Source organism: Shewanella waksmanii ATCC BAA-643, from assembly GCF_000518805.1.
In the GTDB taxonomy this organism is placed as follows: Bacteria; Pseudomonadota; Gammaproteobacteria; order Enterobacterales; family Shewanellaceae; genus Shewanella; species Shewanella waksmanii.
Genome location: NZ_JAEH01000015.1, coordinates 1 through 57,671, shown reverse-complemented (window position 1 = coordinate 57,671; position 57,671 = coordinate 1). Strand labels below are relative to the sequence as shown.

The following is a 57,671-nucleotide window of genomic DNA, read 5'->3' as shown; positions in this document are numbered from 1 at the left end:
TGTTCACAATCCCAGAAAAAAGTCTACTGAAACATAATAAACGAGGTTTTTAATGGAAGCTCAGGTATCTCAACCTGGTTCTACGGCAACAAACCTATTAATGGGTAAGGGCTCGAGTAGAAGGGCGATAAAAGATAGATTAACACAGGCAGGTGTAACCTTAGGTGGCACAATGGTTTTTGTGGCACTACTGCTGATTTTTTTCTATTTGCTTTATGTAGTAAAGCCAATATTTGACGGTGCAGAAATCGCGCCCGTAAGCCAAATTAGCCTCGATGAAACTAGTGCTCCGGCATTAATGGTCGGCGCAGATGAACAAAATGAAGTACTTTACCGTGTTGGCGAAGATGCCACGGTGAGCTTTTATCGCGCATCTAGCGGTAGCGAAATTGAAACCAATAAGCTTACCATCCCTGCCGATGCGAGCATTGTGAGTAGTGCGGTTTCTGTCCCAAGTGAGCAACGTTTTGCATTTGGCCTATCTAACGGTCAGCTTATCCTCGCAGGGATTGACTTTGGCGTTACCTATCCAAACAACCAGCGTCTTATCACGCCTAAGCTGCGCTTGCCTTTAGGTGAGCAACCTTTGCAGGTAGCACTTGATGGCGCGCCGCTAAATAACCTCGCGTTTGCCTATGCCAGTGACAAAATGTCATTTGCGTATCAAGGTGATGACCAAACATGGTATCTCACTCGTAAAGAGGGTGAAGAGAACATGATGACCGAAGAGGTCGAGTGGTACAGCTATCGCGGCATTATTGCCGATGCACCACAACGTGTTGATCAGCAACTGATGACGCCAGATCAGCGTCAACTTATGTTAAGAGCGAACAACAAGCTATTTGTTTATGACATTCGCGATGTAGAAGCCGTGCGCTTACTACAAGTAGTTGAACTTGAACGCAGCAAGGCCAAAGTGACTGATGTTACGCTACTCGCTGGCGCGAGTTCAGTGTTGGTGTCTTACGACAATGGTTTGGTGTTGCAGTATTTCCAAGTTAACGGTGATAAAGGTCGTCAGTACCAACAAATCCGTGAATTCAAAAACAAAACCGCTATCGCAGCTATGGCGAGTGAGTTTTATCGTAAAAGCTTCATCACTGTCAGTGAGCAAGGCGAACTGAACCTGCTATACACCACTAGCCAACGTAAGCTGCTCACTGAAACTTTTGATATCCAAAACCCAACAGCGCTCGGATTTACCCCACGTTCGAATGCGTTGGTGGTCGAAGCTAACAATAAGTTAAACCTATTTAGCGTTGATAACACTCACCCAGAAGTTTCTTGGAGTGCGATGTGGAGCAAAGTCTGGTACGAAGGTTACCCAGAGCCACAGTTTGTATGGCAGTCAACCTCAGGCTCAGATGATTTTGAAGCTAAGTTAAGTTTGACGCCTTTAGCGTTCGGTACCATGAAAGCGGCACTGTATGCGATGTTATTTGCAACGCCATTGGCGATTGCTGGTGCTATCTATACGGCTTACTTCATGTCACCAAAAGTGCGCGCCGTTGTTAAACCGACCATTGAAATCATGGAAGCCTTACCGACGGTTATTTTGGGTTTCTTAGCGGGTCTGTGGTTAGCGCCGCTGATTGAAGACAACTTGCCGGGCATACTGGTGCTATTACTGCTGTTGCCACTGTCGATACTGACTACCGCATTTGCGTGGCATAACTTGCCAGGTAAATGGAAACAGCGTTTACCTGAAGTCTATCAAGAACTGATGTTACTGCCGGTGATTATCTTTGTAGGCTGGTTCTCATTCTACATTAGCCCAACCATCGAATTAGCCTTCTTTGGTGGCGACTCGCGTATGTTCATCACTAACGAGCTAGGAATTACATTCGATCAGCGTAATGCACTAGTGGTGGGTATTGCTATGGGCTTCGCGGTTATTCCTACCATATTCTCTATTGCTGAAGATGCGGTGTTCTCAGTACCCCGTCACCTATCAAACGGTAGTTTGGCTTTAGGTGCGACCAACTGGCAGACATTGACACGCGTTGTGCTACTTACCGCAAGTCCGGGTATTTTCTCAGCCGTAATGATGGGATTAGGCCGTGCTGTGGGTGAAACCATGATTGTACTAATGGCAACGGGTAACACCGCGATTATGGAGTGGAGCGTGTTTGAAGGTATGCGTACCTTAGCGGCAAACATTGCCGTAGAGATGCCAGAGTCTGCTATTGGCAGCTCACACTATCGTGTGTTGTTCTTGGCCGCATTCGTGTTGTTTATCTTCACCTTCTTCTTTAACACCATTGCAGAAGTGGTCCGTCAGCGTCTTCGTGAACGCTACAGCTCACTGTAAGGGGAAATGGATGTTTAACGTAATTGTATTGTCGCCTGAATCCGTAAGAGGTTGTTGCAATGGGTAAGTGGTTTAAATCAGGGGCTCCATGGATATGGATGACAGGTGGTGCTGTTAGCATCAGCTTGATCGCAGTATTAGGGCTATTGTTGCTTATTGCCTGGCGCGGCCTAAGTTACTTTTGGCCTGCAGAGATTTATCAATGGGAGCTAGTTGATCAGCAGGGACAAAAATCCACCATTATTGGTGAGATTTATGACCGTGAAGAAGTGCCTACTGAACGTTTAATCTCAGCGGGTCACAAGTTTAACGACCACCCGGGTGAGACCGTCACGCGTTATTTGATTAAAACCGGTAACCGTGAATTTGTTGGCCTAGATTTTCGTTGGGTGATGGAAACCGACATCGTGTCGCGTTCAACACCTGAAGGGATTGCCAAAATGGAGCGCACCAAGAATGGTGACTTCTATGGCTACCCGGTAGCGATTATCGAAAATGGTAAGCGTCTTAACCCAGAAGATGTTGAAAGTGAGTTTGAAGCGCAAATCGAGCGAGCGGTAGAGCTCAGCGAAAAAGCGGTAGGACTACAAAAGCGTGAAATTGGCGCCATTAATCATAAGCTTGAACAACTTCGTTTAAAAGAACGTCGTTATGAGTTAGATAATGCCCTGACCGATAGCCGTAAGCTTGAGTTACAAACGCAGCGCGATACCTTACAAGCTGACTATCTGGTATTGGAAAAGCAGTTCTTTGACCTGCGTGCAGAAGCTGGCCGTGATGCGGTGATCATTAAAGATATGCGTGGCCAAGAGGTCACATTAAAACTTGATAGCATTTTAGGGGTGACTTACTCAAACCGTCTTAACGTGTTTGGTAAGGCAGCCCATTGGGTGAAAGGGGTAATCAACTTTGTCACCCATGATCCACGTGAAGCCAATACCGAGGGCGGGGTGTTCCCAGCTATCTTTGGTACGGTCTTCATGGTGATGCTGATGGCTGTCATCGTGACACCTTTTGGGGTTGTTGCCGCAATTTATCTACACGAATATGCCAAGAAAGGGCCGATAACTAAGATGATCCGTATCGCGGTGATTAACTTAGCCGGTGTACCGTCGATTGTTTACGGCGTATTTGGTCTGGGCTTCTTTGTGTATATGTTAGGTGGCTCAATTGACCAACTGTTTTACCCTGAAGCACTGCCTACGCCGACATTCGGCTCGCCAGGTGTTATTTGGTCGGCGCTAACCCTAGCCATTTTGACTTTGCCAGTGGTGATTGTATCGACCGAGGAAGGCTTAAGCCGCATTCCAAGCTCTGTGCGCCAAGGTAGTTTAGCCCTGGGCGCAACGAAAGCGGAAACCCTATGGCGTATTATTATCCCAATGGCAAGTCCAGCGATTATGACCGGTTTGATTCTGGCGGTTGCCCGTGCAGCAGGTGAAGTTGCACCGCTTATGTTAGTGGGTGTGGTTAAGCTGGCACCAACGTTACCTATTGATATGAACTTCCCATTTGTGCATTTAGAAAGAAAATTCATGCACTTAGGTTTCCATATTTATGATGTTGGTTTCCAAAGCCCTAACGTTGAAGCAGCGCGTCCTTTGGTTTATGCCACATCGTTCTTACTGGTTTCTGTGATTGTGAGTTTGAATTTAACCGCAATTGCCGTACGTAACCATTTACGCGAAAAATACCGTTCGCTAGAACATTAATTTACAAGCAGATTTGAAAGCGTCCGCAAAGTGGTCGGGCGCTTTAAAAACAGTTATCCTGAAGTGATTAGGAATAGATATGATTTCGATAGATAAGTCGGTAATGAAAACAGACACTTTAGATTTGGACAACTTAAGTCCTGAGCAAACAGCCCTAGAGATCCGTAATTTAGATCTTAAGTATGGCGATAAGCAGGCATTGTTTGATGTCTCAATGAAAATACCAAAGAAGAAAGTTACCGCATTTATTGGTCCAAGTGGTTGTGGTAAATCTACACTACTGCGCTGCATCAACCGCATGAATGATTTAGTCGATAACTGCCATATTGGTGGTGAGATCATGCTGCATGGACAAAATATTTACGACAAGAAAGTTGATGTAGCGTCACTACGTCGTAACGTAGGTATGGTATTCCAGCGTCCAAACCCGTTTCCTAAGTCTATTTATGAAAACGTGGTTTATGGCTTACGCTTACAAGGCATCAATAACCGCCGTGAATTGGATGAAGCTGCCGAGCGTTCACTGCGTGGCGCTGCCATTTGGGACGAAGTAAAAGATCGTCTACACGACAACGCATTTGGTTTATCTGGTGGTCAGCAGCAGCGTCTAGTGATTGCCCGTGCCATCGCCATTGAGCCAGAAGTATTACTGCTCGATGAACCAACATCAGCGCTGGATCCAATCTCTACTTTAACCATTGAAGAGTTGATCACCGAACTTAAATCTAAGTACACCGTGGTGATTGTGACACACAACATGCAACAAGCAGCACGTGTATCGGATCAAACTGCCTTTATGTATATGGGTGAGTTGATTGAATATGCCGATACCAACACCATCTTCACAACGCCAAAACAGCGTAAGACAGAAGATTACATTACCGGACGATATGGCTAATAGCTTTAGGTTAATAGTGCCAGTTTAAATTAGATACTTAAGGTTAAAACATAATGGAAAACATGAATTTAAATCGCCATATCTCAGGCCAATTTAATGCCGAGCTTGATGATATCCGTAATCGCGTATTAGCCATGGGCGGCCTAGTTGAAAACCAGTTGCAAGAAGCACTTAACGCACTGGTCTCTTTGGATGCTGAGTTAGCGCAGCGTGTGATAGAAGGCGATCACCGCGTCAACGGCATGGAAGTGTCGATTGATGAAGAATGCACCCGTATTATTGCTAAGCGCCAGCCGGCAGCCAGTGATTTACGAATGATTATTGCTATTTCAAAAACGATTGCTGACCTTGAGCGTATTGGTGATGCTTGCGTAAAAATTGCTAAAGCGGCACTCGATAAGCGCTTAAAGAACCAACAACCTTTGTTGGTTAGCATTGAAAACATGGGACGCCATGCAACCCGCACATTGCACGATACCTTGGATGCGCTAGCGCGTATGGATGCCGAAGTGGCGATTGAACTGCACCGTGAAGACAAAAAGCTTGATAGTGAATATGAAGGGATTATTCGTCAGTTAATGACTTATATGATGGAAGATCCACGTTCAATCCCTGAAGTACTTGACGTATTGTGGGCTGCTCGGGCGGTAGAGCGTGTAGGCGACCGTTGCCAAAACATTTGTGAGTACATTATTTACTACGTAAAAGGTAAAGATGTGCGTCATACCTCTTATGAAGAGATGAAAAACATCTAATCAGACTCATTACGGTCACTTATCTAATTAAAAAAGCAGCGTTCACGCTGCTTTTTTATGTAGTAACACCCCCGCTAGGGTTTTTAAGTAATGTGGCCTAGCGCGCTTGAATCTATTGATAGCGGCGATTATTCTAATGGCATAATTACAGACCGAGTGTGCATCATGTCGAGCCAACCACAAAGCAAATTAGATCGTGTTTTAGCCCAAGCAAGAGAGTATAAAGCCAAACGTGAAACGGGTTACCGCGAGCAAGCGTTAAAACTCTACCCATGGATCTGCGGCCGCTGCACCCGCGAGTTCACCCATGCCAACCTAAGAGAACTCACCGTGCATCATGTGGACCATAACCACGACAATAACCCCTCTGACGGCTCCAATTGGGAACTATTGTGTTTATATTGCCACGACAACGAACACGCTAAATATGAAGAGTTGATTCAGTACGGTGACACCACTGAAACCAAAGTAGAAGCCGCTACATATAATCCATTTGCGGATTTGAAAGGCATGATGAATAAGAAGTGATGGTCTAGGTTAAGCTAAACCCAAGCGAGAATGTAATTTTAGCTGACACGCCTTGTCTATGCTAGCTTGAAGTCACATGCCGAGGCTTATTAAGCAATGCGTGTAAAGCCAGAGCATGTAAAGCATTAGGACGATGCTAATCAACAGGGCGATCGGCGATACGCGCTTCTGCTGCTAACCATTTCGCTCGGCTGATGATCTGCTTGTTATCAGTGCCTTTAACATCTTGCTTGCGTGCGGCCGCTTGCTGGCAAATATGTTGTTTCCGTTCATCGCTTGCCGCAGACCAGCCGACAATTTCGTCAATATGTCGAAAGCAACCGACACAGAAATCATCATCGTTAAGGCCACATTTTGCTACGCAGGGTGATTGCATTTAACTATCTCAACATAAAAACAGGCCGCTATTTTATGTGAGCTGGTTCACATCTTCAATCTTGTCAGGCGCAATCTTTAATAAATGCTCACTTTAGCAGCAACAGAATAGGCTAAAAGCGATTTGTCGATATTGGTTGACTCACCGTTGCGGTGATAAACTTAAACGATTCAATTGCTATTAAGCTCGCCTGTTGGTGAGGATGGCGTCACGAGGAATTTATGAAGTCAAATTGGCCCAGTCACATTAGGCCTGCAAGCCGTTGGCCCCGCAGTTTATGGCGTAGCGCATTAGCGTTTACGTTTGGGGCGATGTTATCAGCGTGCTCTTTGTTAGAAGTCAAACTTGAAAGTGGTATTGAACCTTTACCTCAAGAGCAACTTAATATGCGGCTATTTAGTCGCGATTTTAGTCAGACGTTTTTTATCGGCGTCGAACATGCTGCTGATGACATTGCGCGACTGGCTAAAAATGATGAAGCAGCAAGCGGTGATATTAGTATCCGCTCTAATACCTTAATGTGGAAAATTAACGCTGAAGAGGCGCTCAGCCGCAGTATCTATCAAAGCTCGCCTGTGGCCGCCATGGTGGATACCTGGGCATTAACGGCGCAAATGAATGCGTTTTTTTGTGACGGATCCGGTCAGCAATTATTTGGCGAACACCAAGGGATTGCCATTAAAGCGAGTGAGCAATTACAGCGTGATTTTGAAACCACGGTGCAAGGGTTTGTTTCCAAATCAGATTTTAACAAGCACCGTAAATTCATTAACCAGTATATAGCGAGTCAGCCGCTACCTGATATCAGTTTTGCGCGGCAAACGGCGTTTCAATCTTGGTTAAAGTACAACGAGATTAGCGAGTTTGAAGCGGTCACCACCTTTGGGACTCTACCTGAGGTGATGAGTGATATTTCAGATCGCATGGCAATGATATCTGAACAGATGCCGAAAATATTAGGCTGGAAAGCAGAGCTATATGCGCTGCATTCAAACATCAACTCTGAAGAAGTGCAGCGCACGCTAGCTAGCATTGCTGATACCTCAGCTAAATTTCAAGTGCTAATGGCGCAAAGCCCAGAGATGATGCAATCTTTAGCCGTTGATTTACGCCGTGAATTAACCCCTTTGCTCAATCAATTGAGCAGTGTGACCGATGATAAAATGGCGCAGCTGTCGAGCGAGCGTGAAGCGCTAACTATCATGGTTAAAAATGAGCGCTTAGCGATAGAAGAGATGATTGCTCGCGAGCGTATCGCCGCGGCCGCGGATTTAGAGCATATCTCACAAATGACCGTCGCCAAAGTGTTTGATGAGCTCGGCAAATTGCTACAAGATCTCATCCTTTATATCATTCTATTTATTATGGTGGTGGTGTTTGTGCCGCTATTTTTAGGCATTTGGCTTGGTAAGCGTATGCAGCAACGCAGTGATAGTGCAGCGCCACAATGACAGAATTAGCAGGTTCAAAACCAGTCGTGGATAGCGGAGTAGGCGCAAGTCATGACGCGGTATATATGGGGTTTGCTGAACAATTTGCGGCAATCGACAGCTTGCTAGTGCAAACCAAAGCACTATGGCAGGTACAGGCGTTTAACTGCCAGCAACTGCCTTGGCGACAGCAATATCCGCAATTGGCACAGGCAGTATGGCAACTGCAAGATAGCGAGCTTGAAGCGCTAGACAGTTGCCCTGAAACCTTATTTGCCCGCTTACGTCCTGCACTGCAACAAGATTTGAAATCTGAGGCTGACAAGCTGTTATCGCTACTTGACCCCAAAACTTTGGGCCTACAACTGCACAATCAAGTCGCTAATCATCAGAGCAGCACAACCTCAGCACTTTCGGTCGATGAGCTGCCTCATTTTAGCGCCCATATTAAGGGGCGTAAGTGGCAACAAATTCAAGCTTTTGCTGCGGTGGTACCGCGCACCGAGTTGCCAATACTTGAGTGGTGTGCCGGTAAAGGGCATTTAGGCCGGTTACTAGCAAAGCAACATGATTGCCAAGTGACGAGCCTTGAATGGCAGGCATCGCTGTGCCAAGCGGGACAAGTGTTTGCTGACAAATGGCATTTACCACAACATTTTGTTTGCCAAGATGCCTTTGATGAGAGTGCTGCAAAACACGTTCAGGCTAAGCAAACCGCAGTTGCCTTGCATGCTTGTGGCGATCTGCATGTGCAGTTGCTTAAACAGGCTAGCCAGTCGGCGACGGAGCAAATCGCTATTTCGCCGTGTTGTTATCACTTAATCCGCGATAAACACTATCAACCTCTCAGTCAGTTAGGCCAGCAAAGCACACTGACGCTATCGCGCCACGATTTGCAGTTGCCACTGCAACAGAGTGTGATTGCCAGCGACAGTCAGCGGCAATTGCGGTTACAACAGGTCGCATGGCGTTTAGGTTTTGATAGTTTGCAGCGCTATCAACGTGATGTAGATGAGTATTTACCAGTACCCACCATGAAACAAAGCCAGCATAAAATGGGTTTTGAGCATTTTTGTCATTGGGCAGCGCAGCAAAAACAGCTCAAATTGACTAAGCCATGGTGTGCTGACTCGTTTTTGGCACAGGGTATACAACGGCAAAGATTAACGCGCCGAATTGATTTGGTGGCGCACCTGTTTCGTCATGTATTAGAGCGCTGGTTATTACTTGACCGGGTATGTTATCTGCAGGCACATGGTTACCGTGTCGAATTGTTTAATTTTTGTGATTTTACTGTCACCCCAAGAAATGCGCTTATTTTGGCCAAAAAACGTTGAAAAAAGCAGCTTGCGACTGAAATGCTCTCTAAGGTTATGTTTATTAATAGTTAAAATTAGCTATGATATTTGAATAACATTCGAAGTGTTGCAAAAACAGCGCCATACAATGTGCTCTATAAGTGAAAAATAGCCATTGATAGTGGTTTTTTATTGAATGATGCGTGTTTTCTTGTTCAAATGACGGGTTAACATTGAATAATAATATTTGTCGACGCTTAAACTGTCGATAAAGTGAGCGAAATATACTGTTTCATGAAATATTCCCGCGTTTATATAAATAGCCTAGCCTATGAGTTGGCGCCGGAAGTGGTCTCAACGTCAGAGTTAGAGTCTAGACTTGCCCCTTTGTATCAGAAGTTTCGTATCCCAATGGGGCAGTTAGCTGCACTGACGGGTATTGACGAGCGTCGTTGGTGGCCAAAAGGGCATCGTTTGTCAGACGGTGCGCTTGTTGCTGCTAACAAAGCCATTGACGAAACCGGTATTCAAGTGAGTGATTTAGGTGCGGTGGTTTATACCGGCGTATGTCGCGATCAACACGAACCAGCTACCGCTTGCAGAATTGCAGCAGAACTCGGTGTTTCAAAAGACACGGCAATTTATGATATCAGTAATGCGTGCTTAGGCGTGCTTAGCGGTATTTTAGACATTGCCAACCGTATTGAGTTAGGGCAAATCAAAGCTGGGCTTGTGGTGTCGTGTGAATCAGCCAGACACATTGTTGATATCACCATCGACAACATGCTTGCTGAGCCTACGATGAAAAACTACGCACAGTCATTAGCGACCTTAACCGGCGGCTCCGGAGCTGTTGCGGTACTACTTACCGATGGCAGTGTTGATCTTAAGTCTGACAGACAGCACCAATTGTTAGGCGCCAGTCATTTATCGGCACCAGAGCATCACAACCTTTGTCAATGGGGGTTACAGGAAGCGGGCTTGCAGCTTTATCGCGAGTTTATGCGTACTGATGGCGTAGCGCTACTTAAAGAAGGGGTTGAGCTTGCCAGACACACCTGGACCCACTTCTTAGACCAACGTGATTGGTTGGTAGAGCAGGTCGATAAAGTCATTTGTCATCAAGTGGGTGCATCTAATCGCAGACAAGTGCTTAATGCGCTTAATATTCCGCAAGAAAAAGAGTTCCCTACATACCAGCTGCTGGGCAATATGGGTACAGTGTCGTTACCCGTCACTGCAGCTATCGCTCATGATCAGGGCTTCTTGCAAAAGGGCGATCAAGTCAGCTTTCTTGGCATCGGCAGTGGATTGAACTGCATGATGTTAGGCATCAAGTGGTAGATTACGCCACGTACTAGCTGTATCGTCCCCAACAAAAATACCTGTGGCAGCCAAGTGTGCTGACCACAGGGCAGAGCAAATTTAGGACAAGTCATGTTAGACACGCTTTTTCCTTACCAGCGTCACTATTTAGATCTTAACGGCAATAAACAGCATTATGTCAACGAAGGCCAAGGCGAGCCGGTTGTCATGGTACACGGTAATCCTAGCTGGTCGTTTTACTACCGTAATGTCATTGAAACGCTTAAATCGACGCACCAATGCATAGTGCCTGATCATATTGGTTGTGGCTTGTCAGATAAACCCGGTGACGAAAGTTACGACTATACCTTGCCACAGCGTATTGACGACTTAGAAGCCTTACTTGATCAGCTCAACATTAAGCAAAACATTACCTTAGTGGTCCATGATTGGGGCGGCATGATTGGTATGGGTTATGCGGCACGTTACCCTGATCGGATTAAAAAACTGGTTATTCTTAATACCGGTGCCTTTCATCTTCCTAAATCTAAACCATTCCCGTGGCCTTTGTGGATCTGCCGCAATACCTTTATTGGTACCGGATTAGTGCGCGGCTTTAATGCCTTTTCATCGATTGCGAGTTACGTTGGCGTAAAACGCAAACCTATGCCTAAAGATATTCGCCAAGCCTATGTCGCACCATTTAATTCATGGGAAAACCGCATCTCGACCCTGCGTTTTGTACAAGATATTCCGCTTAAACCAGGTGATAGAAACTACGACTTAGTGACCGAAATTAGCCAGTCATTGCCTAAATTTAGTCAGGTGCCAACATTAATTTGTTGGGGCCTACAGGATTTTGTATTCGATAAACACTTTCTTGCACAGTGGAAACAAGAAATGCCTCACGCGCAAGTTCATGAGTTTGCTGACTGTGGTCACTACATTCTTGAAGATGCCAGCGAAGAAGTGGTGGGTCATATTAAGCAGTTTATGGCAACAAGCTAAACTGTCACCGTGGCAGTATAACTAAACGCTAACCTAACCATAAAGGCCGATGGCGATGACTCAATCAAGTAAGCACACGGCGAACTTATGTCGCCACTTGGTCGATGCGGCCAATCATTCCGCAGACAAACTGGCTGTGGCAGTGCAGCAAGCAAATGGCCTGCCTTGGCAGGCTAAAACCCTAAGCTATCAAGAAATAAACTTTGCCGAACTTAATCGTTTAAGCGACCGTATGGCCCATGCATTGTGCCAGCAGGGTATAAAGCTGGGTATGAAAGCGGTGCTTATGGTAACCCCTAGTGTCGACTTTTTTGCATTGACTTTTGCCCTGTTTAAAGCCGGCATCATTCCGATATTTGTTGACCCAGGTATGGGGATCCATAACCTCAAACAATGCTTTGAAGAAGCCAAGCCCGATGCGTTTATTGGCATACCTAAAGCGCACATTGCGCGTAAATTATTTGGTTGGGGTAAAACTAGCGTTAAGCACATTATTGGAGTGGGTGGCCCAAGTTGGCTTTGCGGTGGCCCTTCACTTGCTAGCTTGGTTGCTAAGGTTGACGCCGAGCAACCGTTTGCTATGCAGTGGTTAGCCGATGATGACATGTGTGCCATTTTGTTCACCAGTGGTAGCACAGGCACTCCAAAAGGGGTGGTGTATTCTCACAAAATGTTTGAGGCGCAAATCAGCGCACTTAGGGACGATTATCAGATCAAAGTGGGCGAGCGAGATCTAGCCACATTTCCGCTGTTCTCGTTATTTGGTCCGGCACTCGGGATGGCATCGATTGTGCCTGATATGGATGCCAGTAAACCCATCACTGCCAACCCCGATTATTTCTTTGCGGCAATTGATAAATATCAATGTAGCAATATGTTTGTTAATCCAGCGCTGATTGAGCGTCTTGGCCTTGCGAGCACAACTGCAGAACCTGTACGTAAATTAAATAGTATTCAGCGTGTTATATCTGCTGGCGCGCCTGCTACTTTGCCTTCTATTGCCCGCTTTACCACTATGCTTAACCCTGGTGTGCAGGTACTTAACTCCTACGGCGCAACCGAATCATTACCCATAAGCATGATGGGTAGCGATGCCTTATTAGATACCACGGCAATTACTGATAATGGTGGCGGAATTTGTGTGGGTCAGGCAATTAAGGGAGTGGATATCGCCATCATTGATATTGATGAACAACCCATTGCCCAGCTCGCCGATGCCAAGTTATTAGACACCCAGCAAGTTGGCGAGATAGTTGTGAGCGGCAATATGGTCAGCCAAAGCTATTATCACCGCGATGCCGCGACCTTACAGGCAAAAATGCGTGATGAAAACGGCAAGGTCTATCATCGCATGGGTGACTTAGGTTACTTAGATGCACAAGGGCAACTGTGGATGTGCGGCCGCAAAGCCCACAGAGTTGATGCCAGTGACGGCAAACGCTATTTTTCTATTCCAGCTGAGCGCATCTTTAATACCCACCCCCAAGTTAAACGCTCTGCGTTGGTGGGGATTGATGTCAACGGTGAACGAGTGCCATTATTGTGTGTCGAGCTAGACAACAGCTTAGCGTGTTCGCAATCATCAGAGCTGTTTCATGCATTAACGCAGCTTGCCGAGGCGCATTCACAAACTCAAGGCATAGCGCGCTTTCTTATCCACCCTGATTTCCCCGTTGATATTCGTCACAATGCCAAGATATTTCGCGAAAAACTGGCAGTTTGGGCGCAAAAGACACACAAGGAATAACCATGACAGCCACTAGCCAATTTGACCCGCAGCAAGTATTTAGCGCTTTACACGGCGCAGAGCAGCAAGCGCTGACGCAGTTGGCGGCAAAGGTCAATCATGCGTTTGTTACCGGAGCGGGTGGGTTTTTAGGAAAAGCGATCTGCACTCGACTGTTAGCTGCGGGTATTAAAGTGACCGGGCTTGCACGCGGTAACTACCCAGAGCTGCAAGCTATGGGTGTCACTATGGTAACGGGTGATATTGCCGACAAAGCAACTGTGACTGATGCAATGCAAGGATGTGATGTGGTATTTCATGTTGCATCTAAGGCTGGTGTATGGGGCAGTAAAGCGAGTTATTATTCCCCTAATGTTGATGGTGCAGCCAACATTATTAGCGCTGTTAAACAGCACAATATTACCAATTTAGTTTATACCAGTACGCCCAGTGTTACCTTTGCTGGCGTAGATGAAGCGGGCATTGACGAGTCTGCGCCCTATGCTAACCAGTATCTCAATTACTATGGTGAGTCTAAAGCCAAAGCAGAGCAGATGGTGCGCCAAGCCAACGGGGTCAGTGTTGCCAACGGCGAACGTTTACAAACGGTATCTATTCGGCCACATCTTATTTGGGGGCCACAAGATCCTCACTTGGTGCCACGTGTTATTGACCGCGCTCGCGCAGGCAAACTCAAGTTAGTGGGTAAACAAGACAAATTAGTTGACACCATTTTTGTTGAAAATGCGGCTTATGCGCATATATTGGCGGCGCTCGCACAAACCCAAGCCAATGCGGTTTGTGCCGGTAAAGCGTATTTTGTCAGTAACGATCAGCCTATTACTATGGCAAGCATGCTCAATAAAATTCTTGCTTGTGTGGATTTACCGCCGGTAACACAGCGGGTACCCGCCAATGTTGCCTATGCAGCCGGTTGTGTTTTAGAAGGTGTTTATTCATTGCTTAGAAAACAAGACGAGCCAATGATGACGCGCTTTGTGGCGCGGCAGTTATCTACCTGTCATTACTTTAATATCGATGCCATTAAGCAAGATTTAGGTTACCAAGCGCTAATTTCTATCGATCAAGGCATGCAAAAGCTTGCAGTGAGTTTGCGCTAAACAGTGGCTAAAGCGTCCCTGCATCTTTAGTAAACGTTCTGTACCGAGAAATATATTTTCGCCTTAAATCAGTTGCTAGAATAACTAAGCGCTGGCAATTTAAGGGTTTTCTCGGTGGCAGGAAGCTCATAATGCAGTCTCAATTAACCCCTAATTTCATCCCAAATAGATTATCTTTAAGTCAATACACGGCTAAACCAGTTCGCTCAACGCGGGCTTTGCTAGCCTCAACAGTTTTGCTAATGGGCGGGTTATTTTCTGCTCCTGCAGTGATGGCCCAAACCGCGCCGCAAATCGCTAAATCTGCGCCCGCTGAAACACTCGTCACGCAAACCTCTGCAACTGATCGACTGCAAGGTGCTTGGCGACTACAACAAGGTAAGTATCTTGACGATAAGGGCGTGTGGCAAGACTACGCCGCACTGCACCTGCAAGCCATCAAGGTGATAGCTGACGGATATTTTAGCTTTACCACGGTTAAGCAACCCCCGAGCAAATCTGGCATTGCTGCTGAGGTTGCCCCCACCGAATTTTGGGCAGCAGGTTCAGGCCAATATAAACTGACTGATACCCAATATACCGAATATCTTTCACTTAACTCTTTTGGCGCAAAGCATGGGCAAGCGTTTTCATTTGAGTACACCTTAGAGCAGCAGGGTGATAAAACCTTAATGCATACTAAACGTATTGAAAAAGGCCAACTTAAAGAAGTTGAGGTATGGCAAAAACTATAAGGCGTCTATAACTGGTTTGCTAAAGCGTTTATGTCAATGCCATAGATAGCATATTATTCAACGCTAAAATCATATAGGTAGTTCTATTACTATACAGTTGTGTAGTTGCTAAAATCTCGATCGCTAAATTAATGCTATCGAGATTTTGTTGCTGCTGTAGAGGAAAATAGATGAAACTGCCTGAAGGTGTGACCCTGATTGATGAAAAGTATCAAGTCACTATCCCTACTGGTGCTGGCACTAAGACCCGCCGCTATAAAAGTGCCATTGAAGCCTTTACCGCTAAACGTTGCGCCGAGGCCAAACTGCAAGCCAAGCTAAGTAAGCGGACTTGCAAAGTCACCGGCCAATTCGCAACTAGCTCATCATAAGAAAGTACGCTTTTTCATTTCAACTTGAGTCAAATTTGACATCGCTGTCTTAAGCCAATTAGAGTAGTTACTTAGCTAAACCAACCGCTAAACGCTCAATGAGCGCGCTGTAAAATAAACTTATAAATATAAATGATACCAATAGCTTGGTAGATTGAGTCGGATACTGCTGTCAGCACAAAAGCTGAGTGAATCGAATAAGGCAAAAGTTTCCATGGATGAGACAACCTTTTACTTCGGTGATTGGCAAGTAGAACCTAAATCAAACCGTCTGCGCGCGGGAGATACCGTTAAGCAACTTGAGCCCAAAGCAATGGATGTGCTTAAGTTGTTGTGTCAACACGACGGTGAAGTGCTCAGCAGTGATGAAATCGTCAGCCATTGTTGGCCAGATTTTGACGTAGGTGATAATCCACTACACAAAATTATTAACCAATTGCGCCGTGCCCTTGGCGACAGTGCTAGCGCTCCTACCTACATTGAAACTATCCGCAAACGTGGTTATCGCACTTTAGCACCAATAAAGTACTTATTGGGTGATCAGCAGGGCGCGGCGACCAATACTTGGCAAGGTGCGTCGCCATTCCCTGGGCTACAGGCCTACACCCCTGAACATGCTACGGTATTTTTTGGTCGTAAAGCCCAAGTTGATACCTTGCTAGACCGAATTGCCAATCAGGTGCATTTTGGCCGCGGTTTTTGCTTAGTGCTGGGGCCCAGTGGTAGTGGTAAATCATCATTAGTACAAGCGGGGGTGTTGCCTAACCTGATGACACCGCAAGGTTACAATGGCATTAAAGTTAATGGCTACACTAGCTTAGATCTGGCTGATGTTGGCCCGAATCAATTAATGTTAGAGCTTGCCAGTGCACTGCTAGACTGGGAGATAAATGATGTACCGGTGTTTTATGGCGAAAGTGCTGAAGACATTGCCAGCAAGCTAGCAGAACAACCTCAATACATTATTAGGCGCTGTAAAACCGTATTGCAAGAACAAGCCGATCATCTGTCGATGTTTGCTTTGTTTATTGACCGTCTCGAAGTCTTATTATCATCGCCCTTATACAGTGACGAGCAACGTAGCCAGTTTGTTGAACTGATAGAACGTTTTGCCACCTCTGGGGTGATTTTAGTGCTAAGCGCTTGTCGTAACGACTTTTATCCGCAGTTGGTGGCCTATCCGCCATTAATGGCTGGCAAGGCTAAAGGCGCGCACTTCGATCTATCGCCTCCTTCTCGCAATGAGCTATTGCAGATGATCCGCTTACCGGCGCAAGCTGCACAGCTCAGCTGGCAAGTTGACCCACAAACTGGTATTTCATTGGATGAGCTGTTATGCGATGAAGCAGCCAGTGGTTTAGATGTATTGCCTATGTTGCAATATACCTTACAGGCGCTATATCTAAACCGAGATGATGACAATCAACTATTAGTGTCGGTTTATCATGAACTCGGCGGTATAGAGGGCGCCATAGGTAAAAACGCCGAGCAAGCCATTGCTTTGTTAAGCCAAGCGCAGCGTGACAGCCTGCCTAAAGTATTATCACAACTTGTCACCCTGCAGCACGACGATGCCAGTATTACCAGTCGCAGTGGCCGCTGGAGTCTGTTAACTAGCGATGCCGAACAAGCATTAGTGCAAGCTATGGTGGACAGTCGCCTATTTGTCTCGCACCTACAAAATGAAGTCGCGTGTTTTAGTATCGCCCACGAAGCCCTGTTACGCCGCTGGCCAAGGGCCACAGAGTGGATTGCTGCCCATAAAGATAGCTTAAGTGTCAAATCACGACTGCAATATCTCGCTAAACGCTGGCAAGAAGAAAACAAAAATAAGGCTTACCTTTTACCTGCTGGTAAGCCGTTACAAGAAGCACAAGCGCTGGCGAGCAGTGAGCTATTCAGTGTCAGTTCCAGCGAAGTTGAGTTTATTCAAGCTTCAAATCAGCGCGCCAATGTGAAAACTTGGACGCTACGGACTACCGTGTTAGTGCTCATTATGTTGACCGTAACTTCAGTGTTGATGACGGTAAAAAGTATAGATGCAGAAAATCGCGCACTTGAAAAACGGCTTGCCGCCGAAAACTTATTGGGATTCATGGTGGGGGATTTTGCTGACAAATTGCGTGGCATTGGCCGTATGGATTTGCTCGATGGCATCAGCAACAAAGCGCTGGAGTATTTCAGTGAGCAGTCTAATACCAGTGACGCCAGTTTTTACAGTTTTGATGCCCGTTTCCAGCATGGCCAAACCCTAGAAGCCATGGGCGAGGTGGCCTATTCACGCGGCAAGATTGATGAAGCCACCGCCGCACTGCTCAGTGCTAAAAGCAAACTCGAAGCCTTATTAATTGAACAGCCGCAAAATCTAGAATTACTCAAAACCTTAGGTGCCAACGCCTTCTGGCTTGGACAAATTGAGTACGATGCCAGTGACTGGCAAGCCACTCAGCCGTATTTAGAGTTGTATTATCAATACAGTCAGCAGATGTACCAAATTGCACCAGATAATGCCGATGCGTTAATGGAACTGTCCTATGCGACTAATTCGCTAGGGTCGTTGTTGATGAAGCGCCAAGAGTTTAAGCAAGCAAAAGGGTATTTTGAGGAGTCTTTAGAGTTGAAGTTGTTGGTATTATCAAAAAGCCCTGACGATCCTATGCTGATTGCTGATGTTGCCGATACACGTTCATGGCTTGCAAGTGTAGCTCGTACAAGAGGTGATATTAATGCTGCTGAAACAATATACTCTCGGCTACATACTGACTACCTGAATTTGAGTGAACAGAACAAAGCTAATGGGTATTTAGTTGATAAATTTATGGTTAGTTTCAAAATGTTGGCAGAGCTACAAATGTTGAAAGGAAAATATAGAACTGCTTCAGATACTATAACTAAGGGGCTTGCAGCTACAAACGAAGCTTTAAAGATCGATGGAAAGAATGAACTCTGGATATACGAAAATCTCTTGTTAGAAATCTTAGCTTTTAAATTATATAGCAGAGAAGCTAGTGGGTTAAACCTGGTTGAGTTTAATGAGCTCGAAGAATTAATAGTGGACGGTAGTAAGTTAATAAAGAGTACGAGACGCCTAAATTCACTATTAGGAGCTTATTATTCGGCTGTAGCAGCGGCCTATCAGACACAAAGAGAGTGGTATCTAGCACAGGGTTTTGTTACCAGAGCTATAGATACGTATAAATCGCTAGTTGAAATGTATTCAAATGATGTTTTTTTTAAAAGTCATTTAGCGAAAAGCACTTTACTTCAAGCTGTTCAATTTCGTTTTCATAACAAGCAGGAGGATATGCTGATTACATGTAATTCTGCAGAAAAAATGATTAGCAGTCTTTATGAAAAAGATAAAGATCCATTGAATGTTGAAATATATGCTTTGGCTTTAATTTGTCAAAATAAACACTACCAAAATTCGGAACTGTCAAATTATCTGAATGAATCAGGAATTGATGCTGAAAGAATTACTTGGTAGGTATTTTAAAACTAAGTAAAATATTAATAACTTAATAAGGAAATTATTATGTCGACAAATACTCTACCTCAAGGCCCAACAATAACTGTTGAGATTAGCTATGATGAAAAAGCTAAGTCACACTCATTTAGTTATTTTGATGAGAATGGAAATCAAACTTGTGGAAATGTAATTGTAAAGAGTGGCGAAACAATTACTTATGTATTGGCTAATAGTGAAGGGTACGAGTTTATCGGCGCTGGCTTTCTGACACCAAGTGATGGCGTTATTGATTCCGCCGCTGTTGTCAACCAGGGTCAATCTCTAGTATTGCAAGATGAAGATAGCGTTGTAGGTGTTACTAAGTTCCAGCTAATTGTCAAATGCCCGAATATTTCTAATTGGTTAATTAGCCCGGATCCTCAGATTGTCAATCGTGGAACCCAATGAGTCAACTTTATTCCAAGTATTTACAGATTTGTTGGTGATTAAACATGTTCATCAATGACTAATTAGAATATGGCCACCCATGATTAATATAAAGCCCCTTATGGGGGCTTTCTCTATTTTTGCTTGGCTACCCATACCAAATAATTTGGCTACTTATGATTGTTTTTGTTTTAATTCGCATAATGCCGAGATAATCCTCTTCTCACTGGTTATCTTTTAGTCGATATCACTGTTCTGGCTTAAAATACTCATTCGTCCTTGATCTCCCTCACATTTATTCAGTAGCTTTGTCGCAAACGGATTTGTACCCATCAACACAAGGAAAGACAGTGAAAACATCATTAAATCATTTATTACCGCTAGCCGGATTCCTCCTCACCGCAGCGCCACTTGGAGCTATCGCCAACCCACTATCTAATGACGTGGCTGAGAGCGTCCATAACGTTACGGCGCCAGCGCAGCAGGCCAAGGTGAATGCCGCTTTTGCTCCGGTAAAATCAACAGCAGATTTACAAGCATTGTTGGCAGCGCCATCAATCTTGGATGCGCTGGGTGACGAGTTGCCAGCATTCATAAACAGTGTTGAGTTTGGTGACGGTAGCGTTCAATTTGATGGCCGCTTGCTTGAGGGCAATTTGAGCTTGTCACAAGTCTATCAGGTGTTGTCTTTGTTTGGCATGCAACACCAATTGGTTGATTATGCTCAGGCGCGCGTAGTGTCAGACAGTGACAAGTTGTTGCAAGCTAGCCTAGCAGCGCAGGCCTCATTGCCTTTATGTCAGGGCGACAAACCGATTAGGTTGATTGTTACCGTGGACCAAGCCAAGCAGGCGCACTTTAAATATAAACAGTCAGGAATCGAGTGCGATGGCAATGTCGAGTTAAATGAAAGTACAACTATTAGCTACCGCTTAGTTCACCGCGCTCGTACACCACTAGGGCTTAAGATTGTTGGCGCGGGCTTTACCAACCCATATGATGCCCATATTGAAGAGGTCACTATCAGCGATGATGGCCAGCAGATATTTTTACGCAACAATATTGAAAATGAAGGGGTAAGTAAATTTCAGTTCATCTTTAGTAGCGATGACAGCAATTTGCTGTTGGTGAGCCCTGATCCGCAAGTGAAAAATGAGCCAACTCTCTAGAGTATAAAGATAGCTGGCTCACACGAATGCTCGTGGTATAGGGCAGTAAAGCGCATTTTTTTGACTATCATGTTGGAGAACACTTTAAAGGTTCTGATTCTTATACACGCCCATGTTTCTAAACTAACGCCTTACCATCACGATTCAAAAATGATGCTAGGGCGTTTTTTTATGGCAGGGGCATTGCCAGCGATAGGCATATGCTTGGGTAATCAATCTGCAAAATAGCTTAGCTTCACGGAAGGTCATTTCCAAAGCTGCTTGTTTATCAAAGCAGCCTATTTTGCAGAGAAGTGCCCGCACTAAAAAGTGACGAATCAAAGGATTATCCTGCTTTTGAGTAGTGAAATCTTTCGGAAGCAACCCAGAAGGTTAGCCGTGATGGCTGTAAAATCATAATAGTAACAATTGGTTAAATCAGAAGGTAACCAGAAGGTAAAAGTTGAGCTTGTGGCGCACAATGAATGTCATCAAATGATTGTTTGAGCAACATTCAGGGTGACAGGGAGCTTTACCATGATAGATACACCTACCAAAAACCAGCGACATAACCTCGATGTAGTCGAGCTGATCCGTAGCTGGTCAAATGCGGTTAACCCGGATTTAAATACCACATTAAGCAGTGGCAGCAAAAAGGCAAACGTAACGCTTTCATCGCAGACCACGGTGAATAATGCAGATGCCGGCACTGGTGCAAATTCAAAAGTTAATATTGAAGCCAGCCAAAGTGCTGGCAATGGGATTAGCAGTCAGTTAGAGACTGAGCGCAGCAATGTGGCGCCACTACATGGCGATAAAAACTTCCGCCAGCAAGCTGACATAGACCCTGATAGCGTAGCAGGTAATAATAGCGGCGCAGATGATAGCGATTTTATGCAGGCGCTAAGTACGGTTATAGCCTATGTCGCCGAAGCCATTTTTGTGGTTAACGATGAAGGCATCATCGAGATGGTGAATCCTTTAGCCGCTAAAATATTTGGTGATGCTCAACAGGCGCTGATTGGACAATCTTGGTGTGCATTTCTCGCAGAGGGTTACAGAGACGATTATTTAGCAAAGTACATAGGTTGGAAAAACAGTCGCGGCAAAACCTTTTACTATGGTCCCCAAGAGGTGGTGATTGATAGTGCTGGCGATCAACAAGTTGATGTAGATTTAACATTATCGTGCATTCCACAGACTCGAACCGGTGCACGACCGCTATTTATTGGGGTGATGCATGACTTATCTCATCATAAATCGGCCTATCAGAAGTTACAGTTACAAGCCTGCACTGACGCCTTAACAGGCTTAGCCAATCGCCATGCTTTTGATGATGTGTTGCAACGCTGCTGGACCCAAACGACCGGTGATTTGCAATCAATGAGCTTAGTAATGATTGATGTGGACTACTTTAAGCTGTTTAACGACCGCTTTGGCCATATAAATGGTGACCGCTGTTTAAAATTAATAGCCGAGCAATTAAAAGCGGTATTGCCTAATGAGCAGTGCATTGCTGCCCGTTATGGTGGTGAAGAGTTCGCGTTGATATTGCCAGGCTGTAACCAGCTTGTGGCGGAGCTAACCGCCAAAAAGGTTCAGCATGCAATTAACAACTTGGCCTTTACTGAACTGGGTTTGCACCCCTCTGTGAGAGTGAGCGTAAGCCAAGGAATCGCCGTTGAAAAAATGGGTGAGTACCCCAGCGCAATCGCGCTGTTATGCGCAGCCGATACCGCCTTGTACCGGGCTAAATCTGACGGGCGCAATCGCATTAATACCAGTGCGTAATCTATCGATTGTTTAAGCGAAGAAAAAATCAGTTAATGGCGCCAAATTATACGCCATACTCCAGCTGTATTTTAGCTGGAGTATGAGCATTAGGCCGCAGCTTTTAACCGTGGCTGATAAACTTTGGCTCTTCGTGGCTTTGCTCTTGGTCTATGCCCGGGCCTGATGTGTCACTAATATGTTTAGCTACTTGTTTCATTGCCTGTGTCAATTGGCTGAGTTGTGATGCACTAACGACATAAGGTGGCATGATATAAATTAATTTACCAAACGGGCGTATCCACACACCTTGCTCAGCAAAAAGCTGTTGAAGCTTTGGTGTGTCAACGGTATGGCGCATTTCAATGACGCCAATTGCGCCGAGTACGCGTACATCGGCCACCTGACTGTAGTCAATTGCGTCTGCTAGCTCTTGCTTTAATTGCGCTTCAATTTGGCTAACTTGTTGTGGCCAGTGGCCTTGTTGCAACAGATCTAAACTGGCACAGGCGGCAGCGCAGGCAAGCGGGTTACCCATAAAAGTTGGCCCATGCATAAATACCCCTGAGGGTGACTGGCTGACGCCAAGGGCAACATCATCACTGCAAAGGGTTGCGGCCAAAGAGATGTAGCCTCCCGTTAGCGCTTTACCTAAACAAAGAATATCCGCCTCTATGCCTGCGTGTTGGTAGGCAAAGAGTTTTCCGGTGCGGCCAAATCCAGTGGCTATTTCATCCAAAATAAGTAACACATTGTACTTGTCGCAGAGTTTGCGCAGGCCGCGTAGGTATTCATGGTGATAAAAACGCATACCCCCGGCACCTTGCAATATCGGCTCAATAATGACGGCGGCAATATGTGTGTGTTGCGCGGCCATCATTTGGCTTATCTCATCGAGATCGCTTGGGTCAAAGTCTTGTCCAAATTGGCTTTGGGGCGCGGGAGCAAATAGCTGCTGTGTCACCGCTTCGCCAAACATGGTGTGCATGCCGCCTTCTGGGTCGCAGACACTCATTGCGGCAAAAGTATCACCGTGATAGCCATTTTTTACGGTCAATACACGCTGTTTTTGCGGTTGTTGTTTTCCTTGCCAGTACTGCAAAGCCATTTTAAGGGCAACTTCAACTGCGATAGAGCCGGAATCGGCCAAGAATACTTTAGTTAATGATTCACTGGTCATTGCGACTAAGCGCTTGGATAACTCTATGGCAGGCGGGTGAGTAATACCGCCAAACATCACATGGCTTAGGGTATGCAATTGGGTTTGCATGGCCGCAACGATGCTTGGATGGTTGTAGCCATGCACACAGGCCCACCAAGAGCTGGTACCGTCCACTAAGCGACGGCCATCATCTAAGATTAATTCACATCCATCTGCGGCTACGACGCCAGTGACAGCTTGGCTTTGTTGCATTGAGCTATAAGGGTGCCAGATATGTTGGCTGTCGAATGCGTAGTCAATTGGGGATGTGTGATAATCAGAGGTTGGCTTGCTTGTCATAGAAAGTCTCACGCTAATTGGTGGTCAATATTTAACCATTGGTAAACTGTTTTTGTGTTATTGCGTTGACAGGTTACGACTTCAAGGTATGCTAAGCAACATAAAGTTAATTAAAATTCGCCTACAAAATTGCTTAGTAAAGGTATTAAAGGGTTGTAAACATGTCGAATATTGCACTACGTCACGATTGGAATCGTGAAGAAATTTTAGCCTTGTTTGCTAAACCGATGAACGATTTATTGTTTGAAGCACATACGATTCATCGCCAAGTATACGATCCTAATGAAGTGCAAATTAGCCGCCTATTGTCGATTAAAACTGGCGCCTGCCCAGAAGATTGCAAATACTGCCCTCAAAGTGCTCGTTATGATACCGGATTAGAAAAAGAGCGTTTGTTAGAGATAGACAAAGTGCTGACCGAAGCGCGTAGCGCAAAAGCAGCGGGTGCATCACGTTTTTGTATGGGTGCGGCATGGCGCAACCCACACGAACGCGACATGCCTTATTTGAAAGATATGGTGAGCGAAGTGAAAGCCATGGGCATGGAAACCTGCATGACCTTAGGTATGCTGTCAGCCCATCAGGCGCAAGAGTTAGCGGATGCGGGCTTAGACTATTACAACCACAACCTCGATACATCACCCGAGTACTACGGCGATATTATTACGACTCGGACTTATCAAGAACGACTAGATACTTTATCGAATGTCCGTGCCTCAGGCATGAAAGTCTGCTCTGGTGGAATTGTGGGTATGGGTGAGCAAGCGACCGATCGCGCCGGCCTAATTCAGCAGCTTGCCAATATGGAAAAGCACCCAGATTCCGTGCCAATTAACATGCTGGTTAAAGTTGCTGGTACGCCATTTGCCGATTTAGATGATTTAGACCCACTAGAGTTTGTGCGCACCATCGCTGTGGCGCGCATTACCATGCCCCATTCGCGAGTGCGCTTATCTGCTGGCCGTGAAAGCATGACAGATGAACTGCAAGCGATGTGCTTTTTTGCCGGTGCTAACTCGATTTTCTATGGCTGTAAACTGTTAACGACAGCCAACCCAGAAGAGAACGAAGACATGACGCTGTTTAAGCGTTTGGGCTTACACCCAGAGCAAGGTCCTGCAGCAAAAATCGAAGAGGAAAAGCAAGTCTTTGCTAAAGCTGAAGCGATTAAAGCTAAAAAGACCAGTCAGTTTTATGATGCGGCTGCGTTGTAACATTGCGCCGTTAGCTTTGGCAATTGATTAGGCTGGCGCGATGGTATCAAAATTAGACACTAAACTGCGCATGCAGCTTGAAGCTGCCAAACAAGCGGGTGTATTGCGTCAACGGCAGCAATTTGATGCAGTAGATGATCCATTATCAAGTGATTTGTATCATTTGGGTAAGCGTTATCATAACTTCAGCGGTAACGATTATCTCGGCTTAGCAAGTAGCGAATGTTTGCAGCAAGCTGCAGTCGAAGGCGTTAAGCAATATGGTGTCGGCAGCGCTGCTTCGCCATTAGTCAGTGGTTACAGTGACGCGCACCAAGCTTTAGAGCGTAGTTTGTGCGATGCAACAGGACATGAAGCGGCGTTACTGTTTTGCTCTGGATTTAGTGCCAATAGCGCGTTAATGCAAACCTTGTTTGACCGTAACGATTACGTGGTGTGCGACCGACTCCTACATGCCTCTCTCATTGACGGCTTATTGCATAGCGGTGCCAAGTTTAATCGCTTTAAACACAATGATATCAACCATGCTCAGCAGTTACTGAGCAAGCAACAACCCAGTGCCATAGTGACTGAATCAGTGTTTAGCATGGATGGCGATGTCGCGCCGATTAACGCGCTTTATCAGTTAGCGCAAGAGGCGCAGTGTTGGTTAATCGTTGATGATGCTCATGGCTTTGGCTTGCAGCCAAGCTACCCTTCGCCGGAGGCGTTAAGCGCCCAAAGTTGCGATATACAGGTGGTGACGTTCGGTAAAGCCCTAGGTTGCCAAGGTGCGGCAATTTTGGCGAGCCAATTGGTGATTGATTATTTGGTGGCTAATGCTCGCCACTATATCTACTCAACGGCATTATCGCCATTAAATGCGCATATCGCTTTCAATGCGGTGCAATCTGTTAGGCAAGGCGATGAGCGGCGCACGCAACTTAAGCGCAATATTGAATTTTTTAAGCAGTGTTGCAGTGACTACCAGGTGGCAACATTAGCGGTAAGTTCGCCCATTCAACCCATAGTGATAGGCGATAACGATAAGGTGCTCACCTTGGCGGCCAATCTTAAACACCAAGGTTTCTTGGTGGGTGCGATAAGACCTCCAACAGTACCAAAGGGGAGCGCGCGCTTGCGGGTCACGTTGTCAGCTTTGCATAGCCAAAGCCAGATTAAAGACCTAGTTATCGCTATCGCCCAAGGGCTGAAAGAATTATCCCCATTACAGCAGCAAGATTAATTATGAGGAACCCCAAGCAGTGACAAGTGGGTTAAACGTGACAAGCACAAATGCTGACCACTCCAGCGCCCAAAAGCCGCAGGGTGAACAGATAGCCAAACATTTCTCAGCGGCCGCCCACCATTATGCCAAACACGATAGTTTGCAGCGTATGAGCCGTGATGTGCTGCTTGCCCATGGGCAGTTTGCCGCATCTGTGGTCGATATTGGCTGTGGTCCGGGGACTGACTTAGCAGCTAAGGGAGTTAAGCATACGGTTGGTGTCGATATTGCGCTAGGCATGTTGCAACAAGCGCGCGATCAATTAGTGGGATTGAGCCCAATTTGTGCCAACGCTGAACAACTGCCATTAGCCGATGACTCGGTTGAATGTATTTATTCAAATCTGGCATTGCAGTGGTGCGACAATTTCCCTAGCGCAGTCAACGAAATGGCTAGAGTGGTGCGCTCTGGTGGTTACGTTAATTTAGCCATTGTCACCGATGGCAGTTTAGCCGAGCTGCAACAGTTGGGTTTGCACGTTAATTCGTTTTTAACTTTTGAGTCAGTGACTGAGGCATTTACGCCCAGTGATTGGCATTTGCAGTGGCATGAGCAACAAACCCTAACGTGTTATTTTGATGATTTAAAGCAGTTGTTGTATTCGATAAAAGGGGTAGGGGCTTCAACCCATACCTGTGGACAAGCCAATGCCAAAACTAAACTGACAGGGCGCCAATCTTGGCTCGCTTTGCAGCAAAGCGCGCAGCAAATACGAGTAGCACAAGGGCTGCCACTGAGTTATCAGATTGGCTTTATTCGTGCTCAAAAGCGTTAGTTTAGCTGTGGTCATTGGCATTTAGCGTCTGGTTTTGCTGTGAGTTAGCTTTGATGATTAGGAAAGTATGATGGTGTATTTTATTGCGGGTACAGACACAGATTGCGGCAAAACCATGATTGCCAGTGCTTTGCTGCATCGTTTTAGCCAACATGGAACGACCTTAGGGGTAAAACCTATCGCTTCTGGTTGTGAGCGCACCCAAGCAGGGCTGCGCAATAGTGATGCGCTATCTTTGATGGCTCACGCCAATGTTGATCTCGATTATGACTGTATTAACCCGATTGCGTTTCAGCCAGCCATTGCGCCCCATATTGCTGCTAAGCAGCAAAATGAATCGTTAAATATCGCACGTGTTAACCAGGCTTTAGATGCGGTGCCGTTTCAGCAAGCTGACTTTGCTTTAGTTGAAGGGGCGGGAGGTTGGCGCTTACCGCTTAACGATAGCCAATTTTTGTCGCAAGTGGTTCAGCAGCGGGGTTATTCGGTGATTTTGGTCGTTGGCCTTAAGCTGGGTTGCCTTAACCATGCGCTGCTGACTCAAGAGGCGTTGGCCCATGATGGTGTGGCGCTTGCGGGTTGGGTAGGCAATCTTGTTGACCCTAACATGAGCTGCTTGCAAGAAAACATTGCGTCGCTGCAAAATATGATGCGTGCGCCATGTCTTGGTATTGTTCCACACATCGACGACGCCAAGGTTGAACAGGCTGCCAGTTACCTTGATATTTCGGCGCTACAGACTAGTGTTTAAGCAATACTGCCGACTCGGACTAAGTGCGTGAAAGGTTATTTAGCAAAATTAACCAAATTTAATGCTAAATTAGCGCAAACAAGCTGTAACTGAGTAGGCGTTTAAGTTTCGATTAATTGTTTAATTTTAGACTGTTGCACTTGCTCAATGTGTGAGTAGTAAAACAGATCGTACGGGTTCTAACCATCTATACATTTTTTTACTTTTCTCCCCTTGAATTCTGGTTTTTGGGACATATTATGTCTCTAAGAAAGTAAAGTTAACCAATCGTGGTTAAGATCTAAAGGAGCGTACATGAAACGTATTTTTTTATTGATAGCGACTAACATGGCAGTTTTGCTAGTTGCGTCAATTGTAATGTCTATCCTCGGAGTGAATACTTCGACTATGGGTGGCTTACTGATATTTGCAGCAATATTTGGTTTCGGTGGCGCATTTATCAGTTTGGCTATCTCTAAGTGGATGGCAAAGAAAACCATGGGTTGTGAAGTTATCACCACACCACGTGATGAGACTGAGCGCTGGTTAGTTGAGACTGTTGCTCGTCAAGCAGAGCAGGCAGGTATTAAAATGCCTGAGGTTGCCATCTATCAAGCTCAAGAGCTTAACGCTTTTGCCACTGGCCCAAGCAAAGATAATTCTCTTGTTGCAGTAAGTAGTGGTCTACTTTACGGCATGACACGTGATGAAATTGAAGGCGTACTGGCCCATGAAGTGAGCCACGTTGCTAACGGTGACATGGTAACCCTAACCCTAATTCAGGGTGTAGTGAACACCTTCGTTATCTTTGCTGCCCGTGTTGTAGCTGGCATTATCAATAACTTTGTTGCCAGTAACGACGAAGAAGGCGAAGGCCTAGGTATGTTCGCCTACATGGCAGTAGTGTTTGTATTGGATATGCTATTTGGTATTTTGGCATCGATGATTGTGGCGTACTTCTCTCGGATCCGTGAGTATAAAGCCGATGAAGGCGGTGCAAGACTGGCTGGCAAACATAAAATGATTGCCGCACTTGACCGTTTACGCCAAGGTCCAGAAACCGGTGCAATGCCAGCAAACATGGCTGCATTTGGTATCAATGGTAAGAAGTCTATGGCTGAACTGATGATGAGTCATCCGCCACTAGACAAGCGTATCGCAGCACTACAAGCTAGCTAATCTAGCTTAGTTAGACTGACGGCTTTAAAACGGCGACCTCAAGTGGGGTTGCCGTTTTTTATTGCTCAGTATTTTTACTGTCTACTATTTTTATTGCCCACTATTTTATCTCGTTAGTTTTTCGCAGGTTGCTTGCTCTAGGGCTTGGCCAAATGCCATTGATAGCTTGATACCGTGTTTATGCCAATCAGTATAAGAATTTAAATGTTTAAACTGATTGGTATTAGCCCAAAATGCCATAAGTTACGCTAAGCTGTGATCTAGATGTTGCCCTAGGCTTAATCTAATCTTAAAAATATCGCTAATTATTCACTTTTGCATGGTAAAAGTGTGATACCGGTCACCACCTTGTTGTTTATTCGTCATATTTTCTGGTTAATATTGATGTAGCGCACAGTTTCGCTGATGACGAGACAGTATTCTGCGCCCATTAAAGTTTGCGAATTGGTCACTCCTTGGCTATTTTTAGTTAAGTCGTGCGATAAAATTCAGCTGCAAGATAGAAGCAAAATCAATACAAAGCTTTTACTATGTGGTTGTTAAAAGAGGATAAATACTGTGAGCAAAAAAATACTTAGTGCATTATTTGGTGCTGGTTTAGCAGCATTGGCGTTATCTCCAGCGGCGATGGCAGAGCCCCAAGAGCTTGCAGAAATGCATGCAGAAATGGATGGCTGTGAAGCATGTCATGCAGATGGTGAACCTTCAGCTGATGGTGCGTTTGAATTTGAACAGTGCCAAAGCTGTCATGGTCCACTGGCTGAAATGGATGCCGTTCACCAACCACACGACGGCGCACTAGTATGCGCAGATTGTCATGCACCGCATGATATGAATGTTGGCGATAAGCCAGCGTGTGATAGCTGTCACGATGACGGCCGCACAGCGGAATCAATACTGAAATAATTCAGCGACGAATTTAATTTAAAAAAAGACACCAGCTTATTAGCTGGTGTTTTTGTTTGTGTCTATAGATTTTAATGTGTTAACTTTGCTAAAGGATTGGATATAGAAATCGTATTGTTAAACGATATCAGTCATTAATGAATAGGGATTTTCATGAAAGCAATTGTGCTAGCCAGTGCGGCATTAATCTTATCTGCCTGTGTGTCTCAGCAAGCGCCCGTTGCAGTTGTGCCTCCCCCAGCAATAAACAATAAACTTGTCGATCTATCATTGCATCCTGTTGCCACAATAGAGCAATTAGCATCGCTGAGTCCTGAGCAACATGCTGAAATAGCCCAATATAAACTTCAGCCTGAAATTAGAATCTTATCTAAGCGTGAACAGGCAGCGAAATTTATTGAGCGCAAAATGGTGAATTTTAACTACGAAGGGAAAAATTTGTCGGCATCTGAAGCTTACGAGCAACGGCAGGGCAACTGTATGTCTTTGGCTTTGCTCGCTTACGCCATCGCGAATGCTTTTGATGTCGAAATCACTTTTCAAAGAATGCATACTATTCCGATGCTAGTTGATGCCAGTGATGATTTATTAGTCATTTCAGATCATGTCCGCAGTTTCTTGGCGGATAAACCGACTAGTGAAGACGTAGAACCGTCAAAAGACATCAGTGTGATAGATTATTTTCCTGATAGGTTAGATCGCAGTGGTGCGATGATAACTGAGGATGAGTTTATAGCGATGCTTTACCGCAATTTGGCGGCCGATGCTTTGATTGTGAATGATCCATCACTGGCGTTATCTTTATTAAACCAAGCGATTGGATATGCGCCTAATTTCTCTCCTGTGCTTGATATGATTGCCATCGCCCATCGCCGGTTAGGAGATGTGGATAGCGCCAAAGCATTCTATCAGTATGCATTAGAACACTCATCTAACAGCAAAATACACACCCTAAATAACTTTTATGTGTTGTTGCAAAGTCTTGGCGATAAAGCTGGGGCGGATGACATTGCTGCACAACTGCGTAATTTAGATGATGAAACACCCTATGGGTGGTATTTCGTGGCACAAGATGCGATAGCAGCAGGGGATTTTGAGTCGGCGAGGCTATTTTTGAACCGGTTTATAAAAGTTACCCACTATTATTATCCTGCCTATGTAGAGCTCGCTAAGGTCGAGTTTGAACTAGGAAACATTCACGCATCCAAAAAAGCCTTAAACAAGGCTTTAACTTTTACCCAGTTACCTGAGAATAAGCGTCAATATAAAGCTAAACTCGCCTGGCTAGCACAGCAATAGGCGATAGAGTCGTAAGTCATACTCGACAAGAGGATTTGTGATTTTCGTCCATTATGAATCAACATAAAGTGCTATTTTTGGTTTCTTAATTGGTTATCTACACTGTTTGGATATAGCTTGTTAAATTGGGCGCTCTTTATGTGTCTGTGGTTAAGCATTTGTTTTTATACACTTTTATTTTTTGCGTTCTGTATTTTATCGCTAGGTCATCTGAGCGCTGTGTATATTTAGCTTTTATAGTAATAAAGTATTAGTCCTTTTTGTTAAATAGCCTTTTAGTCTATAGTCCCTTCATACTCAAGTTGGACGCTGAATTCCGGGTAAACTTTCATACTATGCCATGTAATTAACTAATTAGGTTTGTTCATGCATCTCTCGCCACTTTCTCCAGCATTCATGTTTCGCGCTTTGTTGTGTCTATCAGCGTTAATGTTATGCATGCCAGCTTTTGCCAATGATATAAGCCTAGATGATGAACTGTCTTCTTTTGATAATGATGTCACTATTTCGCAAATTGGCGATAGTTTACAAGCTGATATTAATCAGTCAGGTGTTACCAATACTGCTGGGCTGCAGCAGGGTGGTTATAACAACACCTTAGATATCCGTCAAACAGGCGGTATGAATAGAGTTTTGCTGGCTCAAAATGGCCAGGACATCGAAGCTTCTATATTGCAAAGTGGCTTTAATAATGTGGTTTTAGCCAACCAATTAGGCTCAGCGCTTGAATTAGATGTTGAACAGAACGGTACCGATAATGAGGCGTATATTCACCAAACTGGCAACGAAAATTCGGTACATATTATTCAGAATGGTTCAGGACATAAAGTCGGTGTCTTGCAGTGGGGCCAATTACAAACAACCGTGATCACTCAAGGATATACCCAGAATTAATATTATTGATTCGCTGTTTGGCAAGAAATTAACTTGATCTGTTTCTATAAGGTCAAACCTGTCGATACAAAGGTTAAATAATTGTAATTTTGGTGTTATCATACTTTAGTTTGATATGGATGGTCAGATCACACATCAAGGAGAGAGTTAAATGTTTAAAGTTATCAATTGGGTAGTCATCACCCGCTCACAGTTACTTGCCGATCTACTTGATACACGCTGGCCGCAAGAGTTTTTAGTGAAGTTAGCAAAAGTTTCTCCAGAAAGGATGGAAAGCGTTATCAAGGAAGGTGCGTACTCCTTGGTTATTATCGATCTGTCTACTGTCGATGTTCAAAAAGCCTATCAATTGCAAAAACACATAGAAAAAGAGTACGCCGCAAGGGTGGTCTTTATACACTACCCAAAACAGATTGATGCCCGTTTTTTGATCCAACAATCTGTCACTGCCGGGGTGTTTTACAGTGATGCTTCACTTGATGAAATCGGCCAAGGCTTAGCCAATATCTTACGGGGTAAAACAGTTTACCCACCACAGTTAGTTAGTGCGACTTATGAAAACTCACTGGGTATCGATAGCAGCGAAAACCTGACTATTCGCGAGCGGGAGGTCTTGCAAGCGCTGTTAACTGGCAGCACTAACGTTGATATTGCTAATCAGCTGTTTGTGAGTGAGAGCACCATTAAAACGCATTTATATCGCGCCTTCAGAAAGATTGGTGTATCTAGCCGCGGGCAGGCCATTGCTTGGGCTCAAACCCATTTGCACGAGGTACATCAGTGAAACCTCATTTGAAGTGGTTAGCCGGGCTATTACTGATTGCGCCGGCAGGCTTGGCTGCTGAGCGTGATGAGCAAGAGACGCTCACTTCAAAGCAGGCAGTGCAAGCGCAAAATATCAGTGATGCTTCACCAAAAGATGAAACTCAACTCATTGATGGTTTGATTTTAAATAGAGCGATGACGCGACTAGGTCATCGTTTTTACCGAGAATTTGTATCTGCATACAGAGACATCGGCGGTATGACCAACCATTCCGGCCTGAGCATTGTCGAACGAGCAACCGCGCGTAGCGGTAGTCAGATAACGGTTTTACACAACCGGAAACCGGTTTTTATTACTGTGGTTTCACCAGCAAGTCGTCATATCGACAAACAAGCTATGGCTGCAGCAGCACGCGTCGACCAAACATTGAAACAAAATAAGAAGCAGGCAACTTGGGCTCAGTTTTTAGACCCAGATTTGGCGCCTGACGAGTTCTAACAGGGATTAAGTCTATGAAAAAATTAATTATAGTTTCGGCTTTGGGGCTTAGCATATCGGCAAGTTGCGCCTTTGCTACCCAATTAGTCTATACACCGGTTAACCCCAATTTTGGGGGAAGCTATTTAAATGGTGCTTATTTACTTGCCAATGCCTCTGCGCAAAATGACCACAACAATGGCTCGGGTTATACCGCACCGACCGCATTAGAACGTATGGCAAGTTCATTAGAGTCAAGATTAATGAGCCAGTTATTCAATGATGCGGCTAATGGTGGCGAAGGATATTTAAAGACCAATGACTTCGAAATCCAAGTGGTGAATGAAGATGGCATGCTGTTAGTGCATATTACTGATATTTTGACTGGTGAAACCACAGTCATTGAGGTTGGTGGTTTAACTAGTACTAGTACAGAGGGTTAATGCAATGAGAAAAGTCATTATCCCTGCACTGTTATTATTGCTAGCAGGTTGCTCGTCTACTGATAGCTTTGAAGGCATCGATGCTTCTACTAGCTTAATGCCCAAAGGTGATACCTATTATGACTTAATCGGTTTACCTGCGCCGCAAGGCAGCATGGTTGCTGCGGTTTATGATTTTCGTGATCAAACGGGGCAGTATAAACCCATTCCTTCTAGTAACTTTTCTACGGCTGTACCGCAAAGTGGTACCGCTTTTCTCGCCCAGGCATTGAATGATTCCAGTTGGTTTATGCCTGTAGAGCGTGAAGGGTTACAAAATCTGCTCACAGAACGAAAAATTGTTCGCGCTGGGCTAAATGGAGATGCGGGTCAGTTACCTCAGCTAAACTCTGCGCAAATCCTTATGGAAGGTGGCATCGTGGCGTACGACACTAATATTCGTACAGGTGGGGCTGGTGCACGTTATTTAGGTATCGGTGCATCGACGCAGTTTAGAGTTGATACGGTTACGGTTAACTTAAGGGCCGTTGATATTCGTACAGGTAGGCTACTCAGTAGTGTGACGACCACTAAATCGGTACTGTCACTTGAAGTGTCTGCCGGTGTATTTAAGTTTATCGATGCTCAAGAGTTACTTGAGTCAGAGCTAGGCTACACCTCAAATGAACCGGTTAGCCTGTGTGTCGCTTCAGCGATAGAAAGTGCGGTTGTGCATATGATTGCTGACGGTATTTGGAAAAGAGCGTGGAATTTAGCAGACACTGAGACTGGATTACAAAATAAAGTGCTGCAGAAATATTGGTTAGAGGCGCACTCGCCACAACGAGTTCAAGCGCGTATCGATCAAGGTTAATTGTTTAGACTATTACTAATAAGGGATGCATTGGCATCCCTTTTCGGTTTTTAAGCTACTTTAGGTTTCTTTTTCGTTCTAAATCCAAATAATCATAGGCTTTTTTTACAAATCTAAAGTGTTCGGTATCAGGCAAGGTTTGGACTTCAACTAGAAGTTGATTGAAGGCTGAGTCAATCATCAGCCGATCGGCAAGTTTAAGATAGTCATACACCACTGGACGAAGCACCACGGTGAAATCACCAGCAAGCCCATCATACTGCTTAGCTTTGATCGCTTCAGTACATTGCACAAGTTCTCGCATACATAACGCGGCGAGTAGTGAGTTTTTGTCGCTGAAAGACTGATATTGGGCAGCGCGGGAATAGCCTGCTTTTTTATGCACGTCTGACATATTAAGCGCTATCATGCCTTTTTCGGCAATGAGTTCAGCAGCTGCATCGAGTAGCGCTTGTTCTTTATCGGTTAACATAGGTTTCCATCCGTTGGTGAATCAATGCCGTTTGAGAGCATTACAATGGTTGAGTGAACACTTGTCAACGTTTTACGCTATACAAATGTATAATCTGAGTATCAACTAGAGTTTGCGGTGTATTTTCTAGTTCATTACACTCTAGGCCTGACTAAGCTACATTCATTTGGATGCGAGTGCTGATAAAGCAAGCAGTCAGCGACTGCTATCGCACACAAAAAACAATCAAGCTAAAATTTGCGTATACTAGGCGCACTTTATGCTTACAATGTGTTATCGAAAAGTGGCATGTACTCAGTTACAAAATGACTGCGATAATGCAATCTATTCAGTATTTTAATCAACTGAGCTGAAGCTAAGATTAAACCTACAATTACGGAGCGCCTGTTATGTCTGAAGAGACCATTTTTAGCAAAATTATTCGTAGAGAAATCCCTGCCGACATTTTGTACCAAGATGATTTAGTCACTGCATTTCGTGATATTCAGCCACAAGCACCCACGCATATTTTGATCATTCCAAACCACCTGATCCCAACTGCAAATGATATTAAAGCCTCAGATGAGAAAGCACTTGGCCGCATGATGAGCGTTGCCGCTAAATTAGCTGAAGAGGCGGGTATTGCCGAAGATGGTTATCGTTTGATTATGAACTGCAATAAACATGGTGGCCAAGAGGTTTACCATATCCACATGCATTTGGTCGGTGGTCAACCATTGGGCCCAATACTGACACGTCAGTCATAGAACAGGATTAATTCATGCCCGATAATGCGGAGTTTTTCCCGCTGACACAACTTGCTACGCGATTTGTAGGTCAGCTAACTCATTGCCGACGTCTTGGTTTGCAGGTGCTAGAAGCCAGTGAGCATCACGTGTTGATTGAATTACCCTATGATGAGGCGCTTATTGGTTACCCCGATACGGGTGTTATCCATGGTGGTGTGATCACAACCTTAATGGATACGGCCAGTGGCAGTGCGGTTGTGTGCTCTATTTTTGATAAGTATAAGTCGCTTGAGTTGTCGCCAACGTTAGATTTGCGTGTCGATTACATGAAGCCAGCGCAGCCGCACAAGCCAGTTTATGGTTTTGCAGAGTGTTATAAGTTGTCATCAAGTGTCGCCTTTACCCGTGCCATCGCGTACCAAGAGTCAATTGATGACCCTATTGCCCATGCAGTCGGGTCTTTTATGCGCATTAGCCCAGAGTTGATCGGTAAAGAGTTTCAGCAGGCCTTAATGGGAGCCGAGCATGACCAGTAATAGTGTTGAGCAAAGTCCACTTGATGTAAAAGAGATTGTTAAAAAAGCCACTGAACTCAATGACTTTAGCCATCTATTAGCACATGTTCCCTATGCGAAGTTTATTGGCATGGAGGTGTCACGTTTTGGCGATGAGTTGGTGTTTCAATTGCCCTCTAAAGACGACAACATTGGTAACCCCACATTGCCTGCATTGCATGGCGGCGTGATAGCGGGTTTTATGGAGATGTCGGCCATTGTACAACTAATGGTGTTTATGCAAACCACGAAGGTGCCTAAAGTGGTCGATTTTTCCATTGATTATTTAAGGGCTGGTCATCACCGCGACAGTTTTGCCGAATGCAAAATCACTCGCCAAGGTCGACGGGTCGCAAATGTGAATATTAATTGTTGGCAAACTAACCGTAAAAAACTTATCGCTACAGCAAGAGCGCACTTTTTGATAGATTGATGATAGTGACGCTAAAACGATTGAGGAGTAGACCATGAAACAGCTAATAATGGCAGTGGCGCTAGTGACTGGATTATCAATAGCATTAGCGGGTTGTGCGCCCCATACTGCAGGTATTATGGCGAGCTCAACAGGTGAGTCGCGCATCGATAACCGTAACTTTGCTAATGAAGTGACTTTAACGCAACTAAAAGCGCGCCCAGAAGGCGGTTTATTGCAGGGGGCTGGGTTAATAAGCAGTCAAGTAGCAACGGATTTACGTTTGCAGTACAAATTTACTTGGTTTGATGCGGCTAATTTTGCTATTGAAGATGAAGGCGTGAGTTGGAAGTCAGTTAAGTTACATGGCAAACAACAGATGCAGGTTGTGGGCCTAGCCCCAAATGCTAATGCTGTGCGCTATGAACTGTACGTTAGAAAAGCATTTTCGAACTAATCTCTACAAATTAGCGCTGCATCATGATTGTTGCTAAACGCCAACTTAGGTTTTTACCTTCATGTTGGCGTTTTTCACATCAGTTGCCCGTAAAAGTGCTGTAAATATGTCAACAATTTGTATTACTCATGTATAATCAGCTGCGCCAAGGGGTGTAACCGCTAGAGTGGTTACTGAGATGTCGATGACAAACCCTTAGAACCTGATCCGGCTTGTACCGGCGTAGGAATGGGCTGACTAATTGATGAAATCATCAAGACCGACTCTCTCTTACCATATAAGTGCCGGATCTCAAGCAGATATATTTTGAGGTCCCATGTTTAACATCCGTTCGTACTCAAAAGTGGCCGTTGCTGTTGTAGCTGCCCTGACTAGCCCCCATAGTTTTGCCAACCCAGTTGACACTAATTCTGCCGACGATGAAATGGAAGTCATTGTTGTTACGTCTGATTTTCGTCAATCAAGTATCGAAAAAATGCCTTCAAGCATTACGGTGATTGATCAGCAACAAATTGAAGACGAAGGCGCACAGCACTTCGAGGACTTGCTGAATTCGGTCGCTAATTTCAATTGGTCTGGCGGTAGTTCGCGTCCAAAGTACTTTCAAATTCGTGGTGTAGGCGAGCAAGAGGAGTACCAAGGTGCGCCTAATTCTTCGGTGGGTTATATCATCGATGACATTGATATGTCGGGTCTTGGTATGATCTCCAGCATGTATGATTTGCAGCAAGTGGAAGTGCTTCGCGGCCCACAAGGTACGCGATATGGCGCCAATGCCCTAGCTGGTCTAATTTACTTGAAGAGTAATGATCCCACTGATGTATTTGAGCATGGCGCCGAGATTTCAATGGGTGATGACGATCTACAAACCTTTAGCGGTTTTAGCTCAGGGCCGTTGACTGATTCAGGCAAATTACTCTATCGCGTCTCGCTGCAACAACATCAACAAAATGGTTATCGCAATAACCTGTATTTAGATCGTGATGATACTAATGCCAGAGACGAATTTACTGCTAGAGCGAAATTGCGTTGGTACGCGACTGACGATTTATCCATAGATTTAACGATGTTGCACGCCAATTTTGATAATGGCTACGATGCTTGGACGTTAGATAACAATGGCTTTGATACGCTGACAGACGACCCAGGTGTTGATAAACAGCGCACTACAGGTAGCTCGCTTAAGTTTACCTATAGTGGCGCGCAGAGTTTTGAATTAGTCTCTCTGACATCTTATGCCAGTACTGACCACCACCACGGTTATGACGGCGACTGGGCCAATTCAGATTATTGGGCTGGTTTAGACTGCGGCGGGGAAGCCTGTGTGTATGACTATACTTGGGATAAAGAGGGTGACCGTAAAACCTTATCGCAAGAGTTTCGCTTAAGTTCAACCGACGCCGGTCGTTGGTTCAATGGCAGTACTGATTGGTTATTTGGGCTCTATGGTATGCGTCTTGAAGAAGACAATGATACCACCGAGTACTACAACGGCTGGATAGATGGTCTGCAAGCACAATATGAGGCGAAAAATTTAGCGATATTTGGTCAGCTAGATTCAGACTTAGGCCATGGTTATGCTTTGTCATTTGGCTTACGTGCTGAACGTCGTGACAGCGATTACAGCGACAGTGCGGGTGATGCTTTTGATCCATCAGAAACCATGTGGGGCGGGCATATTGCATTGAGTAAGGCGTTAGCTGAGAACCATGAAAGCTATATCCGTGTTGCCAGAGGGTATAAAGCGGGCGGCTTTAACATGTCACTGCCTGTTGAGTTAAGCGATAAGAAAGAGTTCGATGCAGAAACACTCTATAACTATGAGTTAGGCATTAAATCAAACTGGCTTGACGGTGATGTTGCCACCAACTTCTCGCTATTTTACATGGATAGACGCGATCAGCAGGTTTCCGCTTCACAGCAAAACCCTGAAGAGCCGCAAAAATTCATCTTATATACTGAAAATGCAGGCAGTTCACACAACTATGGCGCCGAACTTGATGCCAATTGGTATGCCACAGATAATCTACACTTCTATGCGAGCTTAGGTTGGCTAGAAACTGCTTATGGCGATTACCAGTACCAAGATAAGTATGGTGGAACGGTTGATTTATCAGGGCGTGAATTAGCCCATTCGCCTAATTTCACTTATAGCGTAGGCGGTACATACCGCAGTGATTCAGGCTGGTTTGCTAATTTAACTACCAGTGGTAAGAGTGAGTTTTATTACTCAGACAGTAACGATTCACGCTCAGATCCCTACACCATATTTAATGCACGCGTAGGTTACGAGACTGATGTGTGGTCTGCCTATCTTTGGGGACGCAATTTGTTTGATGAGAAGTATGGCGTACGTGGCTTCTACTTCGGTAATGAGCCCGACCAAGATTGGGCCGACAAACAATATATCCGCTACGGTGATCCCCGTCAGCTTGGCGTGACGGTAAACGTTAAGTTTATGTAATTTAATACAAACGGCGTCATTAGACGCCGTTTTAATCTTTGAGGACAAAAATGAAACTCACAGCAGAAATCAGTATGTACCCGCTTAAAGACAACTATCTCGACCCCATCAAATGGTTTATTGGTCGCGTGGATAGTTACGACAACATCACTCGCAAAACCAATGCTATGGCAACACAGGTATGCGGTGAATACGCCGATGTAATGGCGATGTTGGCGACAGAAATGCAAGCCGGTCATGAAAAATGGGGTAAGGCCGTCTTTGTTGTTAAGTTCATTGGTGGTGAGCTGGATTTGAGCCACAGTGAATAATTTGTCCCAATAAAGGTTAGAACCCAATGGCTGAGCTTTGGCAACTTATACAAACAACCGTGTTAGCAGCTGTTACAGAAGTGTCAGTGATGACCTTGTGGGAGCTGGTTGCGGTGGTATTAGCGGTAGCGTACCTGGCGCTTGCGATGCGCACCAATATCTGGTGCTGGGCAGCAGCTTTCTTTAGCACCGCCATTTATACTGCCTTATTCTGGCATGTCTCGTTATTAATGGAGTCACTGCTTAATGTCTATTATATGGCGATGGCAGTGTATGGTTATCGTTTATGGCGGGGTGGAGATAAAGGCTCATCAATTGCGGTAGTGAGTTGGTCAATGTCGCGTCATCTGACGATAATTGGCGTAACCACAGCCATTTCCCTTGCGGTGGGGTATGGCATGGCAACATACACACAAGCATCGTTTCCCTACGTTGATGCTGCCACTACCTGTTTCGCGGTAATGACCACCTACTTGGTGGCCAAAAAAGTTTTGGAAAATTGGCTCTATTGGGTCGTGATAGACTTGGTATCTATCTACCTTTATTTCAGTAAGGGGTTGATGCTGACCTCTGTACTGTTTGTGTTTTATGTCGCGATGGCGATTGGCGGCTATTTCATGTGGCGTAAAAATATGCAAAGCCAGCAGGACTCGTTGCATCAGTCAGCGCACGTTGCACAGCCTTGAGTTAATGATTGCCATGAGCGAAAGAGAAATGGACAGCCTTGAGCCAATTACAGCCATGAGCGAAAGAGAAATAGACAGCCATGAGCCACAGTGAAGTGCAGGGCATAGCGGTCAACGTGAGTACCGTGGCCGCTTACCTAAAACAGATAACGCACACTATGGGTGTACGTTTTAGCCAACACACGCAAGTGTTTCGCTTATCTGAGGGATTAAGTAACTTAAATTATTTGATTAAAGATGGTGAGCAAGCCTTTGTATTACGGTTGAATCACAAAGGCAGTGATGGTTTTGTGAGTCGAGAGCATGAACTTAACTGCTGGCAATTGGCCGCCCAAGCAAAATTAGCGCCTAAAATTTTGTTCGTAAGTGAAGATAGACAATGTTATTTAAGCGAGTTTATTGTCACTGACAAGCCTTGGTCTCAGCAAATGACCGCTTCTCAAAGTCACGCTGATGCAACCCAGCACACACTTTGTCCAGATGCTGAGCAACGATTAGCAGACTTGTTGCTTGGCTTACAGAGTCTACCCCTGCCTGCTAACCACATGGGTTTGACCGGGCAATGGCAGCATTATTTGCAACAGCTAGCGCTGGCCAATGATGCCTTAAAAGCATCCTCACCAAGCAGTGATACACTGGGTGAACAACAGCGTTGGTGCCGGCGTTGGCATCGCTTAAATGAGTATGAGCAGGTTGTCAGGCAAGCTATCTCACTAAGTGATAGTTATCTCATTAGGCCGCAGTTTTGTCATCGAGATTTAACGCCACATAATTTACTGCATGCTGATGGGCGACTATTTTGCATTGATTTTGAGTATGCCTGCGCATCTCATCCGTTATTTGATTTGGCGGTAATACTGCAAACTCATAACTTATCGTCTATGCAGCAACAACGTCTATGTGATATCTACTTTGCTCAGCAATCAAATCTCAAGCCAAATGCCGCTAATGCAATGACCAGTATCAGCAGCTTATACTGGTTTTATAGTGCTGCCTGGGCGCTATTAATGGCGGCACAATCTCTTGCTGCGGAGAATAAACCTGTGACTCAGGCGCTGACCCCTTACCAAGCTAATGATTATTTCACTTGGTTTGATGACTACCTTGAAAAAGCAATCGACATCTCACCTTCTCAACAAAAATAGTATCGATATCGACATTGATTGCGTTAAATTCAAAAATTTGAAAGATAAAATCAACTTTCATGGTCTATTCTGTCAAGAGCAGTTAAGAGGATTTTCTATGCAATTGGCACACTATTATCAACAATTTCTAAATACCATAAAACACTTGGAGGGTGCAGCACCATTGGCGTTACGCCTGTATCTTGCACCGGTAATGATGCAAGCTGGTTATAACAAGCTGTCGCACTTTGAAGATACCGCTGCATGGTTTGGTAATCCTGATTGGGGATTGGGATTGCCTATGCCGGAAGTGATGGTTGCCCTTGCGGCGGGTACCGAGTTTTTTGGTGGCATCTTGTTAATTATCGGTTTGGCGACGCGACTTATCTCCATTCCGCTGATGGTCACTATGCTGGTTGCGGCCTTTGCAGTACATTGGCAAAACGGTTGGTTGGCCATTGCTGATGCCAGTTCGTGGTTGGCCAATGATCAAGTGCTAGCGTCGGCAGAAAAATTAGATAGAGCCAAGTCTATTTTGCAAGATAACGGTAACTACGAATGGCTCACTAGTTCAGGCAACTTTGTGGTACTTAACAATGGCATTGAGTTTGCCATCACTTATTTTGTGATGTTATTGGCGCTATTGTTTATGGGCGGCGGGCGTTACACCAGCATTGACTATTGGGTAGCTCGAAAGAACAGGTTGAACGACTAAGCGTTCAGTTGCCACTACCTTAGAAATTAATCCTACCAATTTGGTAGGATTTTTTTTTGCGCTTTGATATTCTTTTAGTTAACTTTTTTATATGGAGCGTATGCATTGGACGCCATTGAATTACTTACTACTCGTCAGTCAACTCCACGTTTACAACAGCCTGGTCCCACAGAATCACAGCTAGACACGATTATCGCAGCGGGGCTCAGAGTGCCAGATCACGGAGGCATACAGCCTTTTGAATTTATTATCGCTCAGCAAGCAGGGTTACAAACATTAGCTGATCATTTTGTCGCAGCGGCTAAGGCTGAGGGTGGCGATGAAGAGCTACTAGAAAAATGTGCCAAAATGCCGTTCAGAGCGCCTATGGTAATAACTATTGTTGCAAAGGTGACAGCTCATCCTAAAGTTCCGGCTTTGGAGCAACAGCTTGCAGCTGGTTGTGCGGTAATGGCCATGCAACAAGCAGCGTTTGCTTTGGGACTCGGTGCGATTTGGCGCACGGGTGGCTTGGCGTTTAATCGTCACTTACACCAACGACTTGAACTTACAGATGCAGATCAAATTGTTGGCTTTTTATACATAGGTACGCCAGCAGTTAAGGCGCCAAGCAAACCGAGCCGCAAAGGGGATAATGTGGTGCGTTATTTATAAAGTTTGTGCTTAAGCTGATGCTGCTGCAATGGGTAGGTGGCTAAGTTTAATAATCTTCAATTAGGGTCGCTATCTTCTGCTGAATATTGTTCGTATAGTAGTATATTGATATATAGGGAGATATTGATGCAACCGATAGAGACAAGCCGATTACGAATACGGCTACTTACAATTGCTGATGCCGCTCAGGTATTGAATTTGGTCAATACTGAGGGCTTTATTACTCACATCGGCGATCGAGGCGTTCGTGATGAAAGCCAAGCAAAGCAGTATCTAGAGCAAGGCACTTTGGCCAGTTACAAGCAACATGGTTTTGGCATGTTTGCCGTTGAAGATAGAGCGACAGGCGAGTGGCTAGGCCAAGCGGGTTTGATTAAACGAGACCATTTACCGTTCCCTGATATTGGCTACGCATTACTGCCGCAATATGAAGGACGGGGCTTTGCTACCGAAGCGGCTATGGCCGTACTAAAATGGGCAAAACAGCAAGGGCTAGCGCAACTTTATGGCGTGATTTCACCGAGTAACCAAGCGTCGGCCAACGTGCTCCAAAAGCTAGGTTTTACATCTCAAGGATTAATAGATTGGCAACCAGATGAGCAGGTCATGTTGTTTCAACGCGCTTTATAGCTATCACTATTTACTCAATAATAAGCAGTTATCTGAACAATAATAATAACCAATAAAGGGAGGATGTATGGATAAAGTGACTGAGCTTGGAGGCTTAGTGGGTCAGCATGTTGTTTTGGAGCCATTGAGTAAAGATCATATTCCAGCACTAAGTGTTGCAGTGACTGATGGCGAGCTTTGGTCGTTGTGGTTTACCTCGGTACCCCATCCCGATGAAATGGCAGAGTACGTTGAGCTGGCATTGGCTCAAGAGAGCCGGGGTGAGGCGCTAGCTTATGTGGTTAGAGATAAGCACTCAGGCGGCGTTGTGGGGTGTACACGGATATTCAATTGGGATCAGCCCAACCGACGGTTAGAGATTGGTCATTCATGGTATGCCAAGTCAGCACAGCGCACAGGGGTAAACACGGAAACTAAATTGCTGATGTTAGCGTATGCGTTTGAGACGCTTGATGTATTAGCTGTCGAGTTTCGCACCCACTGGCACAATGAACGTTCGCGACAAGCGATAGAGCGCCTAGGGGCTAAGCAAGATGGGGTGCTGCGTAACCATCGTATTTTAAAAGATGGAACCATACGCGATACCGTGGTGTATTCCATCATAGATAGCGAATGGCCCGCTGTGAAGCAATCGTTAAAAGCTCGGCTTACAGCTGATTAATACCTCGCTGAGGGTCTGTGTTAACAGCGCAGGCTAGAAGGCCACGACAAGTTTCAAGGAGTTGAAATGGCATCGATTATTCACCGTGCCACCATTGCTGATCATCAAGAGGTCAGCCAGTTATTTAATGACTATCGACAGTTTTATCAGCAAGTTGATGACATAGAGGTGGCCACTGAATTTATTACTCGGCGCTTAGCCGACGACAGCGGAATTATTTTTATCGCCCGTGGCAAGACAGGTGAAGCACAAGGCTTTGTGCAGCTTTATTGGAGTTTTTCGTCTGTAAGTGTCAGTCGATCTTTAATTTTAAATGACCTATTTGTATCTGAAAACGCTCGGCAGCAAGGGATAGGCAAACAGTTAATGGCAGCGGCCATTGAATTTGCCCAAACGCAGCAAGTCAGTAGTTTAAGTTTGCAAACCCATCAGCACAATCATACCGCACAAGCGCTTTACCAACAGCTGGGCTTTGTTAAAGAACAAAGCTTTTTTACCTATGTACTTGATATTCAGTCACAGCTAAAGTAGAAATATGTGAATGCAATCAATAATAACAATGCTGCAGTTGTCACCTAATAGCAGGTGATGATGTGGGACTCACGCAAGGAACAAATGATGGCGTTGAATAAAAGAATGCTCGCAACAGCGATGATGTCGATGTGGGTAATGTCCAGCACGGCAGTGCAGGCTAAACAAGCATCAGATGCTGAAGTGGCATTTAATAAAGAAGTATTGGAATGTGCGGCCTATTATGAGATTGCGTCTGATGCAATCGCTAACATGAATGCGCCGCAAATGGCGGCAGTTGGTGAGCGGCTGAAGCAATCATCACAGCAGGCGGTGACACTTGCTAAACAATATCAAGCAGAAGCGGACGTTGAAAAATTGCTCGCCAGCCAAAAACAAGCTCAGCTCGATAGCCTTCCAAATAACAAAGCCTTAGGTCGATTAATGGGGAAATACAAAGAACCCTGTAAGAGCCTATTAGCCGAACCACAAAAACGACTCGATTATTGGATCATGGCAACAATGTAACTCAACTGAATGATTAATACCAATCAGTATAAGAATTTGATCTACTCAGCGCGCTTTGGGCAAACTAATTCAAGGCGAATGATTGAAACCATGGTTGTTCCCTTGTGAAATTATTCAACGCAGAAGTAGGCAGCCAAAACGCGCCAGAATGGCGAGTTTTAGCGATTCTGATGCTGTGTTAACGAGCTTAACCGTAGAATAACTATGCTCTTCACTCGTTGCCTTACCTCAGAACCGCTAAACTCTCGCTGAGTGACTAAATGTTTATACTGATTGGTATAAAAGCGCGCTTCGGCGCGTTTTTTAATGATGAAAGCAAAGGCCAACTAGTAAGGTCTATTGCTTTGATGAGCAAAAGTGAACCAACTGGGTTAGCCACTGGCTAGCAATTCTGAGGGTGATATGAATATCTATTTTCTTGCAGCAGGAAGTTGTGCTGCGCTGTTGCTGCTATGGCAATTAACGATTGGTCGTAAACAAGTACTCGTGCCATTAAAAAATAGCGAGCTTGACCCCATGGTTAAAACCTTATTGCAATGTAGCTATCATTATCAGTCGGTGATATTATTGCTCAGTGCAGCGGTACTGACCGCCTGTGCTTTTGGTGTCATCGCCTCTATGCAGGGTTTTGGCATGGTGCTGTTTATCGGTATGGCTTGCGGTATTTTTGCCATCTGGCAACTGTATATCAGCTTTGTCAGTGACCTAAAAACGCCTTTTATTAAGGTCAATCACTGGCTATTGTATTTGACCATTTCCGCACTGAGTGTCCTGGGTGCGATCACGGCCTAATGTTGCCACTTTGTTGTAATAAACTGTTTTTCGTATGAAAAATACTCTTTAACTCGCTTTTTTCTTGACTTATTCAATCCGTTGTTGAACTTTAGTAACCCAAGTTTCTCAAATATCAATGGCAGTTAACCAATAAAGTGACTGTTATTAAATAGGTCGAGCTCTTGCGGTACGACCTTGCATCTCTCTATGCGAAAAATGGATTTTTCTCCACACCGGTGAAGCCTTAAGGATGAGTATCAGTGTTAAGCGAAATATTATGATTAGTGTCTCTCAATTAACCAAAACCTATCAGATGGGCGAGAACCTTGTTGCCGCACTAACTGGGGTTGATTTTAATATAAATGCCAATGAATTTATCGCGATTATGGGGCCTTCGGGTAGCGGGAAATCGACATTAATGAATATCATTGGTTGTCTGGACAAGCCCACTAGCGGGCATTATCAGCTCAATGGCCAAGAGGTCGCTCAGCTTGATGATGATGCACTGTCAGCGGTGAGAAACAAAGAGATTGGCTTCGTGTTCCAGAGTTTTCATTTACTGCCGCGCTTGAGTGCCCTGCAAAATATATTGTTGCCAATGCGCTACAGCGAGGATCCCGATAGTGCTGATGAGTATGCACAATCACTGTTACACCGAGTGGGGTTACATAGCCGTCAACATCATCGCCCAAATCAACTGTCGGGTGGTCAGCGACAACGTGTCGCGATTGCGCGTTCATTGATCAATAAACCGGCAATTTTATTGGCCGATGAACCCACAGGGGCATTGGATAGCAAAACCTCAGTAGAGATCATGCAACTGTTCACCGAGCTGCATCAAGCGGGTCAAACTATTATTTTGGTCACTCACGAAGAAGAGGTTGCAGCGTATGCACAGCGAGTGATCCGCATGCGTGATGGCGGCATCGTCGAGATTGAGACGCGAGGTGATACTTATGCTGCGTAGCTGGTTTCAACTTAGTGCAGTTATATTGCTTTCTTGGCCAACCACGTTGCTGGCGCAATCAGTCACTGAGCCTTTATTGCTAACCGGGGCTATCTCGTCTGCACAATCTCAAACCTTTACCGTGCCTAAAGCCGGCGATGCTTGGCGATATCAGATTCAGTGGATGTTGCCCGAAGGGCAGATTGCCCAGAAAGGCCAACCTGTGATTATATTTGATAAAAGCCAAATTGCCAATCAAATTGAGCAACTTGAAGCCAGTTTATTGCGGGTAACAGCCCAAGAGCAAAGCAATGCCATTGACTTACGCTCGGCGGTATTACAAGCCCAGCTTGATCTCAAACAACGTCGATTAGAGGTAGAAAAGGCCCAATTCGATGCAGAGGTGCCGGCAGATTTTATTGCGGCCAAAGAGTATGCCGAGAATCAGTTCAACTTAATGCAGGCCAATACGGAATACAACAAGGCAAAACAAGCATTAGAGGAAACCTTAGATCGTCAGCGCGCCACCACCGAGCAACACGCGATTGACAAACATAAAGCACAGTTAGAGCTGCAACAGGCGTTAAATGGCCTCGAGCAACTTGAACTCAGTGCCGAAATAACTGGGCCAGTGCTGTATTCGCGTGACCCTTGGTCTAACAAGAAGTTTAACGTTGGCGAAACAGTACAAATTGGCCGCCAAGTGGCGATGATTCCAGCATTAGAAGAACTAGAAGTTGTAGCGTGGGTAAACGAGGTCGATGTCGATAAGATCCAACCACAACAGCAGGTAACACTGCGCTTAGATGCCCAGGCAGAACGCGAGTTTAGTGGTGTGATTAGTGATATCGGCCGCCAAGCCATTGCGCAGCCCGCGTGGGGCAAAAGTAAATGGTTTAAAGTCGAAATCGATTTTACCGACGCGCTAGATATTAAACTCATACCGGGTATGAGCGTCATGGTTGATACCTCGGAGGTCGCTAATGTTTTGTAATCGTTTAACGACATCATTGGCTGTGCTGGTGGGCTCAATGGCATTAAGTGGCTGCAATGGTCATGCTGTGACCGAAGTTGAGCAGGGTGTATTGGCTCAACAAATTGAAGTGACCGGAGAGTTAGTTTCAGCTGATACGGTATCGATGATGCCGCCGGCAATGCGTCGTGTATGGCAATATCAAGTGAAATATCTTGCGCCTGAGGGCAGTGAAGTTAAACAAGGGGATGTCGTTGCGCGGCTCGATACCTCTGAGGTGAGTCAGCGCCTGTCGGTAAGATCGGCCAAGCTGGCTGCGACCCAACAAGATATTGAAACTTCCAAATTACGCAATGCGAAGAAGTTAGAGGAGCTAAGGCTTGATTTAGCCGAAGCGAAGATGAACTTTGAAAAAGCGCAGCGCAAATTTGACCTCTCCGATGATACGGTTGCTGCGATTGAAAAGCAGAAATATCAACGCGATGCGGAAATTGCTGCAGACAAGGTTCTACTCACAGAGCAACAAATTGATTTAGAAATAAAAAGTGCCAAGCAACGCCAAGCAATGTTAAGTGGTGATGAGCAAAAATTTGCCGCTGAAGTGGCTAACCTACAACGCGGTATTGCCTCGCTGACCCTTAAAGCGCCACGGGCGGGAATGGTGGTTTATGGCAATGATCCGCAGGGAAATAAAATTAAAGAAGGCCAGTCGGTTTATGTGGGGGATGCAGCGCTCAGCATTCCTGATTTGTCTCATATGCAAGTGAATATGACGGTGCCTGAAGTTGAGGCTCGCCGGGTTAAATTGGGCCAGCAAATCAAAATTCGTCTAGATGCTAACCCAGAGCGGGTTTTCAACGGTGAGATTGTCGAACTCGGCGCCGTTTTTAGACATAAAAACCAAGATATTCCACTGGTGGTGTTTGATGCGGTGGCCAGCATTGCCAAACCCGATACTGATTTAATGCGTCCAGGTATGACGGCGAAAATTGCGATTAATACCGCCAATGATGATCAAGTGAATCTATTGCCAATTGAAGCGGTGCATTACGACGATGGCCGTCCTTATGTGTATACCGCCGGTAAGCTATGGGGCCAAGCTAAACAGCTGGTGACCTTGGGCGATGTAGGAATAGATAAAGTGGCGATTACCGAAGGTGTCACTGTAGGCGATGAGGTGATTTTACCATGAAGCATGTAAAACTGATGGCGGTTGTCATACCTTTGTTGGTGCTTGTAGGTGGCTGCAGTGATAACAATAGCGATGGTGTGTTAACGATGGAGGTTAAGCGCAGTGACTTTACCGTCGAAATTCCCGCTAATGGTGAATTAGAGGCTAGCAAATCTACCTCCATTGTGGTGCCGCCGGGGCTGCGCGGACCGCAATCTTTAGCGTGGATCCAAGATAATTTTACCCAGGTAAAGCAAGGTGATGTGATTGCCAAAATGGATCCAACCCGTGAGAGCTATCGACTGCGTATGGAGCAGTTTGATTATGACCGACTTGATCTTGATGGTTCGATGCAAACGCAAAAAGATCAAACGATTAGTAATGAGCTCTATGCCGGCACTGAGGTGACGACCAAAGAGCGTGATTTAGCTGAACGCTTTTTCAGTGAAGATGAGCGGGTTTACACCAAAATTGAGATCATAGAGCAGATGCGAAACCAAGACTATCTCGATGCCAAATTAGATTTCTATGGCTGGGGTATTGAGCAGCATGGCTCGCAAGCGCAAGCTGAGCTTGAATTAATCAAGTTGCAGCAACAGGGGCTTACCGCAAAAATCAGTCGTTACCAAAACAACCTCAGTCAAATGGATATTGTTGCGCCAAGCGATGGCCTGTTTGTTTATCAAGCGGGCTGGGACGGCACCTTCCCGGTGGTGGGCGATATGATGTTCTCAGGTTTTCCTATTGGCACGCTACCTGATACCCGCGAGATGCAGGCAAAGCTATTTGTGCTTGAATCTGAAGCTGCGGGGTTAAGTTTGGGCAAAAAAGCCACTATTTATCTTGATGCTTATCCTGACAAGCCTTTTAACGGCGAAGTGATTCAAGTTGATGCTTTAGCCAAACCTCGGGAAAAAGACTCACCGGTTAATTACTTTCAATTTACCGTTAAACTTGAGCAAACCGTCGAGCGGTTGATGCAACCGGGTCGTCAAGTTAACGCCGCAGTGCATGCGCTTGCTGAAAAAGATGTGTTGACTGTACCTAATCAAGCGCTGTTTCAAAAAGAGGGTCAGTATTGGGTCTATTTAAAGACCAGTGGCGGTTTTTCTAAACAAACCGTTGAGCCAGGCAGCCGCAGCCTAAATCGTACCGTGATAAAACAGGGATTAAATCAAGGTGATGTGATTGCATTGACCACACCACCGAAAAGGAGTCGAGTATGAGCCAACAGGGCAAGCTGACTTTATATTTCGAAGGCATCAAGCAAGCTTTCGATGAGATGCGCCACCATAAATTACGCACCGCATTGACTCTGCTTGGAATGATTTTTGGTGTAGGCGCCGTTATTGCCATGTTAAGTGTCGGTGAGGGGGCTGAGCGTGAAGCCTTGAAGATGATTGAATCGATGGGGGTCAATAATCTGGTGGTTAATGCCCGCCCAGCCGATGGCGAAGCACTTAAATCTGTGCGTGAACATAGTATAGGTTTGAGTTTACGCGATGTGCAAAGTGCCAATGAGACATTGCCTTTTGTAGAAAATTGGAGCGCTGAAAAGCAGGTTAAAACCTTTTCCCTGTTTAGTACTGAAGGGCGCAGTGATGCTTCGGTAAAAGGGGTAACGGCTAACTATTTTGCATTGAGTGCTTTTGCTCTTGATGATGGCCAAGCCTTTAGTGACAGTGACAATGCGCATTATCGGCAGGTCGCCGTATTAGGCTCAGAAGCCGCGCGGAGTTTGTTTCCTCAAGGTAATGCCGTGGGTAACATTATTAAAGTTAACCATCAATGGTTCACTGTGGTGGGCGTTTTGTCTCAAGGTGAGGTAGGCAACTCCAAAATCCAAGGTGTTAAATTGGGTGGCGAGCGCAATCAAGTGTTCATTCCGTTAGCGACGGCTTTAAAGAAAATGAACTTTAAGCCCCTTGAGGCTGAGCTAGATTCGTTTAAGTTGGCGTTATCTGCTGGGGTTGAACCTACTTTGGCCGCCAAGAGTTTGCGCCATCTATTGAATCGGCGTCATGGTGGTGAGAAAGACTACGAAATTGTAGTGCCGGCTGACTTGTTGGCGCAACATCAAAAAACCCAGCAAATATTTAATATCGTGATGGCCTGTGTAGCCGGAATCTCCTTGTTAGTGGGTGGCATTGGCATTATGAATATCATGTTGGCGACGATACTAGAGCGGACTGGCGAGATTGGATTACTGCGTGCATTAGGCGCGCGTAGAAAAGATATTGCGCGGCAATTTCTTATTGAAAGTATCGCAATTTCAGCAACCGGGGGGCTAATTGGTATATTGGTTGGTTTGCTGTTGGCTGTGATCATTTCTACCGCAGCGGGCTGGCCAGTGGCATGGTCGCCGTTTGCAATTATTCTCGCGCTTGGTGTATGTATGACCATTGGCGTGGGTTTTGGCCTCTATCCTGCTAAAAAAGCCGCACGACTTGACCCTATTGTGGCATTACAGCGAGATTAATCGCCTTTAACAGTGAATGTTCGCCTAATGACAGCGTCGTTAGGCGAACAATCTATATATTCAGATTGTCAATTTACAACGCTTCTTATTTATATTTGATATAAATAAAAACTCAAGCATTAGCCTTATCGACAGTATAGATGCAGCCAAATACGCATACAGTGGCGCTAAGTGGCTGGGATTAACTGGCAGCTTGCTATCAGCAAGTGCATTCACTAAGGTGTCAAGACGAGCTAATAGCGTGCTTTATTGCCCATATGCGACTGCTTGTCCGCGAGGTTATTCGTTAAGAAGCGCGGTTTCAATGATCACCGGCTCAGGTTGCAACTGGGTTGATTGCTTAGTATAAGCTTCTGTTTGGTATGCTGATTCTACCTCTTCTGTACTATTTTCTTCTGGCTCAAAAAACGCCGAAACATCGACAAAAGTAAGCCAAAATGCATAAGCACAAATGGCGTATATGGTAACTCTAAACATCGCAAACACACTCAATATAATGATTGGGGCTGAGCACTATAGCGCGATTTTTATGCTAGTGATACTGCCAATATCTTGTCGAAAGCCCCATGTTTACTGGGTTTTTGACGCTTTTGTAAATCACACTTAATTAGCAATGAACGTCAATTTTTTGCAAGTGGCTTTATACCATTCGCACCAAGATGATTGCCGCTAATGGGCCATAAAAAAAGCGCCGATTGACGGCGCTGTTTTTAATGATGTTGCTTGGCGAGTGTTAAGTTGATTACAGCAGTAACTCACCAATAATGAAGCCCAGTATGACCGAACTTACGATGGTGACCACACCCGGTATAAAAAACGGATGGTTAAACACCCAGCAACCAATGCGCGTTGAGCCGGTATCGTCCATCTCTACAGCGGCCAGCAAGGTTGGGTAAGTTGGCAAAACAAATAACGCACTGACTGCTGCAAACGATGCGATAGCAGTCAAAGGTGAAACACCAATTGCTAAAGCCGCAGGCATAAGTGCCGTGGTAGTTGCACCTTGTGAATAGAGCAGCATTGAAGCGAAGAAAAGGGTCACCGCTAATAACCATGGGTATTGAGCTAATAGGTCGCCGCTGAATGCTTTAATGGCGTCAATATGATGTGATACAAACGTGTCACCAAGCCAAGCAACCCCTAAAACACAGATACAGGCACTCATGCCTGAACGGAAAGTGGCCGTATTGGTGATCTGGGCGGCATCAATTTTAGTGAGGGTGACAATGAGGCTCGCGGCAGCGAGCATGAATACCATGATAGCTTCGTTGCGGCTTAGGCTTGGGGAGGCGATCAGCCCAACTGAATCTGAAATCAGCGTAGCATAGCCAATCACACTGACAATTGCTGCAGCAAAGATTAAGGTTGCTGGTTTGGCGCTGGGCAGAATATTGCGCGCAGTGGGCCCTTTACTGGCCGTTAGACCTTGATTCAATCGTTGTTGGTAAACCGGATCATCTTTTAGTTCACAGCCAATAAAGTTAGCCACAAATGCGCCGATTAAGCAGGCGATGAACGTGGCAGGAATACAGATAGCTAACAGTGTTAGATAGCTCACACCGATAGGTTCGAGCAAGCCTGAGAAAAACACCAGCGCTGCAGAAATTGGTGAAGCGGTGATAGCAACTTGTGAGGCGATAACCGCAATACTCAGTGGCCTTGATGGACGAATACCTTGCTCTTTGGCAACTTCAGCAATAACCGGTAAGGTCGAAAATGCTGTGTGACCGGTACCGGCGAGTAAGGTCATAAAATAGGTAACGATAGGGGCGTAAAACGTGATGCGTTTAGGGTGTTTGCGTAAGAACCGCTCGGCTAAATCAACCAGCCAGTCGAGTCCGTCAGCGACTTGCATGGCGGAGATAGCCGCGATAACTGACATGATAATTAAAATTACGTCAACTGGAATACTGCCAGCATCAACCCCAAGGGCCAGTGTCAGTACTAAAACGCCTGCACCGCCAGCTAAGCCGATACCAATCCCGCCCATGCGTGCGCCAAGATAAATAAAAGCCAATACGATAAATAATTCAGCGACTAACATGCCAGCCTCAGTGCGGGTTTTCCGCTAGTGAATAGTTAAACAGTAGATTAATTGGCTGCGAGGTGCAGCAATAATCAATTTTACGCCTGTTTAGCGCTTTATCGGCTTTACTAATTCAGTTTTTGTGCAAGTTGTGAACTGCCACAGGCTTGAGTGCGATTGATTGTGATCTGACGCACTTTAGGTCGCCGGCTTAATCGACATTGCCTTAGCTGTAGTGAGATAGCCGTAGTGACATAGCTGAGTGATACAGAGAATTGACCGACAAACGCTGCAACTTTAGTGGGAGTTTTCAGCGGGTGGTGTTCATCTAAATGATTGATAAATAGGTAAAGAGTATCAGTCTAAAGCGCTAAATTTGATACAGGTGTAAGCAAAATGTAATTTGACTGCCTTATAGTCATCCGAGCTTTAAGACAAAGCCAACGAAATTTAGGCAAACAGATCTAAATTCAAATAAAACTAGGATGTTATAAGGGGTTTTCATGTTATCTAAATTCAGTGTTGTCGCACTAGCAATTGCGTCGGTGACCGGCGCACATGCTAATGACTTGCTTATTAGTGAGTATATTGAGGGCAGCAGCAACAATAAAGCCATTGAACTATACAACAATGGCACACAAGCCATTGACTTGGCGGGCTATCAATTGGCCTTTTACTTCAATGGCAGCGACCAAGCCGGTACCACAATAGACTTGGTGGGCAATCTGGAGCCGCAAGGGGTATTTGTATTGGCGGACAATGATGCTAATGCAGATATTTTAGCAGTCACAGATCAGGTCAGTAGCAGTAGCTTTTTTAATGGCGACGACGCCATTGTGCTTTCAAAAGCCGGTACGGTGGTAGACAGTTTGGGTCAAGTGGGTGTCGACCCAGGTTCACAGTGGGGCACGGGTGAATTATCCACTCAAAATAATACCTTGCGCCGTTTAACCGACCAGTTAGTAGCTGATATTGACCCCAGTGATGAAGTCACCTTAACGGCTTGGTCTGGATTTGCAACCGATGACAGTTCAGATTTAGGTTTGTTTGATGCAGGGGAGCCAACCGATCCGACTGACCCAACAGATCCAACTGATCCTACCGACCCAGTTGATTTTGTTTGTGGTGAAACGGCTACGCCTATTAATGCGATACAGGGCAGTGGTGATGCCAGCCCGCTTGTAGGCCAAACCGTTGTGGTTGAAGCGGTAGTGACCAGCAACCAAGAGGCGGGTCTTAATGGGCTATTCATTCAAAGTCTAGACAGTGATATTGATGGCGACCCGTTAACCTCTGAAGGTGTATTCGTATACAGTGGCGGCCAATTGGGTTATCAGGTTGGCGATCAAATTAGAGTTGAAGCATTGGTAAAAGAGTACAACGGACTGACTGAACTTGCTGAGGTGAGTGCCCATGCTTTATGTCAGACTAATGTTGTTTTACCTAGCGCCGCTGAAATTCAACTTCCGGTCGATAGCCTCGCCGATTTTGAAGCGTTTGAAGGTATGTTAGTGAGCTTTGCTCAACCTTTGGTGGTCAACGAAGTTTATAATCTAGGCCGTTATGGTGAACTGTTACTGGGTAGTAGCCGTCACTTTATTGGAACTCAAGTGGCTGCTCCTGGTGCTGGTGCGCTGGCAGTAACCGCAGCCAACCTCAAAGATACGTTGATTCTCGACGATGGTCTTACCGCACAAAACCCAGACCCTATTCGTTACCCACAGCCGGGCTTAAGTGCTGCCAACACGGTGCGAGTGGGTGATAGCATCAGTAATCTCAATGCGGTTATGCACTATGGCTTTGATCAATATCGACTCATGCCTGTCGATACCGTCAATTTTGTGCAAGCTAACATGCGCACACCAGCGCCAGAACTTAGCGCGGGCGGTAATGTCACTGTTGCCAGCTTTAACGTGCTTAACTATTTCAATGGTGATGGTTTAGGCAATGGATTCCCAACCGAACGTGGTGCAGATTCAGCTAGCGAGTTTGCACGTCAGCGTGACAAAATCATCAGTGCCATGGTAGGCATAAATGCGGATGTCTTTGGTCTAATGGAGATTGAGAACGATGGTTTTGACCAACATTCTGCCATCGCCGATTTGGTCAATGGACTTAATCAAGCCTGGGGTGATAGTCGCTATAGTTTTGTCGCAAGTACAGGCAATGGTATCGGCAGTGATGCCATTGCTGTTGGCTTAATCTATCGTAACGATAAACTCAGCTTAGATGGTGCTGCTCAGGTGCTATCTAGCGCCAATTCGCCGCTAGATGGTCAGGGCGCACCGCTGTTTAACGACACAAAAAACCGACCTATGTTGGCTCAAGGGTTCAGTTTGCTAGATAGCCAAGAAGGATTGGTGGTTGCAGTTAATCACCTAAAGTCTAAAGGCAGTGACTGCGATAGCCTTAATGATCCTGATGTGGGCGATGGCCAAGGCAACTGTAATCTAACTCGTACCCGTGCAGCGCAAGCCATTGGACAATGGATGCAAACGCAATATCCTGCGCAGGACCATTTAGTGATAGGTGATCTAAATGCCTACGCCAAAGAAGACCCGCTGACAGCGTTAGCGAGTGCTGGCTATACCGAGTTAAATGACTATTTGAATAAACCCGCTGCGTATAGCTACATATTCAAAGGTGAAACAGGTCAGCTCGATCACGCATTGGCTAATGTAAGTCTGTTAGAAAAGGTGGTCGACATTGCCGAGTGGCATATCAATACCGATGAACCTCGAGTTTTAGATTATAACGAAGAATATAAATCGGATACGCAGTTAAGCGAACTATACCAAGCAGATGCTTACCGTTCGTCAGATCATGATCCGGTTATTATCTCATTGCTACTCGAAGCCGACAATGTGCCACCCACAGCGGATTTTACTGTTGATATCGACCAGCTTAATGTCAGTTTTGCCTCACTCGCCGCTGATGCAGATGGTGAAGTGGTGAGTATTGAGTGGCAATTTGGTGACGGTGCACAGGCCACAGGCGATACGGCCGCACATACCTATGCCCAAGCCGGGACTTACATGGTGACGATGACAGCCACTGATGATAGTGGCGCCAGCACCCAAAGTCAGCAACAAGTGATAGTTGACTCTGCTGCCGAGCAATCACAGCCGATAGCCAGCTTTAGGCACGTAAACTTCCGCTTCATGCAGGTATTTATCTCCACTAGTACTGATTCCGATGGTTATATTACTGAGCAGTTATGGCAGTTTAACAACGGTAAAACCAGTAGAAACTTATTGGCAATAAGCTTTGGTAGCAGTGCGTCTGAAGTGACGTTAACTGTCACCGATAACGACGGTTTACAAGATAGTAAATCTAAATCGTTCTAGTGTTGGCTTAATCAGCAAAAAGGCCACTGTTAACAGTGGCCTTTCTTATTATTGGTGTGTCCCGTCCTGAGATAAGTTGACACTTTGGAGACTTATCTATGAAACCTTCAAGCACAATCAGCATTAAACGTACACAACGTGATTACACATTAGGCTTTAAATTAGCCGTTGTCAGTCAAGTAGAAAAAGGCGAGCTAACCTATAAGCAAGCTCAACAGCACTACGGTATTCAAGGTCGAAGTACGGTCCTTACATGGTTAAGAAAGCATGGTAGATTAGACTGGACGCAACCCATGGAGCACTCTCCTATGTCTAAATCTAAAGAAACACCTGCCCAGAAAATCAAACGATTAGAGAAAC

At 45.3% G+C, this 57,671-nt stretch carries 55 protein-coding genes, 1 pseudogene and 1 riboswitch; of the genes and pseudogenes, 51 read left to right on the top strand and 5 right to left on the bottom strand.

The window, feature by feature from the left end; genetic code table 11:
• Window positions 1-52: 52 nt before the first annotated feature.
• The 5 genes from L865_RS0109170 to L865_RS0109150 all read left to right on the top strand — a co-directional run bounded on the left by L865_RS0109170 (window position 53) and on the right by L865_RS0109150 (window position 6,204).
• On the top strand, window positions 53-2,311 hold the full coding sequence (locus tag L865_RS0109170) for an ABC transporter permease subunit (protein ID WP_028772957.1): 2,259 nt from the start codon (window positions 53-55) through the stop codon (window positions 2,309-2,311).
• 59 nt (window positions 2,312-2,370) lie between these two features.
• Entirely contained in the window at window positions 2,371-4,023 is a 1,653-nt protein-coding gene (pstA, locus tag L865_RS0109165; protein WP_028772956.1) for a phosphate ABC transporter permease PstA, read from the top strand.
• Between the two features lie 79 nt (window positions 4,024-4,102).
• Window positions 4,103-4,921, top strand: a complete 819-nt coding sequence (pstB, locus tag L865_RS0109160) for a phosphate ABC transporter ATP-binding protein PstB (RefSeq protein WP_028772955.1) — start codon at window positions 4,103-4,105, stop codon at window positions 4,919-4,921.
• Window positions 4,922-4,974: 53 nt separating this feature from the next.
• Window positions 4,975-5,676, top strand: a complete 702-nt coding sequence (gene phoU, locus L865_RS0109155; protein WP_028772954.1) for a phosphate signaling complex protein PhoU — start codon at window positions 4,975-4,977, stop codon at window positions 5,674-5,676.
• Between the two features lie 165 nt (window positions 5,677-5,841).
• The gene (locus L865_RS0109150) at window positions 5,842-6,204 is read left to right on the top strand and encodes a YajD family HNH nuclease (protein ID WP_028772953.1); all 363 of its coding nucleotides are present in this window, start codon (window positions 5,842-5,844) and stop codon (window positions 6,202-6,204) included.
• 136 nt (window positions 6,205-6,340) lie between these two features.
• Here L865_RS0109150 and L865_RS0109145 read toward each other — a convergent pair whose 3' ends face one another.
• Window positions 6,341-6,580 carry a DUF1289 domain-containing protein gene (locus L865_RS0109145; protein WP_028772952.1) on the bottom strand — a complete coding sequence of 80 codons (240 nt, stop codon included), beginning with the start codon at window positions 6,578-6,580 and terminating at the stop codon, window positions 6,341-6,343.
• A gap of 221 nt (window positions 6,581-6,801) precedes the next feature.
• On the opposite strand from L865_RS0109145, the gene L865_RS0109140 reads away from it, so the two are divergent.
• From L865_RS0109140 to L865_RS0109085, 12 genes are all read left to right on the top strand, one after another.
• Entirely contained in the window at window positions 6,802-8,031 is a 1,230-nt protein-coding gene (locus L865_RS0109140; RefSeq protein WP_245608417.1) for a chemotaxis protein, read from the top strand.
• A gap of 65 nt (window positions 8,032-8,096) precedes the next feature.
• A complete protein-coding gene (locus tag L865_RS0109135; RefSeq protein ID WP_028772950.1) occupies window positions 8,097-9,347 on the top strand; it encodes a methyltransferase in 1,251 nt (416 codons plus the stop codon).
• Window positions 9,348-9,602: 255 nt separating this feature from the next.
• Complete coding sequence (locus L865_RS0109130; protein WP_028772949.1) at window positions 9,603-10,652, top strand: 3-oxoacyl-ACP synthase III; 1,050 nt, start codon at window positions 9,603-9,605, stop codon at window positions 10,650-10,652.
• Between the two features lie 93 nt (window positions 10,653-10,745).
• Window positions 10,746-11,621 carry an alpha/beta fold hydrolase gene (locus L865_RS0109125; protein ID WP_028772948.1) on the top strand — a complete coding sequence of 292 codons (876 nt, stop codon included), beginning with the start codon at window positions 10,746-10,748 and terminating at the stop codon, window positions 11,619-11,621.
• A 55-nt stretch (window positions 11,622-11,676) separates the two neighbouring features.
• Window positions 11,677-13,368, top strand: coding sequence for an olefin beta-lactone synthetase (gene oleC / locus L865_RS0109120; RefSeq protein WP_084632505.1), 1,692 nt, complete (start codon window positions 11,677-11,679; stop codon window positions 13,366-13,368).
• Window positions 13,369-13,370: 2 nt separating this feature from the next.
• Window positions 13,371-14,468, top strand: a complete 1,098-nt coding sequence (gene oleD, locus L865_RS23475) for a 2-alkyl-3-oxoalkanoate reductase (RefSeq protein ID WP_051484539.1) — start codon at window positions 13,371-13,373, stop codon at window positions 14,466-14,468.
• Between the two features lie 131 nt (window positions 14,469-14,599).
• Window positions 14,600-15,202, top strand: coding sequence for a hypothetical protein (locus tag L865_RS0109110; protein ID WP_051484538.1), 603 nt, complete (start codon window positions 14,600-14,602; stop codon window positions 15,200-15,202).
• A 170-nt stretch (window positions 15,203-15,372) separates the two neighbouring features.
• The gene (locus L865_RS0109105; protein WP_028772945.1) at window positions 15,373-15,573 is read left to right on the top strand and encodes a hypothetical protein; all 201 of its coding nucleotides are present in this window, start codon (window positions 15,373-15,375) and stop codon (window positions 15,571-15,573) included.
• Between the two features lie 214 nt (window positions 15,574-15,787).
• Window positions 15,788-19,060, top strand: a complete 3,273-nt coding sequence (locus L865_RS0109100) for an nSTAND1 domain-containing NTPase (RefSeq protein ID WP_028772944.1) — start codon at window positions 15,788-15,790, stop codon at window positions 19,058-19,060.
• A gap of 48 nt (window positions 19,061-19,108) precedes the next feature.
• Window positions 19,109-19,489: a DP-EP family protein gene (locus tag L865_RS0109095; protein ID WP_028772943.1), complete on the top strand. Its 381-nt coding sequence runs from the start codon at window positions 19,109-19,111 to the stop codon at window positions 19,487-19,489.
• Between the two features lie 329 nt (window positions 19,490-19,818).
• Window positions 19,819-20,637, top strand: a complete 819-nt coding sequence (locus L865_RS24530; RefSeq protein WP_051484537.1) for a DP-EP family protein — start codon at window positions 19,819-19,821, stop codon at window positions 20,635-20,637.
• A 516-nt stretch (window positions 20,638-21,153) separates the two neighbouring features.
• Entirely contained in the window at window positions 21,154-22,407 is a 1,254-nt protein-coding gene (locus L865_RS0109085; RefSeq protein WP_157577505.1) for a GGDEF domain-containing protein, read from the top strand.
• Window positions 22,408-22,510: 103 nt separating this feature from the next.
• Here L865_RS0109085 and bioA read toward each other — a convergent pair whose 3' ends face one another.
• A complete protein-coding gene (bioA, locus tag L865_RS0109080) occupies window positions 22,511-23,887 on the bottom strand; it encodes an adenosylmethionine--8-amino-7-oxononanoate transaminase (RefSeq protein ID WP_028772940.1) in 1,377 nt (458 codons plus the stop codon).
• A gap of 161 nt (window positions 23,888-24,048) precedes the next feature.
• On the opposite strand from bioA, the gene bioB reads away from it, so the two are divergent.
• The 12 genes from bioB (at window position 24,049) to L865_RS0109015 (ending at window position 34,689) form a co-directional block, all read left to right on the top strand.
• Window positions 24,049-25,101: a biotin synthase BioB gene (bioB, locus tag L865_RS0109075; RefSeq protein ID WP_028772939.1), complete on the top strand. Its 1,053-nt coding sequence runs from the start codon at window positions 24,049-24,051 to the stop codon at window positions 25,099-25,101.
• A 40-nt stretch (window positions 25,102-25,141) separates the two neighbouring features.
• Window positions 25,142-26,326: an aminotransferase class I/II-fold pyridoxal phosphate-dependent enzyme gene (locus tag L865_RS0109070; protein WP_028772938.1), complete on the top strand. Its 1,185-nt coding sequence runs from the start codon at window positions 25,142-25,144 to the stop codon at window positions 26,324-26,326.
• A 37-nt stretch (window positions 26,327-26,363) separates the two neighbouring features.
• The gene (locus L865_RS0109065) at window positions 26,364-27,143 is read left to right on the top strand and encodes a methyltransferase domain-containing protein (protein WP_037470903.1); all 780 of its coding nucleotides are present in this window, start codon (window positions 26,364-26,366) and stop codon (window positions 27,141-27,143) included.
• 73 nt (window positions 27,144-27,216) lie between these two features.
• Window positions 27,217-27,894, top strand: coding sequence for a dethiobiotin synthase (gene bioD / locus L865_RS0109060; RefSeq protein ID WP_028772936.1), 678 nt, complete (start codon window positions 27,217-27,219; stop codon window positions 27,892-27,894).
• A 294-nt stretch (window positions 27,895-28,188) separates the two neighbouring features.
• Window positions 28,189-29,052: a protease HtpX gene (gene htpX, locus L865_RS0109055; RefSeq protein WP_028772935.1), complete on the top strand. Its 864-nt coding sequence runs from the start codon at window positions 28,189-28,191 to the stop codon at window positions 29,050-29,052.
• 558 nt (window positions 29,053-29,610) lie between these two features.
• Complete coding sequence (gene cctA, locus L865_RS0109045) at window positions 29,611-29,958, top strand: tetraheme c-type cytochrome CctA (RefSeq protein WP_028772934.1); 348 nt, start codon at window positions 29,611-29,613, stop codon at window positions 29,956-29,958.
• A gap of 153 nt (window positions 29,959-30,111) precedes the next feature.
• A complete protein-coding gene (locus L865_RS0109040; RefSeq protein WP_051484536.1) occupies window positions 30,112-31,257 on the top strand; it encodes a tetratricopeptide repeat protein in 1,146 nt (381 codons plus the stop codon).
• Window positions 31,258-31,623: 366 nt separating this feature from the next.
• Window positions 31,624-32,151: a hypothetical protein gene (locus L865_RS0109035; protein WP_028772932.1), complete on the top strand. Its 528-nt coding sequence runs from the start codon at window positions 31,624-31,626 to the stop codon at window positions 32,149-32,151.
• A 151-nt stretch (window positions 32,152-32,302) separates the two neighbouring features.
• The gene (locus L865_RS0109030) at window positions 32,303-32,935 is read left to right on the top strand and encodes a LuxR C-terminal-related transcriptional regulator (protein WP_028772931.1); all 633 of its coding nucleotides are present in this window, start codon (window positions 32,303-32,305) and stop codon (window positions 32,933-32,935) included.
• Window positions 32,932-33,414 carry a curli production assembly/transport protein CsgE gene (locus L865_RS0109025; RefSeq protein ID WP_245608416.1) on the top strand — a complete coding sequence of 161 codons (483 nt, stop codon included), beginning with the start codon at window positions 32,932-32,934 and terminating at the stop codon, window positions 33,412-33,414. The genes L865_RS0109030 and L865_RS0109025 overlap by 4 nt, the downstream gene beginning before the upstream one ends.
• 14 nt (window positions 33,415-33,428) lie before the next feature.
• Window positions 33,429-33,836: a curli assembly protein CsgF gene (locus L865_RS0109020; RefSeq protein WP_037470888.1), complete on the top strand. Its 408-nt coding sequence runs from the start codon at window positions 33,429-33,431 to the stop codon at window positions 33,834-33,836.
• A gap of 4 nt (window positions 33,837-33,840) precedes the next feature.
• Entirely contained in the window at window positions 33,841-34,689 is an 849-nt protein-coding gene (locus L865_RS0109015; RefSeq protein ID WP_028772928.1) for a CsgG/HfaB family protein, read from the top strand.
• Between the two features lie 55 nt (window positions 34,690-34,744).
• Here L865_RS0109015 and L865_RS0109010 read toward each other — a convergent pair whose 3' ends face one another.
• Window positions 34,745-35,161 (bottom strand): helix-turn-helix domain-containing protein, encoded by a 417-nt coding sequence (locus L865_RS0109010; RefSeq protein WP_028772927.1) that lies wholly within the window; start codon window positions 35,159-35,161, stop codon window positions 34,745-34,747.
• Window positions 35,162-35,550: 389 nt separating this feature from the next.
• Here L865_RS0109010 and hinT point away from each other — a divergent pair, with 389 nt between their 5' ends.
• From hinT to L865_RS0108905, 20 genes are all read left to right on the top strand, one after another.
• Window positions 35,551-35,907 carry a purine nucleoside phosphoramidase gene (gene hinT, locus L865_RS0109005; RefSeq protein WP_028772926.1) on the top strand — a complete coding sequence of 119 codons (357 nt, stop codon included), beginning with the start codon at window positions 35,551-35,553 and terminating at the stop codon, window positions 35,905-35,907.
• A gap of 14 nt (window positions 35,908-35,921) precedes the next feature.
• Complete coding sequence (locus L865_RS0109000) at window positions 35,922-36,425, top strand: PaaI family thioesterase (protein WP_028772925.1); 504 nt, start codon at window positions 35,922-35,924, stop codon at window positions 36,423-36,425.
• A complete protein-coding gene (locus L865_RS0108995; RefSeq protein WP_028772924.1) occupies window positions 36,415-36,876 on the top strand; it encodes a PaaI family thioesterase in 462 nt (153 codons plus the stop codon). The genes L865_RS0109000 and L865_RS0108995 overlap by 11 nt, the downstream gene beginning before the upstream one ends.
• Before the next feature lie 34 nt (window positions 36,877-36,910).
• Window positions 36,911-37,312: a YcfL family putative periplasmic lipoprotein gene (locus L865_RS0108990; protein WP_028772923.1), complete on the top strand. Its 402-nt coding sequence runs from the start codon at window positions 36,911-36,913 to the stop codon at window positions 37,310-37,312.
• A gap of 138 nt (window positions 37,313-37,450) precedes the next feature.
• A riboswitch (TPP riboswitch) is annotated at window positions 37,451-37,558 on the top strand.
• Window positions 37,559-37,628: 70 nt separating this feature from the next.
• Window positions 37,629-39,776: a TonB-dependent receptor gene (locus L865_RS0108985; RefSeq protein ID WP_028772922.1), complete on the top strand. Its 2,148-nt coding sequence runs from the start codon at window positions 37,629-37,631 to the stop codon at window positions 39,774-39,776.
• Window positions 39,777-39,826: 50 nt separating this feature from the next.
• Complete coding sequence (locus tag L865_RS0108980) at window positions 39,827-40,087, top strand: hypothetical protein (RefSeq protein ID WP_028772921.1); 261 nt, start codon at window positions 39,827-39,829, stop codon at window positions 40,085-40,087.
• 26 nt (window positions 40,088-40,113) lie between these two features.
• Window positions 40,114-40,773 carry a nicotinamide riboside transporter PnuC gene (gene pnuC / locus L865_RS0108975; RefSeq protein ID WP_028772920.1) on the top strand — a complete coding sequence of 220 codons (660 nt, stop codon included), beginning with the start codon at window positions 40,114-40,116 and terminating at the stop codon, window positions 40,771-40,773.
• Between the two features lie 80 nt (window positions 40,774-40,853).
• Window positions 40,854-41,918: a phosphotransferase gene (locus L865_RS23470; protein ID WP_051484535.1), complete on the top strand. Its 1,065-nt coding sequence runs from the start codon at window positions 40,854-40,856 to the stop codon at window positions 41,916-41,918.
• Window positions 41,919-42,015: 97 nt separating this feature from the next.
• Window positions 42,016-42,612, top strand: a complete 597-nt coding sequence (locus L865_RS0108965; RefSeq protein ID WP_028772919.1) for an HvfX family Cu-binding RiPP maturation protein — start codon at window positions 42,016-42,018, stop codon at window positions 42,610-42,612.
• Between the two features lie 105 nt (window positions 42,613-42,717).
• Complete coding sequence (locus L865_RS0108960) at window positions 42,718-43,266, top strand: NAD(P)H nitroreductase (RefSeq protein ID WP_028772918.1); 549 nt, start codon at window positions 42,718-42,720, stop codon at window positions 43,264-43,266.
• A gap of 126 nt (window positions 43,267-43,392) precedes the next feature.
• Entirely contained in the window at window positions 43,393-43,896 is a 504-nt protein-coding gene (locus L865_RS0108955; protein WP_028772917.1) for a GNAT family N-acetyltransferase, read from the top strand.
• A 67-nt stretch (window positions 43,897-43,963) separates the two neighbouring features.
• On the top strand, window positions 43,964-44,557 hold the full coding sequence (locus L865_RS0108950; RefSeq protein ID WP_028772916.1) for a GNAT family N-acetyltransferase: 594 nt from the start codon (window positions 43,964-43,966) through the stop codon (window positions 44,555-44,557).
• A gap of 66 nt (window positions 44,558-44,623) precedes the next feature.
• Window positions 44,624-45,088 (top strand): GNAT family N-acetyltransferase, encoded by a 465-nt coding sequence (locus L865_RS0108945; protein WP_028772915.1) that lies wholly within the window; start codon window positions 44,624-44,626, stop codon window positions 45,086-45,088.
• Between the two features lie 120 nt (window positions 45,089-45,208).
• Window positions 45,209-45,595 carry a hypothetical protein gene (locus tag L865_RS0108940; RefSeq protein ID WP_157577511.1) on the top strand — a complete coding sequence of 129 codons (387 nt, stop codon included), beginning with the start codon at window positions 45,209-45,211 and terminating at the stop codon, window positions 45,593-45,595.
• Window positions 45,596-45,997: 402 nt separating this feature from the next.
• Window positions 45,998-46,387: a hypothetical protein gene (locus L865_RS0108930; protein WP_028772913.1), complete on the top strand. Its 390-nt coding sequence runs from the start codon at window positions 45,998-46,000 to the stop codon at window positions 46,385-46,387.
• 259 nt (window positions 46,388-46,646) lie between these two features.
• Window positions 46,647-47,336: an ABC transporter ATP-binding protein gene (locus L865_RS0108925; RefSeq protein WP_028772912.1), complete on the top strand. Its 690-nt coding sequence runs from the start codon at window positions 46,647-46,649 to the stop codon at window positions 47,334-47,336.
• Window positions 47,326-48,309, top strand: a complete 984-nt coding sequence (locus tag L865_RS0108920) for an HlyD family secretion protein (protein ID WP_037470885.1) — start codon at window positions 47,326-47,328, stop codon at window positions 48,307-48,309. The genes L865_RS0108925 and L865_RS0108920 overlap by 11 nt, the downstream gene beginning before the upstream one ends.
• Window positions 48,299-49,480 (top strand): efflux RND transporter periplasmic adaptor subunit, encoded by a 1,182-nt coding sequence (locus L865_RS0108915; protein ID WP_051484534.1) that lies wholly within the window; start codon window positions 48,299-48,301, stop codon window positions 49,478-49,480. Before L865_RS0108920 ends, L865_RS0108915 begins: the two co-directional genes overlap by 11 nt.
• The gene (locus L865_RS0108910) at window positions 49,477-50,685 is read left to right on the top strand and encodes an efflux RND transporter periplasmic adaptor subunit (protein ID WP_028772909.1); all 1,209 of its coding nucleotides are present in this window, start codon (window positions 49,477-49,479) and stop codon (window positions 50,683-50,685) included. Before L865_RS0108915 ends, L865_RS0108910 begins: the two co-directional genes overlap by 4 nt.
• The gene (locus L865_RS0108905) at window positions 50,682-51,938 is read left to right on the top strand and encodes an ABC transporter permease (RefSeq protein WP_028772908.1); all 1,257 of its coding nucleotides are present in this window, start codon (window positions 50,682-50,684) and stop codon (window positions 51,936-51,938) included. Before L865_RS0108910 ends, L865_RS0108905 begins: the two co-directional genes overlap by 4 nt.
• Window positions 51,939-52,217: 279 nt before the next feature.
• Here L865_RS0108905 and L865_RS0108900 read toward each other — a convergent pair whose 3' ends face one another.
• Together L865_RS0108900 and L865_RS0108895 are read right to left on the bottom strand one after the other, a co-directional pair.
• The gene (locus L865_RS0108900) at window positions 52,218-52,415 is read right to left on the bottom strand and encodes a hypothetical protein (RefSeq protein WP_028772907.1); all 198 of its coding nucleotides are present in this window, start codon (window positions 52,413-52,415) and stop codon (window positions 52,218-52,220) included.
• 265 nt (window positions 52,416-52,680) lie between these two features.
• Window positions 52,681-53,982, bottom strand: coding sequence for an anaerobic C4-dicarboxylate transporter (locus L865_RS0108895; RefSeq protein ID WP_028772906.1), 1,302 nt, complete (start codon window positions 53,980-53,982; stop codon window positions 52,681-52,683).
• A 485-nt stretch (window positions 53,983-54,467) separates the two neighbouring features.
• On the opposite strand from L865_RS0108895, the gene L865_RS0108890 reads away from it, so the two are divergent.
• Window positions 54,468-57,311, top strand: a complete 2,844-nt coding sequence (locus tag L865_RS0108890; RefSeq protein WP_028772905.1) for an ExeM/NucH family extracellular endonuclease — start codon at window positions 54,468-54,470, stop codon at window positions 57,309-57,311.
• 98 nt (window positions 57,312-57,409) lie between these two features.
• Window positions 57,410-57,671 (top strand): annotated as a pseudogene (locus tag L865_RS0108885) (IS3 family transposase); the annotation flags it as partial.

Bases quoted from the DNA above. Each gene is read 5' to 3' on its own strand.
- L865_RS0108930 (WP_028772913.1), top strand. From the start codon at position 45,998: ATGAATATCTATTTTCTTGCAGCAGGAAGTTGTGCTGCGCTGTTGCTG.
- L865_RS0108905 (WP_028772908.1), top strand. From the start codon at position 50,682: ATGAGCCAACAGGGCAAGCTGACTTTATATTTCGAAGGCATCAAGCAA.
- hinT (WP_028772926.1), top strand. From the start codon at position 35,551: ATGTCTGAAGAGACCATTTTTAGCAAAATTATTCGTAGAGAAATCCCT.
- L865_RS0109125 (WP_028772948.1), top strand. From the start codon at position 10,746: ATGTTAGACACGCTTTTTCCTTACCAGCGTCACTATTTAGATCTTAAC.
- L865_RS23470 (WP_051484535.1), top strand. From the start codon at position 40,854: ATGAGCCACAGTGAAGTGCAGGGCATAGCGGTCAACGTGAGTACCGTG.
- pstB (WP_028772955.1), top strand. From the start codon at position 4,103: ATGATTTCGATAGATAAGTCGGTAATGAAAACAGACACTTTAGATTTG.
- L865_RS0109010 (WP_028772927.1), bottom strand. From the start codon at position 35,161: ATGTTAACCGATAAAGAACAAGCGCTACTCGATGCAGCTGCTGAACTC.
- L865_RS0108940 (WP_157577511.1), top strand. From the start codon at position 45,209: ATGATGTCGATGTGGGTAATGTCCAGCACGGCAGTGCAGGCTAAACAA.
- L865_RS0108995 (WP_028772924.1), top strand. From the start codon at position 36,415: ATGACCAGTAATAGTGTTGAGCAAAGTCCACTTGATGTAAAAGAGATT.
- L865_RS0109145 (WP_028772952.1), bottom strand. From the start codon at position 6,580: ATGCAATCACCCTGCGTAGCAAAATGTGGCCTTAACGATGATGATTTC.
- htpX (WP_028772935.1), top strand. From the start codon at position 28,189: ATGAAACGTATTTTTTTATTGATAGCGACTAACATGGCAGTTTTGCTA.
- pnuC (WP_028772920.1), top strand. From the start codon at position 40,114: ATGGCTGAGCTTTGGCAACTTATACAAACAACCGTGTTAGCAGCTGTT.
- L865_RS0108915 (WP_051484534.1), top strand. From the start codon at position 48,299: ATGTTTTGTAATCGTTTAACGACATCATTGGCTGTGCTGGTGGGCTCA.
- L865_RS0109135 (WP_028772950.1), top strand. From the start codon at position 8,097: ATGGGGTTTGCTGAACAATTTGCGGCAATCGACAGCTTGCTAGTGCAA.
- L865_RS0109070 (WP_028772938.1), top strand. From the start codon at position 25,142: ATGGTATCAAAATTAGACACTAAACTGCGCATGCAGCTTGAAGCTGCC.
- oleD (WP_051484539.1), top strand. From the start codon at position 13,371: ATGACAGCCACTAGCCAATTTGACCCGCAGCAAGTATTTAGCGCTTTA.
- L865_RS0108990 (WP_028772923.1), top strand. From the start codon at position 36,911: ATGAAACAGCTAATAATGGCAGTGGCGCTAGTGACTGGATTATCAATA.
- L865_RS0109085 (WP_157577505.1), top strand. From the start codon at position 21,154: ATGATAGATACACCTACCAAAAACCAGCGACATAACCTCGATGTAGTC.
- phoU (WP_028772954.1), top strand. From the start codon at position 4,975: ATGGAAAACATGAATTTAAATCGCCATATCTCAGGCCAATTTAATGCC.
- L865_RS0108895 (WP_028772906.1), bottom strand. From the start codon at position 53,982: ATGTTAGTCGCTGAATTATTTATCGTATTGGCTTTTATTTATCTTGGC.
- L865_RS0108925 (WP_028772912.1), top strand. From the start codon at position 46,647: ATGATTAGTGTCTCTCAATTAACCAAAACCTATCAGATGGGCGAGAAC.
- L865_RS0109170 (WP_028772957.1), top strand. From the start codon at position 53: ATGGAAGCTCAGGTATCTCAACCTGGTTCTACGGCAACAAACCTATTA.
- L865_RS0108980 (WP_028772921.1), top strand. From the start codon at position 39,827: ATGAAACTCACAGCAGAAATCAGTATGTACCCGCTTAAAGACAACTAT.
- L865_RS0109110 (WP_051484538.1), top strand. From the start codon at position 14,600: ATGCAGTCTCAATTAACCCCTAATTTCATCCCAAATAGATTATCTTTA.
- L865_RS0108965 (WP_028772919.1), top strand. From the start codon at position 42,016: ATGCAATTGGCACACTATTATCAACAATTTCTAAATACCATAAAACAC.
- L865_RS0109040 (WP_051484536.1), top strand. From the start codon at position 30,112: ATGAAAGCAATTGTGCTAGCCAGTGCGGCATTAATCTTATCTGCCTGT.
- L865_RS0109035 (WP_028772932.1), top strand. From the start codon at position 31,624: ATGCATCTCTCGCCACTTTCTCCAGCATTCATGTTTCGCGCTTTGTTG.
- oleC (WP_084632505.1), top strand. From the start codon at position 11,677: ATGACTCAATCAAGTAAGCACACGGCGAACTTATGTCGCCACTTGGTC.
- L865_RS0109150 (WP_028772953.1), top strand. From the start codon at position 5,842: ATGTCGAGCCAACCACAAAGCAAATTAGATCGTGTTTTAGCCCAAGCA.
- L865_RS0108890 (WP_028772905.1), top strand. From the start codon at position 54,468: ATGTTATCTAAATTCAGTGTTGTCGCACTAGCAATTGCGTCGGTGACC.
- L865_RS0109000 (WP_028772925.1), top strand. From the start codon at position 35,922: ATGCCCGATAATGCGGAGTTTTTCCCGCTGACACAACTTGCTACGCGA.
- L865_RS0108900 (WP_028772907.1), bottom strand. From the start codon at position 52,415: ATGTTTAGAGTTACCATATACGCCATTTGTGCTTATGCATTTTGGCTT.
- L865_RS0109020 (WP_037470888.1), top strand. From the start codon at position 33,429: ATGAAAAAATTAATTATAGTTTCGGCTTTGGGGCTTAGCATATCGGCA.
- L865_RS0108945 (WP_028772915.1), top strand. From the start codon at position 44,624: ATGGCATCGATTATTCACCGTGCCACCATTGCTGATCATCAAGAGGTC.
- L865_RS0108985 (WP_028772922.1), top strand. From the start codon at position 37,629: ATGTTTAACATCCGTTCGTACTCAAAAGTGGCCGTTGCTGTTGTAGCT.
- bioB (WP_028772939.1), top strand. From the start codon at position 24,049: ATGTCGAATATTGCACTACGTCACGATTGGAATCGTGAAGAAATTTTA.
- L865_RS0109130 (WP_028772949.1), top strand. From the start codon at position 9,603: ATGAAATATTCCCGCGTTTATATAAATAGCCTAGCCTATGAGTTGGCG.
- L865_RS0108950 (WP_028772916.1), top strand. From the start codon at position 43,964: ATGGATAAAGTGACTGAGCTTGGAGGCTTAGTGGGTCAGCATGTTGTT.
- L865_RS0108910 (WP_028772909.1), top strand. From the start codon at position 49,477: ATGAAGCATGTAAAACTGATGGCGGTTGTCATACCTTTGTTGGTGCTT.
- bioA (WP_028772940.1), bottom strand. From the start codon at position 23,887: ATGACAAGCAAGCCAACCTCTGATTATCACACATCCCCAATTGACTAC.
- L865_RS0109015 (WP_028772928.1), top strand. From the start codon at position 33,841: ATGAGAAAAGTCATTATCCCTGCACTGTTATTATTGCTAGCAGGTTGC.
- L865_RS0109140 (WP_245608417.1), top strand. From the start codon at position 6,802: ATGAAGTCAAATTGGCCCAGTCACATTAGGCCTGCAAGCCGTTGGCCC.
- L865_RS0109105 (WP_028772945.1), top strand. From the start codon at position 15,373: ATGAAACTGCCTGAAGGTGTGACCCTGATTGATGAAAAGTATCAAGTC.
- L865_RS0109100 (WP_028772944.1), top strand. From the start codon at position 15,788: ATGGATGAGACAACCTTTTACTTCGGTGATTGGCAAGTAGAACCTAAA.
- L865_RS0108955 (WP_028772917.1), top strand. From the start codon at position 43,393: ATGCAACCGATAGAGACAAGCCGATTACGAATACGGCTACTTACAATT.
- L865_RS0109095 (WP_028772943.1), top strand. From the start codon at position 19,109: ATGTCGACAAATACTCTACCTCAAGGCCCAACAATAACTGTTGAGATT.
- L865_RS0108920 (WP_037470885.1), top strand. From the start codon at position 47,326: ATGCTGCGTAGCTGGTTTCAACTTAGTGCAGTTATATTGCTTTCTTGG.
- pstA (WP_028772956.1), top strand. From the start codon at position 2,371: ATGGGTAAGTGGTTTAAATCAGGGGCTCCATGGATATGGATGACAGGT.
- L865_RS0109030 (WP_028772931.1), top strand. From the start codon at position 32,303: ATGTTTAAAGTTATCAATTGGGTAGTCATCACCCGCTCACAGTTACTT.